The sequence below is a fragment of the Clostridium sp. TJA038 genome, assembly GCF_058310255.1.
In genome coordinates this window covers 1-45,324 of record NZ_JBZEFA010000009.1, presented here as the reverse complement: position 1 = coordinate 45,324, position 45,324 = coordinate 1, and the positions used below count along the sequence as shown (strand labels likewise).

Annotated in this window: 33 protein-coding genes and 1 tRNA gene; 21 read left to right on the top strand and 13 right to left on the bottom strand. The window is 25.1% G+C overall.

The window, feature by feature from the left end; genetic code table 11:
• Positions 1-796: 796 nt before the first annotated feature.
• From hflX to AC4FQV_RS10820, 3 genes are all read right to left on the bottom strand, one after another.
• Positions 797-2,041, bottom strand: a complete 1,245-nt coding sequence (hflX, locus tag AC4FQV_RS10830) for a GTPase HflX (protein ID WP_162214182.1) — start codon at positions 2,039-2,041, stop codon at positions 797-799.
• Between the two features lie 167 nt (positions 2,042-2,208).
• Positions 2,209-2,982, bottom strand: a complete 774-nt coding sequence (locus AC4FQV_RS10825) for a 23S rRNA (adenine(2058)-N(6))-methyltransferase Erm(Q) (RefSeq protein WP_007286427.1) — start codon at positions 2,980-2,982, stop codon at positions 2,209-2,211.
• 662 nt (positions 2,983-3,644) lie between these two features.
• A complete protein-coding gene (locus AC4FQV_RS10820; protein ID WP_055257692.1) occupies positions 3,645-4,700 on the bottom strand; it encodes an IS1595 family transposase in 1,056 nt (351 codons plus the stop codon).
• A gap of 776 nt (positions 4,701-5,476) precedes the next feature.
• Between AC4FQV_RS10820 and AC4FQV_RS10815 the strand changes: the two genes are divergently transcribed.
• Together AC4FQV_RS10815 and AC4FQV_RS10810 are read left to right on the top strand one after the other, a co-directional pair.
• The gene (locus AC4FQV_RS10815) at positions 5,477-6,037 is read left to right on the top strand and encodes a hypothetical protein (RefSeq protein ID WP_491165487.1); all 561 of its coding nucleotides are present in this window, start codon (positions 5,477-5,479) and stop codon (positions 6,035-6,037) included.
• Between the two features lie 318 nt (positions 6,038-6,355).
• Positions 6,356-6,937 (top strand): hypothetical protein, encoded by a 582-nt coding sequence (locus AC4FQV_RS10810; protein ID WP_491165486.1) that lies wholly within the window; start codon positions 6,356-6,358, stop codon positions 6,935-6,937.
• 48 nt (positions 6,938-6,985) lie between these two features.
• Here AC4FQV_RS10810 and AC4FQV_RS10805 read toward each other — a convergent pair whose 3' ends face one another.
• On the bottom strand, positions 6,986-9,361 hold the full coding sequence (locus AC4FQV_RS10805) for a sensor histidine kinase (RefSeq protein WP_491165485.1): 2,376 nt from the start codon (positions 9,359-9,361) through the stop codon (positions 6,986-6,988).
• A 313-nt stretch (positions 9,362-9,674) separates the two neighbouring features.
• Between AC4FQV_RS10805 and AC4FQV_RS10800 the strand changes: the two genes are divergently transcribed.
• The 5 genes from AC4FQV_RS10800 (at position 9,675) to AC4FQV_RS10780 (ending at position 15,476) form a co-directional block, all read left to right on the top strand.
• A complete protein-coding gene (locus AC4FQV_RS10800) occupies positions 9,675-10,733 on the top strand; it encodes an acyltransferase family protein (RefSeq protein WP_491140351.1) in 1,059 nt (352 codons plus the stop codon).
• A gap of 97 nt (positions 10,734-10,830) precedes the next feature.
• Positions 10,831-11,058 carry a hypothetical protein gene (locus AC4FQV_RS10795; protein ID WP_491140350.1) on the top strand — a complete coding sequence of 76 codons (228 nt, stop codon included), beginning with the start codon at positions 10,831-10,833 and terminating at the stop codon, positions 11,056-11,058.
• 141 nt (positions 11,059-11,199) lie between these two features.
• Positions 11,200-12,075, top strand: coding sequence for a hypothetical protein (locus tag AC4FQV_RS10790; RefSeq protein WP_491165484.1), 876 nt, complete (start codon positions 11,200-11,202; stop codon positions 12,073-12,075).
• Between the two features lie 27 nt (positions 12,076-12,102).
• Entirely contained in the window at positions 12,103-14,289 is a 2,187-nt protein-coding gene (locus AC4FQV_RS10785) for a coiled-coil domain-containing protein (RefSeq protein WP_491165483.1), read from the top strand.
• Between the two features lie 416 nt (positions 14,290-14,705).
• Positions 14,706-15,476, top strand: a complete 771-nt coding sequence (locus tag AC4FQV_RS10780; protein ID WP_491140347.1) for a hypothetical protein — start codon at positions 14,706-14,708, stop codon at positions 15,474-15,476.
• A 199-nt stretch (positions 15,477-15,675) separates the two neighbouring features.
• Here AC4FQV_RS10780 and AC4FQV_RS10775 read toward each other — a convergent pair whose 3' ends face one another.
• Together AC4FQV_RS10775 and AC4FQV_RS10770 are read right to left on the bottom strand one after the other, a co-directional pair.
• Positions 15,676-16,494 (bottom strand): mechanosensitive ion channel family protein, encoded by an 819-nt coding sequence (locus AC4FQV_RS10775; protein WP_491140346.1) that lies wholly within the window; start codon positions 16,492-16,494, stop codon positions 15,676-15,678.
• 626 nt (positions 16,495-17,120) lie between these two features.
• Positions 17,121-17,765 carry a biliverdin-producing heme oxygenase gene (locus tag AC4FQV_RS10770; protein ID WP_491140345.1) on the bottom strand — a complete coding sequence of 215 codons (645 nt, stop codon included), beginning with the start codon at positions 17,763-17,765 and terminating at the stop codon, positions 17,121-17,123.
• 422 nt (positions 17,766-18,187) lie between these two features.
• Here AC4FQV_RS10770 and AC4FQV_RS10765 point away from each other — a divergent pair, with 422 nt between their 5' ends.
• The 3 genes from AC4FQV_RS10765 (at position 18,188) to AC4FQV_RS10755 (ending at position 24,285) form a co-directional block, all read left to right on the top strand.
• Positions 18,188-19,396: an exonuclease SbcCD subunit D gene (locus AC4FQV_RS10765; protein WP_491165482.1), complete on the top strand. Its 1,209-nt coding sequence runs from the start codon at positions 18,188-18,190 to the stop codon at positions 19,394-19,396.
• A gap of 1 nt (position 19,397) precedes the next feature.
• Positions 19,398-22,916 carry an AAA family ATPase gene (locus tag AC4FQV_RS10760; RefSeq protein ID WP_491165481.1) on the top strand — a complete coding sequence of 1,173 codons (3,519 nt, stop codon included), beginning with the start codon at positions 19,398-19,400 and terminating at the stop codon, positions 22,914-22,916.
• A 175-nt stretch (positions 22,917-23,091) separates the two neighbouring features.
• Complete coding sequence (locus AC4FQV_RS10755) at positions 23,092-24,285, top strand: acetate/propionate family kinase (RefSeq protein WP_491140342.1); 1,194 nt, start codon at positions 23,092-23,094, stop codon at positions 24,283-24,285.
• A 193-nt stretch (positions 24,286-24,478) separates the two neighbouring features.
• On the opposite strand, the gene AC4FQV_RS10750 is transcribed toward AC4FQV_RS10755, so the two are convergent.
• Complete coding sequence (locus tag AC4FQV_RS10750; protein WP_491140341.1) at positions 24,479-25,234, bottom strand: helix-turn-helix domain-containing protein; 756 nt, start codon at positions 25,232-25,234, stop codon at positions 24,479-24,481.
• Positions 25,235-25,402: 168 nt separating this feature from the next.
• On the opposite strand from AC4FQV_RS10750, the gene AC4FQV_RS10745 reads away from it, so the two are divergent.
• The 5 genes from AC4FQV_RS10745 (at position 25,403) to AC4FQV_RS10725 (ending at position 31,100) form a co-directional block, all read left to right on the top strand.
• Positions 25,403-27,130 carry an ABC transporter ATP-binding protein/permease gene (locus tag AC4FQV_RS10745; RefSeq protein ID WP_491165488.1) on the top strand — a complete coding sequence of 576 codons (1,728 nt, stop codon included), beginning with the start codon at positions 25,403-25,405 and terminating at the stop codon, positions 27,128-27,130.
• Positions 27,131-28,822: an ABC transporter ATP-binding protein gene (locus AC4FQV_RS10740; RefSeq protein WP_491165480.1), complete on the top strand. Its 1,692-nt coding sequence runs from the start codon at positions 27,131-27,133 to the stop codon at positions 28,820-28,822.
• Complete coding sequence (locus AC4FQV_RS10735; RefSeq protein WP_491140339.1) at positions 28,809-29,198, top strand: YbaN family protein; 390 nt, start codon at positions 28,809-28,811, stop codon at positions 29,196-29,198. Before AC4FQV_RS10740 ends, AC4FQV_RS10735 begins: the two co-directional genes overlap by 14 nt.
• 97 nt (positions 29,199-29,295) lie before the next feature.
• Positions 29,296-29,484, top strand: coding sequence for a (2Fe-2S)-binding protein (locus AC4FQV_RS10730; protein ID WP_491140338.1), 189 nt, complete (start codon positions 29,296-29,298; stop codon positions 29,482-29,484).
• A 167-nt stretch (positions 29,485-29,651) separates the two neighbouring features.
• Entirely contained in the window at positions 29,652-31,100 is a 1,449-nt protein-coding gene (locus tag AC4FQV_RS10725) for an arylsulfatase (protein ID WP_491165479.1), read from the top strand.
• A 128-nt stretch (positions 31,101-31,228) separates the two neighbouring features.
• Here AC4FQV_RS10725 and AC4FQV_RS10720 read toward each other — a convergent pair whose 3' ends face one another.
• The 5 genes from AC4FQV_RS10720 to AC4FQV_RS10700 all read right to left on the bottom strand — a co-directional run bounded on the left by AC4FQV_RS10720 (position 31,229) and on the right by AC4FQV_RS10700 (position 36,613).
• Positions 31,229-32,551 carry an MFS transporter gene (locus AC4FQV_RS10720; protein WP_491140336.1) on the bottom strand — a complete coding sequence of 441 codons (1,323 nt, stop codon included), beginning with the start codon at positions 32,549-32,551 and terminating at the stop codon, positions 31,229-31,231.
• A 198-nt stretch (positions 32,552-32,749) separates the two neighbouring features.
• Complete coding sequence (locus AC4FQV_RS10715; protein WP_491140335.1) at positions 32,750-33,769, bottom strand: ABC transporter substrate-binding protein; 1,020 nt, start codon at positions 33,767-33,769, stop codon at positions 32,750-32,752.
• A complete protein-coding gene (locus tag AC4FQV_RS10710; protein ID WP_491140334.1) occupies positions 33,750-34,538 on the bottom strand; it encodes a DUF3919 family protein in 789 nt (262 codons plus the stop codon). The genes AC4FQV_RS10715 and AC4FQV_RS10710 overlap by 20 nt, the downstream gene beginning before the upstream one ends.
• Before the next feature lie 4 nt (positions 34,539-34,542).
• On the bottom strand, positions 34,543-35,952 hold the full coding sequence (locus AC4FQV_RS10705; protein WP_491165478.1) for a sensor histidine kinase: 1,410 nt from the start codon (positions 35,950-35,952) through the stop codon (positions 34,543-34,545).
• Positions 35,942-36,613: a response regulator transcription factor gene (locus AC4FQV_RS10700; protein WP_491140332.1), complete on the bottom strand. Its 672-nt coding sequence runs from the start codon at positions 36,611-36,613 to the stop codon at positions 35,942-35,944. The genes AC4FQV_RS10705 and AC4FQV_RS10700 overlap by 11 nt, the downstream gene beginning before the upstream one ends.
• A gap of 314 nt (positions 36,614-36,927) precedes the next feature.
• Between AC4FQV_RS10700 and AC4FQV_RS10695 the strand changes: the two genes are divergently transcribed.
• The gene (locus AC4FQV_RS10695; protein ID WP_491165477.1) at positions 36,928-38,124 is read left to right on the top strand and encodes a cation:proton antiporter; all 1,197 of its coding nucleotides are present in this window, start codon (positions 36,928-36,930) and stop codon (positions 38,122-38,124) included.
• Between the two features lie 245 nt (positions 38,125-38,369).
• Positions 38,370-38,897: a hypothetical protein gene (locus AC4FQV_RS10690; protein WP_491140330.1), complete on the top strand. Its 528-nt coding sequence runs from the start codon at positions 38,370-38,372 to the stop codon at positions 38,895-38,897.
• An 84-nt stretch (positions 38,898-38,981) separates the two neighbouring features.
• Here the strand turns inward: AC4FQV_RS10690 and AC4FQV_RS10685 are convergent.
• Positions 38,982-39,057 (bottom strand) — tRNA-Met (locus AC4FQV_RS10685).
• A gap of 171 nt (positions 39,058-39,228) precedes the next feature.
• On the opposite strand from AC4FQV_RS10685, the gene AC4FQV_RS10680 reads away from it, so the two are divergent.
• The 4 genes from AC4FQV_RS10680 to AC4FQV_RS10665 all read left to right on the top strand — a co-directional run.
• A complete protein-coding gene (locus AC4FQV_RS10680) occupies positions 39,229-40,005 on the top strand; it encodes a hypothetical protein (protein ID WP_491140328.1) in 777 nt (258 codons plus the stop codon).
• A 358-nt stretch (positions 40,006-40,363) separates the two neighbouring features.
• Positions 40,364-41,785, top strand: coding sequence for a synaptonemal complex protein 1 (locus AC4FQV_RS10675; RefSeq protein ID WP_491165476.1), 1,422 nt, complete (start codon positions 40,364-40,366; stop codon positions 41,783-41,785).
• Between the two features lie 2 nt (positions 41,786-41,787).
• Positions 41,788-42,480: an OmpA/MotB family protein gene (locus AC4FQV_RS10670; protein ID WP_491165475.1), complete on the top strand. Its 693-nt coding sequence runs from the start codon at positions 41,788-41,790 to the stop codon at positions 42,478-42,480.
• 108 nt (positions 42,481-42,588) lie between these two features.
• On the top strand, positions 42,589-45,324 hold a 2,736-nt coding region (locus AC4FQV_RS10665), incomplete at its 3' end, for an immunoglobulin-like domain-containing protein (protein WP_491165474.1).

The following is a 45,324-nucleotide window of genomic DNA, read 5'->3' as shown; positions in this document are numbered from 1 at the left end:
ACTGAAAATCCTCGTGTCGCTGGTTCGATTCCTGCTCGAGCCACCAAAAGCTTAGTGAATATTCACTAAGCTTTTTTTATTTTATAAATAATTTTGTTATAAAAAAGAAATCTATATATATTCTAAAAATTTTTAGAATATATATAGATTTCTTTTTAAATCCACAATAAGTAGATTTCTTAGAGAATAAATATAAAAGGGGAAGTTATTAAGGATATATGATTGGGGAAGTATTATATATCTATCTCTAAGTTTTTACTACTTATTAATTTGTGGATATTTTAATTATGGGCAAATAAACAAAATATATACATATATTGTAAAAAATATTTTTTCATGATTTTTAATTTATTAATTTAGGCTTTGTTTTAAAATAGTGTTGAAATTAGCATAACATAATAGGATGTCCATTTGGACATCCTATTTGAATCGCAATAGATTAATATTGTTCACTTTATTATATTATAGCATTAACTTAATTTACACATTTCATTTAAAGTATTTTTGTTATTTCTTTAATACACATTTTCCCCATCGTAGTCGTACAAAGACAAAGTCATTCTTACAAGTATATTTATCTCTAGCTTAATTGGTTTTGGAAGTATTTATTTATCCTATTTTAATGTCTTTAGCATCATTTGTAGTTATTTACTTTATTGTTGCAATAAACACATACAATAAAATCATTTCTAATTACTTATCAAATATAAAAGAGGCTATCACATGAACAATTTTCAATTGGTATGCGACATCCTCTTTCATTTATGCATTGTTTATATAGATACCTAGAATCACTCTAGATTATATATGACTGGTATTTAACATAATCCTCTTTACTACATTCTATACTAAATAAAGTTCCTTCATTAGTATATTCAGTTTCTAGAACAGTTGAACTATCAATTATATAAGATGTCATTTTACCATCTTTATAAGGAACCATAACCTTACATTTTATATAATCCATAAATATATTTTTACATATAGATTCCAATAATTCTTCTATACCTATATATTTTTTAGCTGAAACCAGCATCCCTTCTATATTGAATGTATCTAATTCCATTAAATCAACTTTATTATATACATAAATCACAGGAATATTATCCGCCCCTATTTGATTTAATGTTTCATTTGTTACATTTATATGATTTTCATAATTAGGATTAGATATATCAATCACATGAAGTAATAAGTCCGCATCACAAACTTCTTCTAGAGTAGACCTAAAAGCTTTTACTAAACTATGAGGTAAATCCCCAACAAATCCCACTGTATCTGATAATAAAAAAGATTTATTATTATCTAATTTTATATTTCTAACATAAGTTTCTAAAGTTGCAAATAGCATATTTTTTTCAAATACTTTTTTATCTTCATCATTTATAAACTTCTCTACTAAAGCATTCATAACAGATGACTTACCAGCATTTGTATATCCTACTAAAGCTACATTAGGAATATTAGATTTTTTCCTTTTACTTTTTTGTACTTCTCTTTGATTTTTTAATACTTCAAGCTCTTTATTTAAATTAGCAATTTTATCTTCTATTCTTCTACGGTCTAATTCTAATTTTGTTTCTCCTGCGCCTCTGTTTTTAGTCCCTACTCCACCACTTTGACGACCTAAATCTTCATTTGAACCAACTAATCTTGGTAATTCATATTGGAGCTTCGCAACCTCTACTTGTAATTTAGATTCTCTTGTTTTTGCTCTATTTGCAAAGATATCTAATATTAACGCAGTTCTATCTATGACATTACAATTTATTTCTTCTTCAATATTTTTAACTTGTGACGCTGATAATTCATTATTAAATATAACTATATCTGCATTGTTTTCTTCTACTAAATTTTTTAATTCATCTATCTTCCCACTACCCATATAAAAAGTAGAGTTAACTTTCTTTGAATTCTGCTTAATTTGACCAACAGTTTCTATTTTGCAAGCTAAGCATAAATTTTTTAATTCTTCCATAGATTCATCAAAATTATTTTTATTATTTATATTAATTCCTACAATTATTCCTTTTTTTATCATCTTCATAATCCCGTGATATTTAAATATTAACTTTAAATATCACGGGATTATGACTCTTTATTAAATTAAGATAATAGCCACAACCCGTGACTTATCCTCTTAATCTTATTGACGCTATTCCACCATTCATAATCATTTTAACACCTCCTAATTTAAATCTACTATTACTAATCTATCTTTTGTTTATATCTAAATAACTGTATCCAATCATTATAAGAAACTTCACTAATATTATTAAGATTTATACCTAGGTATTTAATTACTGCATGAATTTGATTTTTTGTAAATACATCTCTTAAGTTATTAATAGACTTAGATATAAAACTTGTATATTCATTCCATTCATCTTTAGATATATCATATTTATATTTTCTTTTAAAATATACTAAGACGCAATCTACACTAGGCATGGGATGGAAGTCTTCTCTATTAAAATAGTGCACTATCTTAATATCAAATTTAGTTTTTAAAAGTAATGATAATTTACTCTCTCTAGGTATTCCCATAAATCTTTTTGCGGAACCTTTCTCCATAACTAGCCACATATCAGTTGGTGAATTTAACTCTTCTAATAATAATTTCTTAATAATCTTTGTTGTTATATAAAAAGGAATATTAGAAAATACCTTATATTCTCTTTTTTTAGGTAATTTCCAATTTAAAAAATCTTTATTAATAAGAGTAACATTATTTTTACTTTTAAATTTATTTATTAAATTTCCATATAAACTTCTATCTAGTTCTATAGCTGTAACCCAATAACTTTTTTCACATAAAGCTTCTGTTATATGACCTTTTCCTGGTCCAATTTCAATAACAAAATCATTTTTGGATATATTTGTTTTTTTTATTAATTTATATATAGTATTTTTACTAGTAATAAAATTTTGCGATACACTAATATCAACTTTTCCTCTATAATTATTACTTTTAGCTTTCATTCATAATCTCCTTAATTCACTATTTTTACTCTTTAAATAGCACGGAGTTATGACATTATATTAAATTTGTTTAACGATAGCCACAACTCGTGCGCTATCTTCTTAATCTTATTGACGCTATTCCACCATTCATAATCATTTTATTTCCTCCTATTTTTCATATAATAAGCTTTAAATATTTGTTTATAATTTTTGCATCTTTATTAAGTAGTTATTTTCAAACGAAGATATTTTTAAATTTTTTCATTATTTATACTCTCTATGTTAACTATTAATATTAAATAGCGCAGAGCTATAACATTATAAAAAATCCCCTAGAATATAAGTCGATATTCCAGGGGATTTGTATATTAAGCATATGCTATCTAATTTATAATATACCCAGGAGTAATGTATATTTTTTTTAATTTATTAAGCATTATATATAAATTTTTCATAACTACAACTCCTTTCATATTTTAATGTATTTAATAATACCATAAACTATATTTACTGTAAAGCACTCCGATTCACTTCTAGCAAAATCACAATATACTTTATAGATAAAATAAAAAATAGGAGCTATGCTCCTATCCTTTTGCTTCGCAATATAATACAATTGTTCATCAATCATTATATTTATTGTACACTAAAAACAGTAAAATAAAAACAAATTTTACCTTTTATACATATATTGGTCTTCTTATCTTAAAGTCCTTTATTAAAGATATAGAATGTGTTGAGTTAGCATGAATAAAGAATTTCTTAGGCTTATTTCTTTCAATTTCTGTTTTAAATAATTGGGTCCATTTATACCAAAATAGGTAGTTTGTTAGGAACTTGGTTGAAACACCATTAAACTTTCTTATCCATCTTTTTAAGCTACTATGAAAAGCATTGACTCTTTGAATATTATAAATATCCACAGTTTTTCTCCCGCCCCTAATTTGATGTAATTCAAAATTATGTTGAGCCGCAAATGGGATATAACTCCTATGTTTATCAGTACATAAAATAGAATTTTCTTCAACAACCTCTGATAAAGCCCTATTTATATCAGTATAGTTAGGTCTGCCATCACATATTAAACCAGTATATATATTTCCTAATCTATCTACACCACATAATACACAGGCAAATTCCTTTGATATACCTCTTGTATTTATTTCTTTACCACGCTTTCTTGATTCCCTTGGCATAGTAAAATTAGAACTTTTGCTATGATTCCCTTTATAGCTAAGGGCAAAGTATGTCTCATCGAGTTCAATAACACCCTCAAGAGAGCCGTAGCCAATAAATTTTCTAATAGCGTCTATAATTTTATGTCTCCAAAAGAAAGCTGTTGCAATATTAATCTCAACAATTTCGGCACATTGCCTAATAGTGTTACCATTTATCATACATTGAGCATATAGTAGCCATTTATCTAATCCCTTTTTACTACTTGAAACTGGGGATTTAGAAAAATCATTGAAAGTTTTTTTGCACTCTGGATTTTGGCATTTATACCTTTGTTTAACGCCATTCTTGCCATGATATTTTCCATACTTAGATATTTTATCATGATTGCAAAAAGGACAGCACTTCCCCTTGTTAAATCTATTTTCAGCGATTTCTTCATCTATAGAGTTAGTTATTCCATTTGACATCAATACAGTCTTTAAAAAATCAAATACCTTCTCTTGCTCATATGTATTTAATTGTGAAACTTGCTGAATAACATTATTAACTCTTGGCATAAAAAACCTCCTAAATAGTAGTTATATTATATATTATAACCATATTTATAGAGGTTAATCAAATTTCAACAGTTTATTAAAACAAAGCCTTAATTTAATATAGCTATTTTTAATAAAAGAATAATTATTAATTAAATGTGAAAATTATTCATTAAAGATTTAAATGTTAATTGACATGAAATATTTACAGAGTTATCATATAATTACAAATAGCTAATATAAAATTTTATTAAGATAAAAACTACTAATATTTTTATTTAGTTTATATGAGATATTTATTTTCTAATGATGTATTTAATTTTATTAGTATGTAAATTTATTTAAGCCTGTTATTTTTAAAAAATCAATTTTAATATGAGATTGATTTTTTAAAAGTAAATTTAGGACTTATTATTCTAATGGTTTATTTAAGTTTATTAAGTAAAATCATATAGATCTGTTGTTTTTGGAGATTCAAAATTGATTTTGAGTAGCTTAAAGCGAATTTAGAATAATTAAGTAATCTTTTATTTAAACTAAGTTTATTATTAGGAGAACTTTTATTGAAATGATTTAATTTTAGCTTTTTAAAATGAAAATAATATTATGTTTGTTTAACCACAATATTCGACACCATATAAGATTTTTCGGATTTTATATGGTGTTTATTAATATTATATGAATTAATTATATTAAAATGTTTAATAAATTAGATTTTTATTTAATTTTAAAAATAAATATGTTATATTAGTTTCAATAATTATTTTATAAATAAAATAGGATTGAGAGGGATTTTTATGGGAAATTTAAATTTATTCTTAGATTATTTATGTGGAGAATTTAATAATGATGAGCAGGTAGATATGGAAATTAAGGAAGGTTTAAAACCACATCCTAAATCAAAACATGTAACTCATATTTGTAATGACAAAATAAAAAATCTTCCTGAAGATTTTAAAGGATTTTTTGTTATTGAAGAAAGTTATTATGAGCAAGGTAATTTTAAAAATATATTACCACACTTATTTTTATTTACAGAAGATGAGAATGGAAATGTAGTTTTAACTTCTTATGATTTACCAAAGGGAGTTTCTAAAGCTGATTTTAGAAATGATAATGAAAATTTAGTTATGGATTATAATGAATTAAAAGTTTCAGAAAAGTTTAATCCTATGACATATACTTTTAAAGATGGAGGCTTTGAAGGAGAAAGTGTAAGTCAATTTGGTCCTGAAACTATTTTTAAATTAAAAGAAAGAACTGAAGATGGAACTCTTTACGTAAGTGAGGTTATGGAAAAGAACGGTAAGGTAACATTTGGTTGTGTAGAACCAATTATCTATAAAAAAGTTAAATAGTTTTATTTTTAAATTATATCAAGATTAACCTTAATATTATGAATATAATTTTAAGTTTTATCTTGGTATAATTTTTTTTATTTAATTGTAAAATATTTACAATAAATATTAAATTAAAGAAAATAAGACTTAAATTTATTTAATTTGAATAAATGGGCTAAAATACGATTTTATTTTTTGTATGATAAAAGATATAATTATTATATGGTAAATATTTACATAATATAGTCGAATTAAATAAAATTGCTTTAAGAATAAATATATTATTTTTGAAAATTTAATTTAGGTAAATATTTTAAGGGGTAGGGGGAGTTTAAAATGGAAAACTTATTAGATAATTATTCTAATGAAGAAGTTTTAAAAGCACTTAGAATAGCTAGAGAATTAAAAAATAAAAGAGAAGAAGGATACTTACCAGAGTTTATTAGGGTTAGAGTATCTGATTCAACTGAAGAAGAATTTTCTTTAGTAAGTGAATACAATTCTTATATGAGGGAACTAAGAAGAAATTCAATTTTATTGAGTAAAGATGAAACAGAAAAGTGTGGTTTTAATAATAGATTAGCTATAGATGTTGAGTTAAAGGATTTAATAATTTTCTTAAATACTCAACCAAATATAAAAACTTTATATTCTTGTTCAGGACATCAATTTGTAAGAGGACAAATAACCTTTGAAGGACTTTTAAAATTTCCTCAAGTTGATGATTTTAAAGTTGAATATGCAGAAGAAAGAGATGAAACAAAGGTTAGTTTTGATGTTCCTGATAGAAGTTATGAATATCTAAATAAACTTAGGAAATTATATAATTATTTTTATTTAATAAATTATAAAAACTTAAAAAAATTAACAAGGGATGAGGTTAGTGCAATAAAAATTAAAGAGCATTGTTCAGCATAAAAAAACTCTCCCTTAATAAAATTTATTTATTAAGGGAGAGTTTTTAAGTTAATGAACTTCGTAAATATCAGAAAGTTCAAGTTCTATATTTTTATCATCTGTTATATAATCTACTAAATTATTACTTTCTTCAGTATGACTTAATTTTATATTTGGTAACCATACAATAAATTCAGAACCATGAATACCGTCACTTCTAAGTTCTACTTTACCATCATGAAGTTCTGCAATAGATTGAACAATACTAAGTCCTATACCACTTCCTTCATTTCTTCTTTTTAAAGATTTATCTGCTTGAACAAATCTATCAAAAATTGAGGATTGCATATCTTTAGGAATACCAATTCCATTATCTTTTACACTAATTTTTACCCAATCATCAGATACATTTAAATCAACAAATATTTCACCAGAATCTTGAGTAAACTTTATAGCATTTGAGAGTAAATTAAGTATTAATCTTTCAATCTTTACAGGGTCGCATTTTATTATGTTTTCTTCTACATTAGTATCAAATATTATACTTATATTTTTATTTTCAGAATGAGGTATAACCAAAGATACTATATTTTCAACTAAGGAAACAATATCCTTATTTTTAAATTCAGCTTTTAAAAAGCCTACTTCAATCTTACTAACATCTATAAGATTATTTATAAGTCTAAGCATTCTATAACAATTTATTTTCAATCCTTGTTTATATTTGCCATAGGCTTCGTAAAAATCTTCTGAAGTAGCTTCATGTTTTGCATTTAATAGTTGAATTGTAGAATAAATAATATTAAGTGGTGTTCTAAGTTCATGGGAAATGTTTGCAAAGAACTCATTTCTAACTTGTTCATAAGCTTTAGCTTTCTTAAATTTTATAGCTAAGTTTTCAAGCCTTTTTTTAGAAGTTAAGTTTTTTGCTACAATAACCTTTCCATAAGGAGTATCATTATTATCCTTTAAAGTTCTTATAGTACATTCTACATAAACAAAGGAATGTTTACCTACCAGTTTACATTTTATACTATCTTCATCATCTTCTAATTTTAATTGTGTTAAAACTTCATCATTTTTACCTAGAAGCTTTATTATAGGAAGTCCTAATAGTTCTTCATAGGTATAATTTAAAGTTTTTAAAACAGAGTCGTTTGCATAAGTAATCAGACCTTTGTTTCCAACACTTATTATTAAATCTTGAATATTATTATTTATACAACTTAAAAGCTGTTCATTTCTTTGAATATTTTTTGTAAGAGTATATTCTTCTGTTATATCTTTTAAGTTAACTGCAAAATAATTTTTCTTTTCTACATTTAAAATTTGTATATAGGCATTTACTATTTTTCCTGTTTTTAAAATTAGCTTACCTTCCCAATTACCTCTTTCAAAAAGTGATTTATTAGCATCTTTTTCACTTTGCTCTAGGAAAATTGAATTTTCAAATAGTTTTTCAACTTCTACTAATTGTTCTTTTAGTTTATCAGCTTTGCAATAAGTTTCTCTTATAGCTTTATTTGTATAGATGACATTTTTTTTGTTATCATATAAAATAATAGAGCTACTAGTATTATATTCAACTAAGTGATAAAATACTTGAAGTTCCTTTTGTAGTAAAGAACTTCTTTTATTTTCAGTAGTTATTTCATTAAACACACCACTTATAGCTAATAAAAATGAAAATATTGTCAATAGAAGCACTATGTTATTTGTTTCAAAAAGAGCTAAATTTGGCATAAGAACTTCACAAATCCAATAAAGTCCTCTAAGGGATATAAGAAGCATACTAGCTATTATGAATGAATATATTAATTCACACTCAGATAATGCTTTTTTTGACAGAGCAATACAAGCTACTATATAAAGGATTATTATTATAATCATTAAAATAGCATAAAAATGAACACTCTTAGGGAATACATTATCAAAAAATATTTTGTAGTTTATCATAGGAGTAAAAATAGAAAATAAGAAAACTGAAATAGATGTAACTATTTTATGTTTAATTATAAAAGGGAAAATTCCTTTTTTATTAAAGGCTACATAAAAGAGTAATACAAGCCTAAATATAGAATGTATAAAAAGAAACTTATCAAATATTATTAAATTGTGCCCTCTTGTTATTAAAAGCTCCACAGATAAATTCATATATATTAAAGAGATTATAAAAAAATCATCTTTTTTTGTACTTGAGTAATATATTAAAGAACTTATATAAGCCATAGTACCTAAAATTAAAGCTAGGTTTAAGGAAAAGGTAGGTACCGAGGCATCTGGTACAATGCCTATATTTTTTCTAATAAATACTTTATAAAATAAATCGAATATTAGTATAATAAATATAGAGAAAACTGAGTATGTAGTCAGTTTTATTATGTTTTGAGTTTCTAATTTATCTTTATCGTCATTAAATATGTGAAAGAATATTTGACTATCCATTTTTAGAGTCTCCTTCAAAATAAATTGCACATTTTAATTATAAAATGTATTTTTTAGACATATATTAGATTTTAACACAAATATATGTATAAATTCATATAAAAGTTAGAAATATAATATTAAATGTAAAATACAATTAAAAATTATATTTTAACAGAAAAATTTTGCATATAAAAGTATATATTTAATTATAAGTTCATAGTGAGTTTAAATCCTATTTAAAATATATAAGTATTATATTTATATAGATTATGGGAAATATAAGTATATGGTAATAACCATATGAAATTGTGATTGAGTTGGGAGAAATATTATGAGTGATGTTTTAGAAAGAAGGAAAAGGCTAGACTATTTAGACATAGCGAAGGGTATTCTTATAATTACTGTTGTTCTGTGTCATGCACCTTTTGACAATGCACCATATCTTTATTGGTTTCACATGCCAGCTTTCTTTATAATAAGTGGTATGCTTTATAAAAAGGGCGTGAATATAAAAGAGCAGGCAATTAAATTCTTTGTTCCTTATGCCATATTTTCATTAATTGACATAGGTTTTAACTATGTAATGTACTATCATGGCAGTTTTTCTTTTAATGATTTTATAAATGAGATGTTAAAATACGCCTTTGGGGGAAAGGCTACTTGGGGAGTATTTTGGTTTATACCTGTAATGTTTGTTACAAAGGTTTTATTTGACCAGTTAAATAGAAGATTAGGTGGTAAGAAGCTTGCAGTAATTTGTGTAATAAGTTACTTATTAGCTAATATGTATTCAATTTTAGTAATACCAGATAGTGTAACAGATATAACTGAAAAATATTTTGTATTTTGGAATCTAGATACTGTTTTAATTACTTTACCTTATTATGCTTTAGGGTATTATATAGTTAAGCTAGACATTCAAGAAATTTTCAAAAAGACTTCTACTTTAATTTTATCAAGTATAGGAGTTGTTGGACTTTTTGTATTAAATAGTGTAGCAGGAATATACTATTATTTAAATATAAAATATTCTTATTACAAAGACCCTATTTTTGATATTATAATACCTGTAACCTTTACTGTATTTATACTTTCTTTAAGTTATCAACTTAGCAAATTAAAATACAAGAAGGTATTTACAATAATAGGTGCAAATTCTCTTATAATAATGTACTTACACAAACAAGTAGCTACTTTATTTATGGATGTATTTAATTATGGATATGTTATTTTTACAATAGTTGGTGTAGTGGTACCATTACTTATGATTGTATTAATAAATAAAAATACTTTAAGTAGGTTCTTGTTTAAAGGAGATCTTACTTTTTATAGGAGTTTTAAAGATATTAAGGACATAGGACCTAAAGAAATAATAATTGAAAATAAATAAGAGTAAAAGGCTTGGAATTTTTCTAAGCCTTTTTGTAATATTTATTTTTAAAAGATAATATAATTTTACAACAGGAAATATATTTTGGAGGGAGTATATGTTAGGGTGGGAAAAGCCTTGCATTAAAGAGTTTTATTTAAACGATAGAAGAGGTTTAGTAGATACTAATGGTTGTGTATATTTAGATGGAAGATATGCTGGAACCTTAAAGCCAAGTGGAGCTATTTATATAGAGGGTAAAAGAGGTTTTATTAAGAAAAATGGAGACATATATTTAGAGGGTGTTTTAATTGGAACCTTGAATAATTATAGTATAATATATTAAATTTTTTAAAGTTATGAAATATGTAATTATTTCATAACTTTTTATCTTTTAAATGTTTTAACATAAAAATTAAAGGTATATAATATAATAAGGAATTCACAAAAGATTTATAAAGAACTGTGAATGGAGGGGTATAAAGTTATGGAAAGGAAGGATTTTAATAATTACAGAGAGATATCTATAATAATAATGTTAATTCCAATGCTCTTTATTTTAGTTGATACTTTAGGGCGGATAATTTCTAAAATAAATAATAAAAATTTAATTGAAACAATTATTAATGAGATATTTATATATAGGGAATATATAGTTAAGATTATAATAATTATGGCTGTTATTTTTGTTATAGCAAAAATAAGAATTGTTAAGGAGAAATTTATTCTTGGAGATTTTAAAGTTATAGTTGGATATACCTTAATAGGTGTTACTAGTTATAAATTTTTTGGAAGTGGCTATGAATTAGTTAAATCATTAGATGTGTATCTTATGTGCATAATAGGTATGATTTGTATATTATCTGGCACAAGAGAGGTTTTATCATCTATAGATAACATAAGTGTAGATTGTGAAGAAAAAGAGAATTTTGAGAGATTATTTCATAAGAGAGTAAAAAGGTTAGGAATAATATATTTTATTATATTTACTATTTTAATAGGAATAGAAAACTTAAATACAATAGCTTCTAGTGAATTTATTATGAAACTAATAAATAATTATAATCATCATTATAATAATTTAGCTAGAGTTATATCATTAATAGGAATAATCTTAATAATAGCTTTAGTATTTACAGTTAGAAGGTCTTTTTCTACTTTAAATTTATGCTATGAAGAATATATTTACATAATAAAACATAAAACTGTTACTGAAGAGATAAAAAAAGAAGTAGATTTTCTTAGCTTAAAATTAGAATGTAATAAAAAACATATGAATAATAAATTAAAAAAACTTGAGGATAAAAAGGCTCAGGTTTTACTAAAAGGTATTTTTGATTTTTTAAAAAATAACAAGCATTAAAAATTAAATATGCTTAGAGGGGACTGTATGGAAAACAAAAAGATTACAAACTTTGATTTTATATTAAAAACAAGTCTTGAGAGTTATTATGAGTTATTAAGAAATGCTGAAAAAGCGTGGGATACTCAAGAAGCTCTCACTTGTACAGTTTTAAGAATGGTAATTGAAGATTTATTTATTAAAATTCAAGAATTATATAAATTAGAGAGAGGAAATAATTTAAGCTTTAAAGGAAGTATAGATAACTTAGAAGGACATATTCCAAGCTTTGTAATAGAATATGGAGAGTATATAAGAAGTTTAGGAGAAAAGTGTTACAATAAAGAAGCACTAAATAACTTAGATGAAAATACTAGTTTATTAGCCTTAGAAAAGGCTCATGATATTTTAATATGGTATTTAAAAAATGTAACTAATGAAATAGAAGAAAGTAGAACATTTACTTTTATAACTCCTGAAAGTTTAAAGGAAAGCCAATGTGATTTAGTTATAGATAAAAAGGTTTTAGAAAATAAAGAAAAGTTTATTATAAGCCTTGAAAAGCAAATAAAAACTACAAAAACTGATGAAAAAAAGCAAGAAGAACTTTATGAACTTTTAAAAAATGTAAAGGAAGAAAAAAAAGACCTTGTTGATAAGTTAAATGAAAAAGAATTAGAGCTTCAAGAAGCTTTAAAAAGTTTTAAAACTCTGCAAGGTACTATTTTAAGAGAAGAATCTTCAGAGGATAGTGATAATAAGTATAAAGATTTTTACAAGGGATTTTTATCGCTTCAAGGATATGAGTTAAGAGTTGTTTATGCATTTTTAAAAAGTCTAAGTTTAGGAAGTATATTTATAAATAAATCTAAAGGAATATTTGTAAAATCTAAAAGAAAAGAATTTTTAAAGTTTATTGAAAAAGAAGTTGATGAATTAAAGGGATATTCTGATGGAGTTTTAAAAATAAAATTATATTATGCTCTTTTAAAACTTACAAATACTCCTTCTACTTCTATTTTAGATAAAAAAATATTTGATAAATCCTTAGATAATGTAGTGGAAAAGTCTTATTTCTTACTTGAGAGTAGAAGTGATTTTAATGGGAAGGTTGATAAGCTAGAAGGAATTATAAATTATTACTTAATAGTTATAATAAATGGTTTATTACATTCAATAAGTAAGGAGAAGGATAAAGAAGTTAAACTTTGTGGAGTAATTTATGAAGTCTTAATAAACACTCCTGAAAGAGAAAGAAATCTTATATTAAATAAAATGAACTTTACAGATGTTTCAGAAGAAACAATAAAAGAAAATATAAGAATAAATCAAGAAAAGTTTTTAAAAGCAGCTTTAGAATGTGGAACAGAGGAAAGTTTAGATTTTGTTATAAAATCTATTTTTTCAATTTATGTAGCCTTTCAAAAAGACTTTGATTTTTATGAGTTTAGAACTAGACATGATATGGTAAGAGCTTATATAGGTCCTTTATTAAGTTTTATAATTTTAAAAGAGTTTAAAGTTTCAAGAGAAAATTTAGTTCCTATTTTTGTTATGGAAATAAGTTTATCAAACAAAATTTTAAAAAAGGATAAAAAGGAAAGTTTATATTATAAGCAGTTAGTTCAAGTTTGGAAGGAAGAAAAAGAAGAATATGATAAAGTTCTTTCTGAAAAGAGAAATTTAGAGAAAAATCTTCGTGAGACAGAGGAGATTAAAGAAGTTTTATTAATAAATGAGAAAAAGTTTATTGCTGAGAAAGAGAATACAGAAAAAGCAATAGAGGCTCAAGAAAACATATTTAAAGATATTGTTCTTAATTCAGAGGAAGTTAAATTATTTGAAGATTATATTGAATATGAAAGAATAAAAAGACAAATAGATACTATAGATATATCAGAGGAACATAGTATTAAGGATAGAGGGTTTCTAAAAAATATTTTTTCTTTAGATACATGGAAATATAAGTTGAATAAGCTTGAATTAAATAAGAGTATGAAATATTTAGAGGAAAGTTTAATTAAAGAGGCTAAAGAATCTGAATTTTTTAAAAGAGAACTTTTGACTATAAAAGAACTAGAAGATATACTTTCAGATAAAGTTAAGGGCTTAGAGTGTATAAGGAATGAACTTAAGGAGAATGCTCTAGAAAGAGAACGAATAAATAAATTAATAGTAAATAGCAATAAGAAAATTAATAAGTTTAAAGAGGATAATTTTGATTTTGCTAATTAAAAAAGCTGGTATTTGTATGCCAGCTTTAAATTTATAAATCATGCTAATTCACATACACTTATTATTTGGACAAATTAATTTGCTACAGGTTTCCCAAGGTGAAAAGGAACAAGTTTTTAAGTAATTAAATTAATTAGCATTATCTATAAATTTACTTTGATTATAACATAAATTTAGTTATATAAATATAACTTTTCCTTCAAGAAAATAAACTTTATATAAATATTTAGAAAACAAAATAATAAGATTAATAATAAAATATGAATTTTGAAAAATAAAAATTATTTATATAAATTAAATTAATCTTTATAAGTTAAGTATATTGAAAGTAGATAAATTGAATATTATAATTAGATGTTAAGTTTTTATAAAATTAAAATGAATTTAAATACACAAAAGATAAGTGGGGGATGAAGATGAAAAAATTCCTTTCATTAGGAATAATAAGTGTTTTAGTTGCAGGTATGTCGGTCTTTGGTTTAGAGGAATCTAGACATAAAAAAATTAAAAATTTAGAAGCTAAAGTTTTTCAAGCAAAAACTTATATTAAGCATGGAGATTTAGCTAATGCAAAATTAATGTTAAGTATAATAAAGACTGAAAATATAGGATTAAAAGATAAGGGCGTAGAAGAAGATATTTTTGAAATTGAAAGTAGTATAAAAGCTAATAAGGATATGTTACTTCATGATAACATTAAGAACTTAGATGAGTTAACTCCTAAAGAAAAAAATGTAGAGCTTTTAAATCTTTATTTAGAAAATAACAAGGTTTCTCCAGAGGTTAAAAGTATTGAGGGGGCAGGAAAGGAGTATTATATTAATTATAGAAATTTAAAAAATCTTCCTATAGATGAAAGTAAGAATTTTCAAGATAAGAAAGGATATATATTAAAGCCAACAAAATTTTCAAGTAGATTTTCAGAGGATATATGTTTAATTTTTGATTCTGAAAAACCTTATTATATTGATAATAATATATATTATAAGTTTATAGAAATACCTGTAAGTAGTTATTTTGGAGAGGAAGAAAAGGAAACATGGTATTTTGCAGATTTGAATTTTAATATAATTAGTAAGGAAAATTTAGAGTTTTATATGGATAATAATTATATTATAGATTATAAAAATAAAGTTATAAATACCTATGATTTAAGTAATTATATAAATGATGAGGAATTGTATTAAAAGGATAAATTAAATAATTTTGTCAATATATTGAAAATATATTGAAAATATATTGACAAAATTATATGAAAACGTTATTATAAAGTTAAGATAATTATTTAAGATTTAGTGTGGTAGGATTGATAAAAACCTAAATTAAATGTGCCTCTTGTTCATTTAATTTAGGCTTTTATTTTTTTATTTAAAAATTATTTTATTTCTAAGATTTATTTATTTTTATATCCATTTGAGGATAAGGGATAGTTATATGTTCTTTATCAAATCTTAGTTTAACTTCTTCTAATAAACTAAAGTGAACCTTCCAATAATCCTCTTGCTTTGTCCAAACTCTTACAACAAAATCAATGGAACTTGCTCCGTGTTGACTTATACCAACAAAGGGTTCTGGAGTTTTTAAGATTAATTCATTTTTGTTTATAATATCAAAAAGTACATTTTTAACTTTAATTATATCGTCATCATAGGCTACACTAAAGGTTAAATCAACTCTTCTAGTTTCTTTTGATGAATAGTTTATAAGACTTCCGTTTGCTAAGGTTCCATTTGGAATTAAGATTTCTTTATTATCTGGAGTAACTAAATGAGTATAAAAAACTGTTATTTTTTCAACAGTTCCAGAGTAACCTGAAGCTTCTATAAAATCATTAACTCTAAAGGGTCTTAATAAAAGTATTATTACTCCACCTGCAAAGTTTGATAAACTACCTTGAAGGGCTAAACCAATTGCTAATCCAGCAGAAGCTACAAGGGCTGCAAGACCAGCTATATCAAAACCTACATAACTCATTAAGGTTATTACTAAAAGAAATTTTAATGATACTTCAGCAAAGGCTTCAGCAAAGGAAGTAAGAGTTGGGTCAATATGTCTTCTTTTCATTATCTTAACTAAGATTTTAATTAATTTATTTATAATCTTCCAACCTACGTAAAGTAAAACTAATCCAATTACTAATTTAAAGCCATTAGTAGTAATCCAAGAAATAAATTTTTCATAAATGGTATTAAGATCAAATTTCATATAAAACACCTATAAAATATATTTTATATAAAGTAATTAATATATTTTATGCCTTTCTTTAAAATTTATTTTTAATTGGTTATTTTTAAAAAATTAAAAGTATTTTATATAATTTAAGTATATTTTAAGTTTTAAATTTTTATATTTAAAACTTAAAATATGCTTAAAGAGAACTCATTTTATTATAAAATTTCTTTATACAAATATCAACTAAGGGAACTTGAATAAAATTTTATAAAATTAAGAGTTAAAGTGTTTATAAATTATAAATTTGGATAATATATAATATTGAAAAGACCTTAAATACTTATGATTCAGGGCATAATCATGAGATGGCATTACTAGGTAAAAGAGCTATGGAATAAATTCCATAGCTCTTATTAAAATTATATTAAAGTGAAATGATTTTATCTGTTTAATTAAAAAATATTTAAATTTATTTTAAAAAGGATTATACAAAATAATTATATATGTAAACTTTAAATAAAAGAATTAAAAGATTTAAGCTAGTAATCTATAGTGAATATTGGGAGTACTAACTATAGAGTTTTAATTTTAAAATTCTCTATAATTAAAAGTTTATAGTTTAATCTTTGTATAATCCCTTTTTTATTCAAAGTATAAAATTATTGATTAAATTTTACAAACTCTAATTCGTTTGAAATTGCTATGTTGTAAACATATGAGTTAGCAACTTCATTTATGAAAGTTTCTTTCATTTCTTCATTTAAGTTTATGTTGTTTAATTTGTTGTGATAATCCATAACGAAGTTTCTCATTTCAGGACCATCAGTTAAGTGGTCATATTTGTAGTAGTTTAATCCTTCTTCATCTATTTTATATAAATCTTTAACTAATTGATAGATTGTTCTTCCACCAAATAAATCTGCAAGATATCTAGTGTAAGCATGTGCAACTAAAAGTTCTGGAGTTTTTTCTCCTATTTCATTTATTCTAGCTACATAAGCTCTTGTTGAAGCTAAAGGTTTAACTTTTTCTGAATCTTCTTTTAATAAGAATTTAACATCTTTAAGTAAAGAATCAGCACGATATATTTCAGGAAGTACAAAGTCTTTAACTACTTCATTATCTTTGTATTTTTCTAAGTTTATTTCTATTGCTCTGTAAACTTCATAAAGATTGTAAAGATATTCAGCATAGCTTTCAGTTGAAGCTTTTCCTTCTAATAATCTTTTTAAGAAGCCTGTTTTTTCAGCTACTGAGTGTAAATCGTTACTATTGTTTTTTATATCCATCATGAATGAATTCATTAAAATCACCTCGTAAATCTATTTTAAATTTTGATATGTTAAAGTTTTAATATCTTTCTCATGCATTTAATATACTACTTAAAAATATCTTCATCAAATGGGGAATTTTACGAATTATGTTCATAAATAATAAATTTTTAAGAAATTTAATAAGAAAAGTTATATTTTTTTAAAAAATAAACTAATAATTATTTAAGAATAATTATTATTGATAAAAATATCATTTTTTTAAAAAATTATAAATTTATAATTACACTTTTTATTAAATTTTATTCTTAGTAAGTTTATTAAAGATAAAAAGATATTTAGTATAATATTTATTAAGAGTAATAACATGAGTTTAAATAGTTTAATGAAAAATTTTTTTAAACTATTTAAGTATTTTTATTAAAGTTAAAAAAATATAATTTAGGAGATATATTATGAGAGTTTTGCATACTGCTGATTGGCATTTAGGGAAAAATATAGAGGGAGTAAGTCGCTTAGAAGAACAAGAAGAATTTTTAAATGATTTTGTGAAAATTGTAGAGGAAAATGATATTGATTTAGTTATTATAGCTGGAGATGTCTATGATTCTAGTAACCCACCAGCTAGAGCAGAGAAACTATTTTATGATACCTTAAAGAATTTATCAAACAAGGGGAAAAGAATGACTTTAGTTATTTCAGGAAATCATGATAATCCAGAAAGACTAATAGCTTCAGCACCTTTGGCTAAGGACCATGGAGTTGTTATGGTAGGAACACCTAAAAGTAAAGTACCACTTGGAGAGTATGGAAAAAATAAGGTTATAAATTCTGGTGAGGGATTTATTGAAATAGAAGTAAAGGGAGAAAAAGCTATTATATTAACAGTTCCTTATCCTAGTGAAAAAAGGTTAAATGAGGTTTTATATGATTCTATGGAGGAGACTTTAGAAAGAGCAAAAACCTATAGTGAGAGATTAAAAATATTATTTGATTCTCTTAAAGAAAATTTTAGAGAAGATACAATAAATTTAGTTGTATCTCATCTTTTTGCAACAGGAGCTGAAAATTCAGGTTCTGAGAGAAATATAGAACTTGGGGGGAGCTTTATAGTTGATAAGGAATGTTTTCCTAAGGAAGCACAGTATATTGCTTTAGGACATGTTCATAAGCCTATGATTTTACCAGGAACTAATAAAAAAATAAGATATTCTGGTTCTCCACTTCAATACAATAAAAAAGAAATTAATTTTGAGAAAAAGTGCTTTATTATTGACTTAGAACCTAAAAAAGAGGCGGTTATAGAGGAGATTAAATTTAAGGTGTATAAGCCTATAGAGGTTTGGAAGTGTGAAAGTATAGAAGAGGCAATTGTAAAATGTGAAGAAAATAAAGATAGAGAGTGTTGGGTTTATTTAGAGATAAGTACTGATAGATTTTTAAGAGAAGATGAAATAAAAATTATGAAGAGAACAAAAAAAGATATTTTAGAAATTATTCCTAAAATAAAAAGTGAGGAAGATATTTTAGAAGAAAGTGATTTTAAAGAAAAGTCTTTTGAAGAATTTTTTATTGACTTTTATGAAAAGGAAAGAGGAATAAAGCCTGATGATGAAGTTTTAAATCTTTTACTTAATATAGTTAAAGAAGAGGAGGACAAGTAGCATGAAGCCTATTAAATTAAAAATTAAAGGGTTAAATAGTTTTATAGAAAGTCAGGTTATTGATTTTGAAGAATTAACAGAAAGAGGGCTATTTGGTATTTTTGGTCCTACAGGAAGTGGAAAATCTACTATTTTAGATGGAATAACTCTTGCTTTATATGGAGATATAGCAAGAAAAAGTTCAAATTATATAAATACTAACTGTGATAGTGTTTATGTAAGTTATGAATTTCAAATAACAGGTAGTGAAGTAAAAAGATATAGAGTTGATAGAGAGTTTAAAAGAGATAATAAAAGTGGAGGAATAAGGAATAAAAGTGCTAGAATAATTGAAATAACAGGAGAGAGTGAAAATATACTAGAGGAAAAATCAAAGGCTGTAACAGTTAAGTGTGAAGAAATTATAGGGTTAAAATTAGATGATTTTATGAGAACTGTAGTTTTGCCACAGGGAAAGTTTAGTGAATTTCTTAAATTAGAAGGAAAAAGTAGGAGAGATATGTTAGAGAGGTTATTTAACCTTGAAAAGTATGGTGATAATCTTTCAAATAAATTATTATCTGAAATAAGAAAAGAAAAAGAAAATATGACTTCTATAGAAGGGCAGTTAAAAGGATATAAAGGAATTAATTATGAAGTTTTAAAGGATAAGGAAGAAGAAGAAAAAAATTTAAATTTAAAAGCTAAGGAAAAAGAAGATTTATTTAATAATTTAAAAAATGATTTTAAAGAAGCTGATTTTATCTTAAGTACTCAAAATGAGCTTAAGAATAAAAAGGAAGAAGAAGAAAGTTTAAGAAAGCAAAGTGAAGAAATAGATAGCTTAAAAGAGAGAATAAAACTTTCAGAAAGAGCAGATAAGGTTATTTTATTTATAAATAATTTTGAGGAAATATTAAGAGATTTAAAGGATGAAAATTTAAAGTTTAATGATATAAAAAATAGTCTAGAAGAGATTACTAATTTAAAGGATAAAAATAAAATAGAATTTGACAGAGTGCTTAAAAAGAAAGAAGAAGATTTACCTGTTTTAGAAAGAAAAAGAGAGAGATTAATAGAAAGCGAAGAAGAAATAGAGAAGCTTTTAAAAATGAGAGAGGAAGGAGTTGAATTAAAGAAAGAATGGATGGATATAAAAAATAATCTTTCAAAGCTAAAAAGTAAATTTAACTTTTTAGAAGAAAATGAAAAAGCCTTAAATAAAGAATTAGATGAAAAGGAACTTATACAAGAAAATCTTTTTATCTCTGAAGATTTTAAGGAAAGAGTAAATGATGGATTAATTGCTTTAAATTCTTATGAAGGATTAGAAAAGCAGATAAAGGATATAGAATATGAAGATAATACCTTAAAAAATAATATAAAAGATATTAAAGAAGAAAAAGAAAGATTAAGAATTTCTTTAGATGATAAAATAAATAATTTAGATAAGCTTACGGAAGATATTAAAAATTTGCCAGATAGTTTTTTAGCAGATAATGAATTTATTTTTGAAAAGCAACTTAAACTTAAAGAATATAAAGAGAGATATGATAATTATATTGAGATAAAAAAGAATTTAGATGATGCTTTAAAAGCTAAAGAAACTTTTGAAATAGAACTTAAAAGGGGGAATGAAGAAAAGCTTTTAAGTGAAAAAGAATTAAAAGAACTTAAAGACTATATAGGAAAGGCAAAAATTGAGGAATTAGCCATTAAAATTAGAGAAAATTTAAAGGAGGGTGAAGCTTGTCCAGTTTGTGGTTCTCTTCACCATGAATTTAGTAATATTAAAAAGTTTGATTTAGAAAATTCAAATGAGAAATCTAAATTGTTGGATATTAAGGAAAAGCAATTAAGAAATATTATTTCAAACTTATCAAAGGTAGAAAGTGATTTAGGACATGAAAATAATAAAATTAATAAATTAAAGGCTTCTTTAGAGGAGATAGGAGAAGTAAATAAGGATGAATTAAATTCTTTAAAAGATGAATTTGAAGATTTAAAGAAAAGAGCAGAGAAATTTAATCTTAAAAAGGAAAAGCTAGATAAGGATTTAGAAAATTTAAAGGAAGAAAAAAATACTTTAGAAAATCATTTTAATAAATGTGAAGTTATTTTATGCGAAAAAATAGTTAGAGAAAAGGAGATTTCTTTAAAATTAAATGATTTAAAGAAGAATTTAGAAAAAGAAAATTCTATAATTAATTCTATAAAAAAAGAGTTAGATATAGAGGATATTAGGGAAGAAAAAAATAATATATCAAAAAAAGAAAGAGATAAAAATTTATTAGAGAAGAAAATTAAGGATTTAAGAATATTACTTCAAGGGAAAGTTAATGAAAAAAATACATTAATGGATAAACTTAATAAATTGAATGAGGAGGTAATAGAGAAAAATTCATTATTAAAAAGTAAGTCTAAAATTTATATAGAAAAAGAAAATATGATTAAAACATCTTTAAAGGGATTAATAGATGAAGAGGAAAAAATACACCAGTTAAAAATAGAAAGTATTTTAAAAGAGTTAAATTTAAATATTAAAAATATAGGGGAGGAATATTTAAATTTAAATCAAGCTAAAGAAAAGTTAGAAAAAGACTTTAATAGTATAAATAATAACTTTGCTGTTATTAATGATAGAATAAAATCATTAAGTTTAAGGAAAGAAAAAGAAGAAAAAAGAGTTTATTTAGCCTTAAAAAAAGAAGGTTTTAATGATATTTTAGAAGTTAAAAATTCAGTTTTATGTAATGATGAAAAGGAAAATTTAAAAACTTTAATTGAAGAATATAATAATAATTTAATTAAGGTTAGGGGAAATATAGAATTACTTCTTAAGAAGTTAGAGGGAAAAAGCATAAAAGAAGAAGAATGGTTAAGGATTTCTAATGAAAAAAATAATTGTGAAAAAGAATTAAAATATATTGAAGAGGAAAAAGTTAGATTAATTACAGAGATTAAAAATTTAAAAACAAAGCTTGAAGAACAAAAGGAAATACTTTCTCTTAAGGGAAAGCAAGAGCATAAACTTGCCTTATTAAGTGATTTAGAAAAGCTTTTTAAAGGGAAAAAATTTGTAGAATTTATTGCTTCAAATCAATTAAAGTATATATCTATGGAAGCTTCAAAGAAACTTAAAGAGATAACAAATGGTAACTATGGTTTAGAAGTGGATGAAAATAGTAAATTTATGATAAGAGATTATAAAAATGGAGGGGCTGAGAGGGATGCTTCAACTCTTTCAGGGGGAGAAACATTTTTAGCATCCTTAGCTTTAGCATTATCCTTGTCATCACAAATACAATTAAAGGGAACAGCACCTTTAGAGTTATTCTTCTTAGACGAAGGTTTTGGAACTTTAGATGATAATCTTTTAGATATTGTTATGACTTCTTTAGAAAAACTTCATCATGAAAGGTTATCTATAGGAATAATAAGTCATGTTGAATCTATAAAAAATAGAGTGCCAATTAAGCTTATGTTAAAATCAGCAGAAGCAGGTGTTGGTGGAAGTAAAGTTAGAATAGAGAGAAGTTAAATTTAGTTAAAAAGGGCTTTTTAAGCCCTTTTTGGTTTATTTTCTAAAATATTTACAAATTTTTTTAATGTTTAAGGTTGAAAAATTTTCAATAAAAATATAAAATTTATCTTAAGATTGGCATGGATTCAAGGGGTAATAAAAATTAAATAAATATTGAGAGAGGGATAAAGAAATGAAAGTACTTGTAATTAATTGTGGAAGTTCATCATTAAAATACAAATTAATCGATATGAGTGATGAAAAGGATATCATAGGAGGATTAGTTGAGAGAATTGGAATTGGACAATCTAAACTTGTTCAAAAAGATGCAGAGGGAAATAAATTTGAATTAGAAAAAGATATAAAAGACCATAAAGAAGCTATAGATATAGTTTTAAATACTTTAGTAGATGACGAAATAGGTGTTATAAGCTCAGTTGATGAAATTGCAGCTGTAGGACATAGAGTAGTTCATGGTGGAGAAAAATATTCTTCTTCAGTAGTAATAGATGAAGATGTTATAAAATACTTAGAAGAGTGTAGTATATTAGCACCTCTTCATAACCCAGCAAACATAGTTGGAATAAGAGCTTGTCAAAGTCTTATGCCAAATAAAGAAATGGTAGCTGTTTTTGATACTGCTTTCCATGGAACTTTACCAGAAAAAGCATACATATATGCTATTGATTATGCTTTATATGAAAAATATAAAATAAGAAAATATGGTTTCCACGGAACTTCACATAAATATGTAGCTAATAAAGTTGCTGAAGTTATGGGAAAAGACATAAAAGATTTAAAAATCATAACTTGTCATTTAGGAAATGGAGCAAGTATTTCTGCTGTTAAGGATGGAATATGTATAGATACAACTATGGGATTCACTCCTCTTGCAGGTGTTCCAATGGGAACTAGATCAGGTAATATAGACCCTTCAATAATACCATTCTTAGTTGAAGAATGTGGATACACAATTGAAGAAGTTTCAGAAGCTTTAAATAAAGCATCTGGAGTTTTAGGAGTATCTGGCGTAAGCTCAGACTTTAGAGATATTGAAGCTGCTGCTAAAGAAGGAAATAAGAGAGCTCAATTAGCTTTAGATATATTCCACTACAGAATAAGAGCTGAAATAGGTTCATTCATTGTAAATATGGGTGGAGTAGATGTAATAGTATTTACTGCTGGTGTTGGAGAAAATGCTCCAGGAACTAGAGCGGCTTGCTTAGAAGGATTAGAGTTCTTAGGATTAAAATTAGATAAAGAAAAGAATAATGTTAGAGGAAAAATCGCAGAAATAACAGCTGATGATTCAAAAATAAAAGCTTACGTTATACCAACAAACGAAGAGCTTATGATAGCTAAAGAAACTGTAGATTTAGTTAAGTAATTAAATTAATAGTATTAGAATATTATTAAGTTTTTAGATTAATAATATTAGTACTACAAGTTTTATATAAAAAGTAAGGAATGTAGAAAAGTTTATTTATAAATTTTTCTACATTCTTTTTTCTTTTAAAATTAATTATAAATATCTTATTTAAATATATTTAAATAAAAAGACTTAAAACTTACTTTAAGCTTTAAGTCTTTTTTAGTATATTTTCTTTATATTTTAGAGGAGTTAATCCTGTAAATTTTTTAAAGGTAGTACAGTAGTAACTTTGGGTATTAAAACCTACCTTGTTAGCAATATCTAGTACTGATATATCACTTTCTTTTAGAAGATTTTTACTTTTTTCAACTCTATAGTTATTTAAAAAATTTATAAAAGTTTCTCCAGTTTCCTTTTTAAATAAATTGCAAAAATAAGTTTTATTTATTTTAAATTCTAGAGATATACTAGAAACACTTATATCTTTATAGTAATTATTTTCTATAAATTCTATAGCTCTAAGGGTGTAAGGAGAATAATTATTTAAATAGTTTTCTTTAAGCTTTTCTTTTAATATTAACTTTAGAAAGCTTTTATAATATTTAATACAGCTTTTTGTTTTAAGTGGAAGTTTATACATTTCTAAATAATTTTTTGAATCATTAAATTCTTCTTTTAAATAAAGAGGACCTACTATAAAAAATAAATTTTCTCCTATTTCTTTATAATTAAATATTACATAAACTGCCTTATTATTTTCAAAGTTAAGAATTATAGAGTTATCTTTTTTATTTTTAAAAGAAGATAACTCTAATTTGTTTTTTAGTTTTAAATCTTTAAAAATATAATCATAAAAAGGGGAGTACCCTGTATCAAAAATAATATTTAATTTATTATCTAAAGCCCTTATTGGGATTTCAAAGCAATTATAAAAATCTATAAGAGCCGATTTTATAAAAATCATTAAAAATCATCCTTTCAAAAGTTAATATCATTAAAAAAATAAAAATATAGCGAAAAACAATTTTAATAAAATATGATAATATATTTATATTATCATTAATGATAATCATTTTCAATAAGCTTTAAAAAGTAGATAAACAAATAATTTTATAGGGAGGTAATTTTTATGATGATAGATAAAAGGCTTTTAAATTTATGTAAAAACTCTAAAAAGTACATATTTTTAACTGTTTTAATGAATTGGATTTCTATTCTTTGTAATCTAATAACAATAATGATTATTGGATTTAGTATTCAAGAACTTTTTACTTTTGGAAATATTGAAATGTTAAATAAAAAGATTTTAGCTTTAGTTATTTTATTATCGGTAAGATTTTCTGTGAACTTATTAAGTGGACATTTTTCTTATAAATCTTCTGAAAATGTAAAGCTTACTCTTAGAGATAAGATATATGAAAAACTTTTAAAGCTTGGAATGAGATATGATAACTTTTATAGCACTTCTTCAATTGTTCAAATGTCAGTTGAAGGAGTTGAGGCTTTGGAAGTTTATTTTAGTAAGTATTTACCACAGTTAATATATTCTATTTTAGCACCATTAACTTTATTTTTTGCTTTAGCATTTATTTCTTTTAAAGCAGCTTTAGTATTTATATTATGTTTACCTTTAATACCAGTATCAATAATATTAATTATGAAAATTGCAAAGAGGATATTAAAGGAATATTGGGGACAGTATTCAGACTTAGGAAATACATTTTTAGAAAATCTTCAAGGCCTTACTACTTTAAAAGTTTTTGATGTAGATAAAGAAAGACATGAGTTAATGAATGAAGAAGCTGAAAGTTTTAGAAAGATAACAATGAAGGTTTTAAGTATGCAATTAAATTCAATAAATGTTATGGATTTAATTGCTTTTTTAGGGGCTGCTATTGGTAGCATAGTTGCTTTATTTCAATTTAAGAATGGAGAAATTACTCTTGGAGGAATGATAGTAATTTTATTAATATCAGCAGAATTTTTTATACCTCTTAGGCTCTTAGGTTCATACTTTCATATTGCTATGAATGGAATAGCTGCAGCAGATAGAATTTTTAAAGTTTTAGAAACAAAGGAGAGTAAGGAGGATTTAAAAAATAATCTTAAAGAAGTAGAGAATATTTCTCTTTGCAATGTAAGTTTTTCTTATGATGGGAAAAGAAATGTTTTAAGTGATATATCTATGAGTATAAATAAGGGCGATTATATTGCTATTGTTGGAGAGAGTGGAAGTGGAAAAAGTACTATAGCTTCATTACTTTTAAATAGTTATAAAGCGTCAAAGGGAAAGATAACTTTAAATGGAGAGGATATAAATGATTTAGACTTTTCAGAGCTTTACGAGAGAATATCTATAATTTCAACTAATAGTTATATTTTTAAGGGTACTATTAAAGAGAATTTATTAATGGCTAAGAAGGAGGCAACTTTAGAGGAAATAAATTATGCCTTAAAAAAAGCTAATCTTTTAGATTTTGTAAACTCTAAAAAGGAAAAATTAGATTTAGAAGTTGGAGAGGGTGGCTCAAAGCTTTCAGGGGGACAAAAGCAAAGACTTGCCTTAGCTAGAACTATATTAGCAAATAAGGAAGTTATAATTTTTGATGAAGCTACTTCAAATATTGATGTTGAAAGTGAAAATATGATTTTGAAATCTATAAATGAACTTTCAAAGGATAAAACAGTAATAGTTATTTCCCACAGACTTTTTAATGTTAAAAATGCAGATAGAATTTATATGTTAGATAAGGGAGTTTTAATTGAGGAAGGAAATCATAGAGAACTTATAGATAGAAAAAATAAATACTATGAAATGGTTAATTACCAAAATGAACTTGAAATGGGAGGTGTAATTTAGGTGAGAAAGTCAGGGTTTTCAATAATGAAAAGGCTTATAGGTGAACTTAAACCTCTTATGCCTGTAATGTGCATAACTGTATTTATGGGAGTTTTAGGATTTTTAGTAGCAATAGGTATAACTGCCTTTGGAGGGCTTTCTATAGCAATTTTAATAGATAAAAGTATAAATTTTTCATTTAAAACAGCAATTATTTTAATGATTTTATTTGGAATATTAAGAGGACCTTTAAGATATTTAGAACAATTAAGTGGACATTATATAGCTTTTAAAATATTAGTTATTTTGAGAGATAAGGTGTTTTTAGCTCTTAGAAAGCTTGCACCAGCTAAATTAGAAGGAATGGAGAAGGGAAATTTAATTTCTATGATAACTTCTGATATTGAACTTTTAGAAGTTTTTTACGCTCATACTATAGCACCAATTAGTATTGCTATTATAACTAATACTATAATTGGAATAATACTTTTAAGTATTAATGTAAAGGTTGGAATAATAGGAATAGTTGGTTATATATTAATTGGATTTTTTGTTCCTTATATAAGCAGTAGATTTGGAAAAGAAGCAGGAGTTAAGTATAGAGAAGCCTTTGGAAAAACAAATTCATATATTTTAGATTCTCTTAGAGGTATTAAAGAAGTTTTAATATTTAAAAATGGAGAGGAAAGAAGAAAGAATATAAAGAAATTATCAAAAGAATTAAATGAAAAGCAAAAGATTATAAAAAAACATGAGGGAATAATAAGAGCCTTTAGTGATTTTATAATAATGGCAACAATTTTGATTGTTTTATATATTTCTTATTTAGAGGTTTTAAATGGAAATATGACTATTGGAAGTTTAATAATTTCAGTTGTGTTAATAGCCTCTTCCTTTGGTCCTGTTGTGGCGTTAAGCAATTTATCTAATAACCTTCTTTTAACCTTTGCTTCAGCTCAAAGAATTTTTAATATTTTAGATGAAAAGCCTTCTGTAGAAGAAGTTTTAGGAGAAGGTATGGCTATTGAAAGTGATATAAGATATAAAAATGTTTATTTTTCTTATAAAGGAAAGGAAGAAGTTTTAAAAAACTTAGATGTAAATATAAGTTTAGGAGATAAAATTGCAATTATAGGAGAAAGTGGAACAGGAAAAAGTACCTTTGCAAAATTACTTATGAGATTTTGGGATGTTACAAAGGGAGAAATAAATTTTGGAAATAAAAATTTAAAGGAAATACAAACTAAAGAACTAAGAAAGAAAATTGCTTTAATGGGGCAAGAAACAAGTTTATTTAATATTAGTATTGAGGATAATATTAAAATTGGAAATTTAAATGCTACCTTAGAGGAAGTGAAAGAGGCAGCAAAAAAAGCAGGAATACATGATTTTATTATGACTTTAGAAGAAGGATATAAAACAAGGGTTGGAGAGTTAGGAGGAAATTTATCTTCAGGAGAAAAACAGAGGATAGGTTTAGCTAGAGTATTTTTAAGAGAAAGTGAAATTGTTATTTTAGACGAGCCTACAAGTAATTTAGATACTTTAAATGAGGGCATAATATTAAGGTCTATAAAAAACTATTTAAAAGATAAAACTCTTATACTTATAACTCATAGAAAATCTACAACAAGGGTATGCGAAAAGATATTTAAGATTAATAATGGAGAATTAATTCAGTATAGGAGGGGGAAAGGAAATGGGAATACTTAAGATGTTTTTTGTACTTTTAGGTTTTCTTTCTTTAGGACTAGGTATTGTAGGAATTATAATTCCTGTAATTCCTACAACACCTTTTTTATTATTAACAACCTTTTGTTTTGTTAGAGGCTCCGATAAATTTAATATTTGGTTTAAGGAGAGTAAGATATATAAAAATTACTTAGAAAGCTTTGAAAAAGAGAGAGCTTTAACTTTAAAAACAAAATTAAGTATATTAATATTTGCAGATGCTATGTTATTAGTTCCTTTAATAATATTAGATAATATTTATTTAAAGTTATTTATATTAGTTCTTATAGTTTTTAAGTTTTATTATTTTATATTTAAAATAAAAACCATAAAAGTTAAGAAAGAATATGTAAAATAGACATAGAAATAATATTTTAGTTATAAGATATTTCTTTATAAAATTAAGATTTATGTGTTAAGCTAAGAACATATTTTAATATAAGGAGATTTTTATTATGACAAGTTTAAATGAGGATAGAGTTTTATGCAGATGTAAAAAAGTTTCTGAAAAAACTATAAAAGAGGCTATTAAAAATGGAGCTAATACTTATGAAAAAGTAAAAAAGGAAACAGGGGCTAATTCCTATGGATGTTTTGCATGTAGATTAGAAATTAAAAAATTATTAGAAGAAAATAAAAGATAAATTAAAAAAGTCATGTTAGAATTTAAAAGTTTTTAGCATGACTTTTTTATCTTAACGTTAAAAATAAATTTTTGTAAATATGTAAAAATATATAAATAAATATTAAAATTAAAGTATTATAATAAAAATAATTAGTATATAAATTGGGGATAAAGGGGGACTATTTTATGAAACCAAATATTGTTTTAATTATGGTTGACCAAATGAGAGGAGATTGTTTGGGGGTAAATGGTAATGATTTTATTGAAACTCCTAACTTAGATATGATGGCTACTAAAGGATATAATTTTGAAAATGCTTATACAGCAGTTCCAAGTTGTATTGCATCTAGAGCTTCAATTTTAACTGGAATGAGCCAAAAATCTCATGGAAGGGTTGGTTATGAAGATGGCGTTTTTTGGAATTATGAAAATACTATAGCATCAGAATTTTCAAAGGCAGGATATCATACTCAATGTATTGGGAAAATGCACGTCTATCCTGAAAGAAATCTTTGTGGCTTTCATAATATTGTTTTACATGATGGATATTTACATTTTGCTAGAAATAAGGAAGGAAAAGCATCAACTCAAATTGAACAATGTGATGATTATTTAAAATGGTTTAGAGAAAAAAAGGGGCATAATGTTGATATAATTGATATTGGTGTTGACTGTAATTCCTGGGTTTCTAGACCTTGGGGATATGAGGAGTTTTTACATCCAACTAATTGGGTTGTTAATGAATCAATAGATTTTTTAAGAAGAAGAGATACAAGTAAGCCTTTCTTTTTAAAAATGTCCTTTGTTAGACCTCATTCACCTTTAGACCCACCTAAAGTTTATTTTGATATGTATAAAGATGAAGAATTACCTAATCCTTTCATTGGAGATTGGGCTAAGAAAGAGGATAAAGATAAAAATGGAAAGGATATAAATTGTATAAAGGGATTAATTAATAAAAAGGCTTTAAAAAGAGCTAAAAAAGCTTATTATGCATCAATAACACATATAGACCATCAAATTGGAAGATTTTTAATAGCTTTATCTGAATATAGAGAGCTTAAAAATACTATATTTTTATTTGTATCAGACCATGGAGATATGATGGGAGATCATAATTGGTTTAGAAAAGGAGTGCCCTATGAAGGAAGTAGTAGAGTTCCATTTTTTATTTATGACCCAGGTGATTTAATAAAGGGGAAAAAGGGAAAGGTATTTGATGAGGTGTTAGAATTACGAGATATTATGCCAACTTTATTAGATTTTGCTAATATTCCTATACCAAGTTCAGTAGAAGGAAGTAGTCTCAAGAAGCTTATAGAAGAAAAAAATTCTAATTGGAGAGAATATATTCATGGAGAACATTCCTTTGGGCAGGATTCCAATCATTATATTGTAACCAAAAAGGATAAATTTTTATGGTTTTCTCAAAGTGGTGAGGAACAGTATTTTGACTTAGAAAATGACCCAAAGGAACTTGAAAATCTTATAAATTCAAATTTTCATAAAGAGAGAATAAATTATTTAAGAAATATATTAATTAAGGAGTTAGAAGGTAGAGAGGAAGGCTATACTGATGGAAATAAACTTTTAAAAGGAAAACCAGTAAGTACTTTAAGCCATATAAGAAAATAATAATATTTAATAATTTTAAACTTTTTAAAATAAAAAGGAAGCTAGAAAGGGGGAGCCTTCTAGTTTCCTTTATTTGATTTATATATGTATATATTTAGTTATGTTGTGATTAAAATATTAAGTTATATTTATTTTTTTGGTTGTTTTTTTATTTTTAAAGTTAAAGCTAAAAGAATTAATGCTATTACTGCACCTACTATTATGAAGATGAATGCACCATTCCATCCAAAGTTATCTGCTATCATACCTAGTACAAAATCTGCCATAAATTCTCCAAGAAGGTAACCACAAAGTCCTGAGAAACCAGTTGCAGAACCAACAGCGAAATTAGGAACAACATCTATTAAGTTCATTCCAATTAATAATTGAGGTCCGTATATAAAACATCCTATAAAGGCAACAGATACCATTGTTACTAAGGTACTATTTGTTTGCCAGTAAGCTACTGTAGCAAAGATAACTCCTATCATACATAATATGCTAAGTGGAGCACGCTTTCCTTTAAATAAAACATCTGAAAGCCATCCAAGTAATATTGAAGCTGGTATTGCAGCGTATTCAAATAGGAACATTGCCCAGTTTGCATTAGCAGCTGAAAATCCCTTTGATTCTTTTAAGTATATAGGAATCCAGTTAACAACACCTTGTCTTATTAAGTAAACAAATATATTAGCTAAAGCTAAGTACCAAACATATTTATTCTTAAGAACATATTTAACCATTATTTCTTTTGAAGATAAAGTTGTAGGATTAACTTCAGCTTTAACTTCTGGATAATCATTTCTATATTCTTCAACTGGAGGTAATCCAACAGAGGCTGGAGTATCAGCTCCAATTACATAGCAGAATAAAGCTACTATTGTACATATTATTGCTGGTACAAAAAATATTGATTGGAAATGGTTTTGTCCAAATACTAATAAACATAAAGTTGCTATAGGAGCTATTAAACCTCCACCTATATTATGAGAAGTATTCCATATTCCCATTTTAAGTCCTCTTTCTTTTTGAGAGAACCATTTACCTAATACTATTGAACAAGGGGGAGCACCCATACCTTGGAAGAAACCATTAAATACCATAAGTATTAAGAATATTGGAACTGTATGAGCAAATCCCATTAGAACGCTTAATACTGATGATGCAATAAGTCCAAAACATATAAATTTCTTTACATTTGATTTGTCTGATAAGTTTCCTAAAATAAACTTGCTTAAACCATATGATACAGCAAGTCCCATGCTTATAAGTCCGATTTGTGTTTTTGTAAATCCATAGTTTTCAATTAAATATGGTGATGCTACAGCAAAGTTTTTTCTAACTAAGTAGTAACCTGTATATCCAATAAATATCATAAGAAACATACGAATACGGTATGCTTTGTATACTGATGATACTTTATCTTTTGGAAGTCTAGGTATTGCTGGAGCAGGGCTAAAAAATCCAAACATTCTATAATCCTCCTAGTTGTATGTTATACCTGTTAATGTTTTCAAAAAACAATTTACTTATTAATAATAAAATAAGAATTAAACAATAAAATCTCTTAAATGTTTCACAAATGTAACATTTAAGAGATTTAGAGTATAACTTAGAAAAGGTTTATTTGTAATTAAATGAAATTTGTTAATTAATTGGTTTAAGTGTTATTAATACTTATTTTTGCATAGTATTTTCATTATCTTTTCTCTATCTTCAGCAGCTAAATAAAAGCTATATTTGTCATATATTTTAAATTGAGAAGTATCAAAATTTTTAGTTGAAATAGCCTTTGAAAATTTTGATAAATCCTTTGAAGTTTCTTTAGAAAGGACGAAGTCTATAAAATTTTTAGCTATTTTTTCATGTTTTGAGTTTTTTATTAAGGCTATGGAATCTATATTCCAACCAGCATTTTCAGGGACAATGCTAATAATATTATCAGAAGATTTATTAGCTATTAATTGGTCGCTTAAAAAATTTATGGTAAGTAAATATTCTCCTGATGAAACTCTCTGAATTGAATTAAAGCCACTTATTGTTGAAGAAGATACATTTTTGTTTAAATTATATATAAAATCTTTAAATTTTTCTTCACCTAAGCTTTGGTAAAGGGAAGCCATTAAGGTATAGCCAGTACCAGAGGTTTGAGGGTTTGGAAGAATTATTTTTCCTTTAAATTCTTCTTTTAGTAAGTCCTCTATTTTTTCAGGGTAAGGAGTAGAAGAATCAAAGTATTCATTCCAAAGAGATTTATTTATTCCTATAGATAAAGGTGTTATTTGAAATCCAGTCCAATATCCTCTTAAATCTTTATACTTAGAGGGAATGTTATTAGACCAAGGAGAATTATATTCTTCTAGGGCATTATATTTTTTTAATATTTCATAACTGTCACAACTTCCACCTATAAAAATATCTCCTTGAGGGTTATCTTTTGTATCTAGTATTCTTTGAACTGCCTCCTCTGTAGGAAGTTTTATGTATTCATATGTACAGTCATATTCACTTTTGAATTTTTCAAGAAGGTATTTACCTTCCTCTTCTCTTAATGAACCGTAAACAACTATATGATTCATATTAGCTGTACTTAAAGCTTTTTCTTTTTTTATAATATGTAGTTTTGCAATTAAAAGTAATATTACTAATATTAATATTAAGGTGATTTTTTTATTCAAAAATTTCTTCATTTAAATTCCCCTTTAAATAAATATTTTTACCATTTTCATCACCAAGATACTGTATTATTACATAGTCATTATAAACATCAATATAGAAGGTATTGTTAGATAGTTTTCCTTCTTTAGCATATCTATATAAAGTTAAATGATGCTTTGGCATTTCGCTTAAATCAGTTTTTAAAAAATCTTTATTATCTTTCATAAGTCTTAAATTTTTAAAATCTTCTAGAAGAAGTGTTTTAGATTCTTTTGAAAGGCTTTTTGTTAAATTATCTTCTTTATAAGTTATTAGATTTTCAGAACTTGATAATATATATTCTAGGTTGTTTAAGGTATAAAAGGCCTCTTTTAAATTGTTTCTAAGCATATTTATTAAAGAGGAGTTGTTAGAATAAATTTCTCCATTTAATTTTAAGCTATTTGAAATTTCAAAAGGTGTTTTTTCTCCGTTTAAGTAATGTATTTCTCCTGATATAAATAGGGTATTTTCAAGAGGAAGAGTTTCTTCCTTTGATGAGTTTTTTGAGCATATTTTATTGAAATACTTAATAAGTTCATTAAGTTTTGATTTGTTATATATAACAGTACTTCCTAGGTAAGGACTAGATAGAATAATTCTATCTGGAATTTTTATATCTAAATCTCCCTTGTTTTCATGAGAACTTTTAACGATAGTTAAAGAGTTATAAAGATTACTTGAATAATAAGTATAACTTACAAGAATTATGATTATGAGAGATAGATATATAGCTAGTATATTTTTAAAGTTTTTACTCATTAAGTTACATCTCCTTAGGAATAGTATTTTTTAGGTAAAAAGAAAGAGTTACTTTAGTTCCTATATCTAAAGTGCTTTCTATAAAAAATCCATAACCTTGACTTTCCATAATATCTTTGCAGATTTTTAAACCTAAACCATTTCCTTTAGGATTTGTATATTCATCCTTAATTATAAAACCAGTTCCATCATCCTCTATAATAATCTCCATTTTATCTTTAAATCTTAAGGAATATATTTTAAGAGTTTCGCAACCACTATATTTTATAGCATTATCAATAAGATTTATAAAAACTTGTTTTGTTTTATTATAGTCTCCATAAATAAAGAAGGATTCATAATTTTTTATAACTTTAATATCATAGTTTTCAAGTTTTATCTTTAATATTTTAAGACAATCCTCTATTAAAGATTTTACATCTATATAGGTATATTCTATTTCAAAGGTATTTTTATTGCTCTTAGCTAAAAGTAATATTTCTTCAACTAAATTTAAAAGTCTTTTTCCCTCTTTTTCTATAATATTTGAACTTTGAATTATCTTTTCCTTATCATCTAATTTAGGAATTATTTCTGAAAAACCTATTATGGCAGTAAGTGGAGTTTTAAATTCATGAGATACATTATCAAAAAATTTTTTTTGATGAAGTTTAGCAGATTTAATTTCATTTATATATTTATCTAAATTTTCACTCATTATATTAAAAGTATTTGCTAAATCTTCCACTTCATCTCCACTTGTTATATGAAGTTGTTCCTTAAAATTTCCTTCAGATATATTTTTAGATTTTTGTTTTAATATAACTAAGGGACTTACTAGCTCCTTAGCAAAAGTGTTTATTAAAAATATAGCAATTAATAAGGCTATTAATCCACTTACAAAAAAGATTGTTAATGTGTTTTTTAAAATTTCATAGGACTCTGTATTTATTAAAATAAGTCTAATTGCACCATAATTTTTTCCTTTATAACTTATTGGACTTGATAAAAAGAGTGTTGGTATGTTATCTATTTTTTCTAAAATATAAGCTCTATTACCTTCTAAGGCTTCGTTTATATCATTACCAAATAGTGAAACTTCATCTGAAGAAGAATCATATATTATTTGAGCAGAGTTACTAAGTATTTGTATCCTTACATTATATTTTTCACTAAGAGTAGAAGCTATAAAGGGTGCATTATCCCTTAATATATCCTCTTTATCTTCATTTTTATTTGAGGATAAAAGATTTATAATATATGATTCTGTGGTTCTGCTTTTATCAAGCAAGTATTCAATAGAGTTATTTATTAAGTTTTTATTTAAAGCGTTATAAGTTATTATAAATATAAAAATTATTATAGGAGTTAATATTACAAGATTAGTAATAATAATTTTTTGTTTTAAATTTATTTTAATTATTTTATTTTTCATCTAGTTTATAACCAGCCTTATATAAGGTTTTTATGTAGTTTTGGCATGGGCCTAATTTTTTTCTAAGTCTTTGTATTAAAATATCAACTGCTCTAGTTGTTCCTTCAAAATCATATCCCCAAACTTTATTTAAAAGTTCTTCTCTTGAAAAGACTTTATTTTTATTTTTACAAAGGCATCTTAAAACTTCAAATTCTTTAAAGGTTAAATCTATATAATCTGATTTAACAAGCGCTTTTCTTTCTTCTAGCAAAAGAGTTAAATCTCCAACTTTTAAATCCTTTACTTTTTTCTTAGAATTATTTGAAATATGTTTTTTTACTATATTTATTCTAAGAAGTAGTTCTGTACTATTAAATGGTTTTGTTATGTAGTCATCTGCACCTAACTGAAGACCTAAAAGCTTGTCATTTATATCACTTTTTGCAGTTAGCATTATTATAGGTATATCATCTATGTTTTTAATTTTAGGTATTAGGTTAAAGCCACTTATATCTGGTAACATAGCATCTAAAATAATTATATCTGGCTTTTCCTTTATAACTAATTCTAAGGCATCTAAAGCATTTTCAGCTGTTATAGGGATATGACCTTCTATTTCTAAGTTCATTTTTATAAGCTGTAAAATACTTATTTCATCATCTACAACTAAAATTTTCATAACTGTTATTCCCCCCTTATTAGAATTTACCAGTAATTTTAATCTTAGTACAAAAAGATTACTTATTAATTGTACTATATTAAATTTATTCTTAAAGAGTAATTTAATAATTTTGTTCATAAAATAAACAAAAATTATTCACTATTAATAATATAAATAAATTAAGACTTATTAATACCTATAAATCTTTAATTTTCATATTTAAAATTTTACGTTCTTCTATAAAATAAAAAAATAATTTTTAAAGGTAATTGAAAATATTACAAAATAAAACTATAATGTAAATTAATGTATGAAAATTAGGGGGTGTTAGAATGCTATCTTATGAATTTCTATTTGATTTAGCACTTATTCTTATTAGTACAAAGCTATTTGGCTTAATAACTAAAAAAATCAAAATGCCTCAAGTTGTTGGGGCTCTTTTAGCTGGGGTTATACTAGGGCCTGCTTTTTTAAATGTTTTATCAGAAACTGAATTTATTCAGAATCTTGCAGAACTTGGAGTTATTATACTTATGTTTACAGCAGGATTAGAAACAGATATAAAGCAATTAAAAAAGACAGGAAAAGCATCATTTATAATTGCTATTTTTGGAGTTTTAATTCCTCTTTTAGGAGGATTTATAGTTGCTACTTTATTTAATAAGGGAGGAGACTTTAATACTGTTTTAAAGAATGTATTTATAGGAATTATATTAACTGCTACATCAGTAAGTATTACTGTTGAAACCTTAAAGGAAATGGGAAAGTTAAACACAAGGGCAGGAAATGCTATTTTAGGTGCAGCTATTATTGATGATATTTTAGGTATTATAGCACTTACTATAACAACTAGTTTAGCTGACCCTAGTATTAATATAGCTTTAGTCTTATTTAAAATAATTTCATTCTTTGTTTTATCATTTGTTTTAGGATATTTATTCCATTGGGCCTTTGCAAAATTAGATGCAAGATATAAAAAAGATTTAAGAAGATTTGTAATTTTAGCCTTTGTTTTTTGTCTTTTACTTTCATTTTCAGCGGAAGAATTTTTTGGAGTTGCAGATATAACAGGAGCCTTTATAGCAGGTCTTGTACTTTCTGATTCAGAAAGAAGTACTTATTTAACTTCAAGGTTTGAAACCTTGTCATATATGCTTTTATCACCTATATTCTTTGCAAGTATAGGAATAAAGGTTAAGATAACATCTATGAGTAGTGCAATATTTATCTTCACCATATGTCTTCTTATAGTTGCGATATTAACTAAGGTTTTAGGCTGTGCCTTTGGAGCTAAGATGTGTAAGTATGAAAATAGAGATGCTGTTCAGATAGGAGTAGGAATGGTATCTAGGGGAGAAGTTGCACTTATAGTTGCTAATAAAGGAATAGCTATGGGGCTTATGGTTCAAGAGTTTTTAGCACCAATTGTTATAGTAGTTGTATTAACCACTATATTAACTCCTATATTGCTTAAGTTAGTATTTACTAAATCAAAGAATAAAAATTCTAAAATTCTTTTAAGGGCTTAATTTTAAAAGTTATAAAACTATTATTTTTTATTAATTTATTTTTAAAATTATCTGTTAAAAATATAAATATTAAAGATTTTTAATAAGTAAATTAGTTAGATTATCAACTAGTGATTCCAATCCTTTAAAATTAAAGCTTCTAGTATTAATATAATTTATATAATTATATAAGTACTAAAGCTTGAGTGTAGATTAAATCTACATTGAAACTTAAGTATTTGTATTTACTTTAGGAGGTAGTACAAATGAGCAAAGAAATAATTGATGTTGAAGTAGAAGAATATATACCATTTAATGATGCAGCAGATATGAAAGAGTTTAGAAGATTTCTTAAACAATATGGAATAGAAGATGGTTTAGAGGATGTTACATTAGAATATACTAAGAAAAAATTAGAAATGTTACTTGCTTTAGCTGATTCAGGAGAAGATGAAGAGTTAAGAGAGCATAAAGATATATTAAAAAGACTTTTAAATAACTTAAAGGGTGATAAAGCTAAAAGAGAAGCTATGAAAGCCTTATATGAGGTTTATAGAGAATATGAAGAATTAACAGGTTCTGAAAAAAATGATTTAATAGATACTAAAGAATTAGATCAAAAAATAAAAGAAGCTTTAAAGAAATATAAAAAATATGAGCATTTTAAAACTCATGAAGAGCAAATAGCTGAAAAGTGGATAAGAGAACTTAAAAAAGAAGCTATAGAATATAAAAAACAATACAAGGAATTAAAGAAAGATATAAGAAGAGATTTAAAAAATTTAGATAAATAATTTTATTTTAATAGTTCTAACATTTAAATTGTTAGAACTATTTTATTTTTTAAATAAAAAAAGGATTCTTAAAAGAATCCTTTGTGGTTGCGGGAGCAGGACTTGAACCTACGACCTTCGGGTTATGAGCCCGACGAGCTACCGACTGCTCCATCCCGCGTCATTAAAATTTATCTACTACTCTTTAACTATACTTTAATATATAATTAAAGTCAAGGAAATTAGATATTTATTATATTTTAATTTGCATAAGTACTTAGAACTTTCTCTTTTGTGATATATAATAAATATAAGGACGTATATTATTTTAATTTTTTATTCAGGAGGAGAAATGTTTACCAAAGGTTTTGACGAGGCATATAATAGGGCTTTAGAACTTCAAGAATTATTTTATTTTGAAAAAGAAAAATATTGTGAAGAGCTAAAAAATGAAAATAGGGATATAAAGCACTTAGTTAACAAAATAAATGAAGAAAAAATATATATATTAGAAACACTAGTACCTAAATATGCTAAGAATATGAGTATTTTAGAGAGACAAAGTATAAAAGCTACTTTAGGAGAAGAAGTCAGTAGTGAATATATAATAAAGGATTATAATATACGACCTATTAAAGACTTACTACTGATAGATTATGATGAAAAGTCTATTGTAAAAAATTTAAAAAATCCTTTTGTTAAGATTTTCAAGATAAATAAAATAAATAAAAACTTAGATGAAGAAGCTATGGAGATACAATGTGCAAGAGATGAGATGAAGGATATATATTCTCTTGCAAAGGAAGATAAATTAAAGTTGATTAAAATTTATAAGTTAATATGTTCAGCTACTAATCTAGGAGAAGATGTTGAGGAAAGATTTAGAGATTATATTCCTATGATACAAAGTAGCAGATTAATTTATGGTGATTGTAATATTGAAAAGAGAAGCTATAAAATAGGAAATCTTATAAGATGCTATGAAGGGATAATAAAGTTTTTAGTTAAGTTATGTGAAACACGGTATAGAAAAGTTGAAGGAAATAAGGTTAAGTATATAAAGGATTCTTTAATTGATGAAAATTTAGAGGAACTAGCATTGTGGAAAGAAGAATTTAGTGAAATTTAGTTAAAGAATTTTATATCTTTCTTTTAATTTATAATCAACTATAAATTTTTGTGTATTTATGCAATATGTGTTTAAAACATAGAGAATAAAGAAAAAATATGTAGATTTTATTGAATTTTTAACCAGAATATGATAATGTCTACATATAGTAAATACTTATAGCGTGGTAGTATTTATTTTGGATTTGGTTGAAGAAGAATTTCTTCAGCCTTTATTTTTTTATATAGAGTTTTTACATAAATTTAAAATACAGTAGATTGTGATATTTTATTTATTTATTATGAAAAGTCATTATAAATGCCTATTTTAAATCATATATTCTATAAAGATTATATAAGTAGGGAGGAGATTTTTTATAATGAATACTATAAGTAATATATTACAATCTTTTTTAACGCAAAATATTTTAGGTTATGTTGGGATAATTTTAATTTTACTTCTTATATTTGTAGGATTTAACTATAATATTAGGGTTAAGAAGAAGTATGAACATCTTTTAAAAGCTTTTAAAGAAAGTGAATGGGTTCCATCTTTAAAAAATAAGGATGAAAAAGAACTAAAATTTCTAAATTCAGAACTTAAAAAAATGGCAGAGGATTTTAAAAGAAGTGCTAAAAGTGGAACTTACAATATAAATACAGAGGTTATTATACAAAAAAACATAGATAGAAAAATATTAAAAGAAGAAAGTATTGCAAATATCTTACCTTCTATATCTATTGCTTTAGGACTTATAGGGACATTTTTAGGTCTTACTGTAGCTATTATGACAACTACAGGAGTTTTATCTTCAGGAACTCAAAGCATGGCTGATTTTTCAAAGAGTATGAATATGCCTTTAGGCAGTATGTCTAGTGCTTTTTGGACTAGCATTCTAGGGGTTATTGGCTCTGTAATCTTAAATGGATTAAATATAAATTTAAAAAGGGCTAAAGAAGATTTTTATGATGTTTTTGAAGATTATCTAGATAATGTATTATTTTCAATTTATATAGAATCAGATAAAGAAGTTATTACTTCTTTTTTAGGAGAGGCATTAAATAGTTTTTCACTTAAGTTAGATAATATTTTTAATAAAGGAATAAATAATTTAGCTGAAAGTATAAATAAAAACACTATAGATATGACAGAAACTTTTAAGGGGATGAATAAACATATAAGTGATTTAGAAACAATTGTATCATATCTTAGAATTTCTGTTATGGGAATTAAAGGGCCAATAAAAGGCTTTGGAGAGGATTTAGAAAAGTTTAGTAAGCTTAGTTTAGATTTTTGTAATTCAGTAAGTTTAAGCAATAATAAATTTTTAGCTACTTCTAATAAACTTGAGGAAAGCTTGAAAGATTTATCAAAAGCTATAAATGATAATAGGAGAGACATAAATAAACTTTGTATGAGATTGGAAACACAGAGTAATGAATTAAGAAGGGGATATAATACCTTTAAGGATACAATAAATTATGTAAAAGAGGAACAACAAAAGAATAATGAAGTCATTTCAAGACAAATAGTAAATTTAAAGGAAGGTTATAGCAAATTTGAAAGAGGAATAAATAAGTTTTCAGATAATGTTTCTAACATGAAAAATGAGGTTGCAAATGGTATTTATTATGCTATTCAAAGAGAAACTCAAGAACTTTCATCAAATATAGTTAATAAATTAAATGAACCTTTAAGAGGAATAAGTATAGTTACGGAAGAATTGAACAATAGAAATAGAGAACTTGGAAAATCCTCTTCAGATTTTACTAAAGATAAAAAAGAGCTAGGTAGGTGTTAGAAATGAAGGTTAGAAGAAGAAAGTATAAAACAGAACAGGAAGTTCCTTCTTATTGGCCTTCCTTTGTAGATATAATGACAACAGTTACCTTAGTTTTTTTCTTTATACTTTTAACTTCCTTAGGAGTTTCAAGCATATTTGTAGATAATATAGCTATTGAAAGAGAAAATATTTATGACAAGATACAAAGTGAGCTTAATCAATATGAAGTTAATGAAGAAGTTATGAATTTTAATAGGGAAGAAGGAAAATTTGATATAAAAACAGAAACCTTTTTTGATAGTGATAGTTCGGTTTTAAAATCTGATGGGAAAAAGTTAGCTTCTGAACTTGGAAACATATTTTTAAAGTTATTATCTAATGAAGAGATAAAAAGCAATATAGATTATATAGAAATTGTAGGGCATACAGATTTTGCAGGAGGTACTATTTATGGTAGAGAATTATCTACGAAAAGAGCTATAAGTTTTTTAAATGAAATGGTGCCTGAAAATAGTGAACTTGAGAATCTTCATGGAGAAAAATTTAAAGCTTCAGGTATGTCAGAATTTGAAAATTATAAATCTAAGGAAGAAAGAGATAGAGGATATGATGAATATGATATAGAAGAAACTAAAAAAGATAGAAGAATTGAGGTTAGAATGGTATTTAGTAATAAGGATTTAGAAAATGCCATAAAAGAAAGAAAAAAATAATTTTAATGTTTTATTAAAATGATTATTTAAAAATATTTAATATTTTTAAATAATCATTTTTTTATTTCTATATGATAGAATATATTTAATTTGAATGGAGGGAATTATATGAAAAAAGAAAAAATATTAACATTGTTAATTGTAGTTTCAATAAGTTCAAGTTTAATTATTAGTGAGAAAAATGTTTATGCTAATGAAGTCAACTCGAAAAAAGAGAATACTAGCTTAACATATGATGATAAAAAGAATGAAAATACAAATGGAAATTTAGAAAGTGGAGATAAAGAAAATCCTGTAATAGAAATTCCAGATGCGAATTTAAAGAAGTTGTTAAATGAAACTTTAAATGAAACTTTAAATGGAACTTTAAATAAACCTGTTGATTCTGATATAACAAAATCTGAGTTAGAAAGTATAAAAGAAATAGAAGGCGAGTATAATGATATTGAAAGTTTAGAAGGACTTCAATATTGTATTAATTTAGAAACAATACATTTAAACCATAATAAAATAAAAGATTTAACGCCTATTGCCAATTTAGAAAAGTTAATTGATTTAAAACTAGAATATAACGAAATAAGTGATTTAAAACCAATATCTAATTATAAAAATTTAAAACTTTTAAAAATGAGAAATAATCAAATAAGTGATTTAAAACCAATAGCAAATATTGATACTTTAGTTGATTTATCTTTACAAAAAAATAATGTATCAGATATAAGTTGTTTAGGAAATTTAAAAAGCTTAAAAAATTTAAATTTAGCTGATAATAAGATAGATGATATAAGTATATTAAAAGATTTACCTAGTATTGAACATTTGCTTTTAGATAATATGCTTACAAAGGATATAGATGTTCTATCTAATTTAAAAAATCTTCGTTTTTTAAGCCTAGATAATATAGGCTTAGATAATATAAAAGTAATAGAAAATTTAGAGAAATTAGAAACAATTCATTTAGCTAATAATAATATTACGAATATAGATTTTTCTAAACTTAAAGAACTAAGGTATTTGTCTGTATATGGTAATAAAATAAGTGATATAAGTTCTTTGTCTAATCTTTCCAAGTTAGAAAGTTTATACTTAGGTAAAAATAGAATTAGTAATCTTACACCAATTACTAATTTAGAAAGTTTAAAATGGGTTTCAGCACAGGATCAAGAAATTTACTTGCCAGAAATAACAACTTATGAATCTTCTGTAACTATAGACAATATACTTAGAGGATTTAATAATAAAATAGTTGAACCAACAAGCATTAATGAAGGTACATATAATAAAGAGGGAAATACTGTAACATGGAAAAATATAAACAAAAGTGAAATGAGAAAATATGAATTTAGAGAAGAATTTAAAATAGGAAGAGATAACGGAGTTTTTTCAGGGGTAGTTTGCCAAGATGTAATACGTAAATATAAACCTGTTATTAAAGGTGTAGAAGACATAACAATAAAACAAGATACATATTTTGATCCTATGAAAGGTGTTACTGCAAGTGATGAAGAAGATGGAAATTTAACTAAGGATATAAAAGTTACAGGAACTGTTGACACTAAAGTCCCTGGCAAATATGAATTAACATATACAGTTACAGATTCAGATAATAATACTGTAACAGAAAAAAGAATAGTAACTGTTTTACCTAAGTTAACAAATGTAAATCATGTACCAGTTATAAATGCAGAAAATAAAGTATTAACTGTAGGAGATAGCTTTAATCCATTAGAAGGAGTAACTGCCTATGATGATGAAGATAAAGAAATTATATTAAACAAAGATAATATAGTATCTAATACTGTTAATACAGAAAAGGCAGGTACTTATGAAGTAACTTACAAAGTAACAGATAAAGACGGTGCATCAACAACTAAAACAATAACTGTTAAGGTAAATCCAAAGCAAGAAGTAATAAATCATGTACCAGTTATAAAGGCAGAAAATAAAGTATTAACTGTAGGAGATAGCTTTAACCCTTTAGAGGGAGTAACTGCCTATGATGAAGAAGATAAGGAAATTAAATTAAGTGAAGATAATATAGTATCTAATACTGTTAATACAGAAAAGGCAGGTACTTATGAAGTAACTTACAAAGTAACAGATAGCAATGGAGCATCAGCAACTAAGACAATAACTGTTAAGGTAAATCCAAAACAAGAAGTAATAAATCATGTACCAGTTATAAAGGCGGAAGACAAGGTCTTAACCGTAGGACAATCTTTCAATCCTTTAGAAGGAGTAACTGCTTATGACGAAGAGGATAAGGATATTAAATTAACAGAGTCAAATATAATCTTTAATGATGTTAACATGGAGAAAGCTGGAACTTACAAGGTAACTTATAAAGTAACAGATAGCAATGGAGCATCAGCAACTAAGACAATAACTGTTAAGGTAAATCCAAAACAAGAAGTAATAAATCATGTACCAGTTATAAAGGCGGAAGACAAAGTCTTAACCGTAGGAGAATCTTTCAATCCTTTAGAGGGAGTAACTGCTTATGATGAAGAGGATAAGGATATTAAATTAACAGAAGCAAATATAATCTTTAATGATGTTAACATGGAGAAAGCTGGAACTTACAAGGTAACTTACAAAGTAACAGATAGTAATGGAGCATCAGTAACTAAGACAATAACTGTTAAGGTAAATCCAAATCAAGAAGTAATAAATCATGTACCAGTTATAAAGGCAGAAGACAAGGTCTTAACCGTAGGAGAATCTTTCAATCCATTAGAGGGAGTAACTGCTTATGACGAAGAGGATAAGGATATTAAGTTAACAGAGGCAAATATAATCTTTAATGATGTTAACATGGAGAAAGCTGGAACTTATAAGGTAACT

Excerpts from the sequence above, each read along its gene's own strand:
- hflX (WP_162214182.1), bottom strand. The coding sequence starts at position 2,041 with ATGATAAAAAAAGGAATAATTGTAGGAATTAATATAAATAATAAAAAT.
- AC4FQV_RS10825 (WP_007286427.1), bottom strand. The coding sequence starts at position 2,982 with ATGAAAGCTAAAAGTAATAATTATAGAGGAAAAGTTGATATTAGTGTA.
- AC4FQV_RS10820 (WP_055257692.1), bottom strand. The coding sequence starts at position 4,700 with ATGCCAAGAGTTAATAATGTTATTCAGCAAGTTTCACAATTAAATACA.
- AC4FQV_RS10815 (WP_491165487.1), top strand. The coding sequence starts at position 5,477 with ATGGGAAATTTAAATTTATTCTTAGATTATTTATGTGGAGAATTTAAT.
- AC4FQV_RS10810 (WP_491165486.1), top strand. The coding sequence starts at position 6,356 with ATGGAAAACTTATTAGATAATTATTCTAATGAAGAAGTTTTAAAAGCA.
- AC4FQV_RS10805 (WP_491165485.1), bottom strand. The coding sequence starts at position 9,361 with ATGGATAGTCAAATATTCTTTCACATATTTAATGACGATAAAGATAAA.
- AC4FQV_RS10800 (WP_491140351.1), top strand. The coding sequence starts at position 9,675 with ATGAGTGATGTTTTAGAAAGAAGGAAAAGGCTAGACTATTTAGACATA.
- AC4FQV_RS10795 (WP_491140350.1), top strand. The coding sequence starts at position 10,831 with ATGTTAGGGTGGGAAAAGCCTTGCATTAAAGAGTTTTATTTAAACGAT.
- AC4FQV_RS10790 (WP_491165484.1), top strand. The coding sequence starts at position 11,200 with ATGGAAAGGAAGGATTTTAATAATTACAGAGAGATATCTATAATAATA.
- AC4FQV_RS10785 (WP_491165483.1), top strand. The coding sequence starts at position 12,103 with ATGGAAAACAAAAAGATTACAAACTTTGATTTTATATTAAAAACAAGT.
- AC4FQV_RS10780 (WP_491140347.1), top strand. The coding sequence starts at position 14,706 with ATGAAAAAATTCCTTTCATTAGGAATAATAAGTGTTTTAGTTGCAGGT.
- AC4FQV_RS10775 (WP_491140346.1), bottom strand. The coding sequence starts at position 16,494 with ATGAAATTTGATCTTAATACCATTTATGAAAAATTTATTTCTTGGATT.
- AC4FQV_RS10770 (WP_491140345.1), bottom strand. The coding sequence starts at position 17,765 with ATGAATTCATTCATGATGGATATAAAAAACAATAGTAACGATTTACAC.
- AC4FQV_RS10765 (WP_491165482.1), top strand. The coding sequence starts at position 18,188 with ATGAGAGTTTTGCATACTGCTGATTGGCATTTAGGGAAAAATATAGAG.
- AC4FQV_RS10760 (WP_491165481.1), top strand. The coding sequence starts at position 19,398 with ATGAAGCCTATTAAATTAAAAATTAAAGGGTTAAATAGTTTTATAGAA.
- AC4FQV_RS10755 (WP_491140342.1), top strand. The coding sequence starts at position 23,092 with ATGAAAGTACTTGTAATTAATTGTGGAAGTTCATCATTAAAATACAAA.
- AC4FQV_RS10750 (WP_491140341.1), bottom strand. The coding sequence starts at position 25,234 with ATGATTTTTATAAAATCGGCTCTTATAGATTTTTATAATTGCTTTGAA.
- AC4FQV_RS10745 (WP_491165488.1), top strand. The coding sequence starts at position 25,403 with ATGATAGATAAAAGGCTTTTAAATTTATGTAAAAACTCTAAAAAGTAC.
- AC4FQV_RS10735 (WP_491140339.1), top strand. The coding sequence starts at position 28,809 with ATGGGAATACTTAAGATGTTTTTTGTACTTTTAGGTTTTCTTTCTTTA.
- AC4FQV_RS10730 (WP_491140338.1), top strand. The coding sequence starts at position 29,296 with ATGACAAGTTTAAATGAGGATAGAGTTTTATGCAGATGTAAAAAAGTT.
- AC4FQV_RS10725 (WP_491165479.1), top strand. The coding sequence starts at position 29,652 with ATGAAACCAAATATTGTTTTAATTATGGTTGACCAAATGAGAGGAGAT.
- AC4FQV_RS10720 (WP_491140336.1), bottom strand. The coding sequence starts at position 32,551 with ATGTTTGGATTTTTTAGCCCTGCTCCAGCAATACCTAGACTTCCAAAA.
- AC4FQV_RS10715 (WP_491140335.1), bottom strand. The coding sequence starts at position 33,769 with ATGAAGAAATTTTTGAATAAAAAAATCACCTTAATATTAATATTAGTA.
- AC4FQV_RS10710 (WP_491140334.1), bottom strand. The coding sequence starts at position 34,538 with ATGAGTAAAAACTTTAAAAATATACTAGCTATATATCTATCTCTCATA.
- AC4FQV_RS10705 (WP_491165478.1), bottom strand. The coding sequence starts at position 35,952 with ATGAAAAATAAAATAATTAAAATAAATTTAAAACAAAAAATTATTATT.
- AC4FQV_RS10700 (WP_491140332.1), bottom strand. The coding sequence starts at position 36,613 with ATGAAAATTTTAGTTGTAGATGATGAAATAAGTATTTTACAGCTTATA.
- AC4FQV_RS10695 (WP_491165477.1), top strand. The coding sequence starts at position 36,928 with ATGCTATCTTATGAATTTCTATTTGATTTAGCACTTATTCTTATTAGT.
- AC4FQV_RS10690 (WP_491140330.1), top strand. The coding sequence starts at position 38,370 with ATGAGCAAAGAAATAATTGATGTTGAAGTAGAAGAATATATACCATTT.
- AC4FQV_RS10680 (WP_491140328.1), top strand. The coding sequence starts at position 39,229 with ATGTTTACCAAAGGTTTTGACGAGGCATATAATAGGGCTTTAGAACTT.
- AC4FQV_RS10675 (WP_491165476.1), top strand. The coding sequence starts at position 40,364 with ATGAATACTATAAGTAATATATTACAATCTTTTTTAACGCAAAATATT.
- AC4FQV_RS10670 (WP_491165475.1), top strand. The coding sequence starts at position 41,788 with ATGAAGGTTAGAAGAAGAAAGTATAAAACAGAACAGGAAGTTCCTTCT.